Here is a 57,671-nt window from a genome sequence, read left to right on the forward strand (position 1 = left end):
GGCATCGACGGCGGCCCCGCCACCGACGACGACCGCTACGTCGAGATCTGGAACCTCGTCTTCATGCAGTACCTGCGCGGCGAGGGCACGAGCAAGGTCGACTTCGACATCCTGGGCGAGCTGCCGCGCAAGAACATCGACACCGGCATGGGGCTCGAGCGCGTCGCGTTCCTCAAGCAGGGCGTCGAGAACATGTACGAGATCGACCAGGTCCGCCCGGTCCTCGACCGCGCGGCCGAGATCTCGGGCCGCCGCTACGGCGCCGACCACGACGACGACGTGCGCATGCGCGTCATCGCCGACCACGTGCGCTCCTCGCTGATGCTGCTGTCCGACGGGGTCACTCCGTCGAACGAGGGGCGCGGCTACATCCTGCGACGCCTGATGCGCCGCACGGTGCGCGCGATGCGCCTGCTCGGCGTGGACACCGCCGTCTTCCCCGAGCTGTTCGCGGCCTCGCGCGACGCGATGGCCGCCGCCTATCCCGAGGTGCAGACGGAGTACGAGCGCCTGTCGACGAGCGCGTTCGGCGAGGAGGAGGCGTTCCTGCGCACCCTCGCCGCGGGTACCGAGATCCTGGATCTCGCGGTGCTCAAGACCAAGAAGGCCGAGGCGGAGACGCTCCCGGGCGACACGGCGTTCCTCCTGCACGACACCTTCGGCTTCCCGATCGACCTCACCCTCGAGATCGCCGAGGAGTCGGGGCTGAGCGTCGACCGCGAGGCGTTCGACTCGCTGATGTCCGCGCAGCGCGCCCGGGCCAAGGCCGATGCGAAGTCGAAGAAGTCGGCCCTCGCCGACCTCTCGGTCTACGCCGCGTTCCGCGCGCACGGCGAGACGCTCTTCACCGGCTACGACGTCCTCGACACCGAGTCCCGCATCGTCGGCCTCGTCGTCGGCGGGCAGTCCGTGACCACGGCGTCGGCGGGCGACATCGCCGAGGTGATCCTCGAGGCGACCTCGCTCTACGCCGAGTCCGGCGGGCAGGAGGCCGACGCCGGCCGCATCGTCGGCAACGGCTTCGACCTCGAGGTCCTCGACGTGCAGAAGCCCGTCAAGGGGCTCATCAGCCACACCGTCCAGGTCGCGAGCGGCGAGGTCGGCGTCGGCGACGCCGCCACATCGGTCGTCGACCGCGACTGGAGGCGCGGAGCGACGCAGGCGCACTCGGGCACGCACCTGATCCACGCGGCCCTCCGCCAGGTCCTCGGCCCGCAGGCGCACCAGTCCGGCTCCTACAACAAGGCCGGCTACCTCCGTCTCGACTTCTCCTGGAACCAGGCGCTGTCGCTCGACACCCGCAGCGAGATCGAGGACATCGCGAACACCGCCATCCGCGACAACCTCGAGGTCGTCACCCGCGAGCTGCCCCTGGACGAGGCCAAGGCGCTCGGAGCGATGGCCCTCTTCGGCGAGAAGTACGGCGACGTCGTGCGCGTCGTCGACATCGGCGGGCCCTGGTCGCGCGAGCTCTGCGCGGGCACCCACGTGGGGAGCTCCTCCGAGATCGGGCTGATCAGCCTCGTCAGCGAGTCGTCCGTCGGATCCACGAACCGCCGGGTCGAGTCGCTCGTGGGCCGGGAGGCGTTCCAGGACCTGGCCGCCGAGCGCGCGCTCGTCAGCACGATCTCGTCGTCGCTGAAGACGCCGCGCGAGCAGCTGCCCGAGCGGATCGCCGACCTCGTCGCGAGCCTCAAGGCCGCCGAGAAGAGGATCGCCGCCTTCGAGGCGAAGGCCCTCGCCGACCGCGTCCCCGCGATCGTCGCGAACCAGCGCCGGATGAACGGCGTCACCGTCGTCGCCGAGAACGTCGGCACGGCGGGCTCGAGCGACGAGCTCCGCTCGCTGGTGACCTCGGTGCGCGAGCGCCTCGGCTCCGAGCCGGCCGTCGTGGCCCTCGCGGCCGACGTCTCCGGCAAGCCCGCCGTGATCGTCGCGACCAACCAGGCCGCGCGCGACTCCGGTGCCAAGGCGGGCGTGCTCGCCAAGCTGGCTGCGGGCGTGCTCGGCGGCGGCGGCGGCGGCAAGCCGGACCTGGCCCAGGGCGGAGGCTCGGACGTCTCGGCGATCGGCGCGGCCCTCGAGGCCGTGGTCGCGGAAGCGACCCGCTGAGCATGGACCGGTTCGGCGTCCGGCTCGGCATCGACGTGGGCCGCGCCCGCATCGGTGTCGCCCGCTGCGACGCCGACGGGCTGCTCGCGGTGCCGGTCGAGACCGTCGCCCGCGAGAAGGACGCCGAGGGGGACGCGGACATCGCGCGCCTCGCGGCGATCGCCGAGGAGCACGGAGCGGTCGGCATCACCGTCGGACTGCCCCTGTCGCTCTCGGGGGCCGAGACGGCCTCCACCGACGACGCGCGCGCGTTCGCCGTGCGTCTGGCCGCGGCGGTGCCGAGCGCACCCGTCCGGCTCGTCGACGAGCGTCTGTCGACGGTGACGGCGCAGAGCGCCCTCCACCGCTCCGGACGCGACACCCGCGGCTCCCGCGCCGTGATCGACCAGGTCGCCGCCGTGGTGATCCTGCAGCACGCCATCGATTCCGAGCGCTCCAGCGGTCTCCCCGCCGGCTCCCCGCTCGAACCGAACGAAGGACGACCCACCCGTGACCGACGTCCCCCCGAGCCGCCGCGACGCCCGCGGCGCCGATCAGCCGAGTCAGCTCCCTCCGAACCGCGGACCGCTCCCCGGTTCGACTGAGACCGAGACGACGTCGTCCGGCGCGGATCAGCTCGACCGCCTCTTCTCCGGCCCCGACGTGCCCGTCGCCCGCGACCGCGGCGACGCGGTGGAGCCAGCCCACCCCGACGCGCGTGCGTCGACCCGACGCCGCCGGGAGCGCTCCGGCGGAGCGACCCGCACGCGCCGCAGCCGTCGCGGGCTGATCGGCGGACTCCTCGCGTTCGGCGTCTTCGTGGCGCTCGTCGCCGTCGCCGTGACGATGTTCGTCGAGCCGGTCCGGGCGCTCTTCGCCGAGCCCGAGGTGGCCGACTACGCGGGAACCGGCACGAGCGAGGTCGTGTTCACGATCCACCAGGGCGACGGCGGCAGCGACATCGCGAGCAACCTCGTCGCGGACGGGGTCATCAAGTCGTACGCGCCCTTCTACGAGCTCCTGGTCTCCACGAGCCCGGAGCCCGTGTTCCAGCCCGGCGCCTACTCGCTCAAGGCCGAGATGAGCGCGAAGTCGGCCCTGGCCGCCCTGCTCGACTCCGAGTCGACGCGCCTGGCGAACACTTTCGTCATCCCGGAGGGGACGGCTCTCGCGGGCGCCCTCCCACTGATCGCGGACGGCACGGGGGTCCCTCTGGAGGAGCTCCAGGCGGCGGCTGCGGACTTCGGCTCCTACGGGCTGCCCGCCGAGGCGACCAGCCTCGAGGGCTTCCTCTTCCCGGCGACGTACGACATCGATCCGAGCACCCCCGCCCACGACATCCTGCAGACGCTCGTGACGCGGATGTTCCAGGCGCTGGACGAGGCGCAGGTCGCGCCGGAGGACCGCTACCGGGTCGTCGTGTTCGCGTCGCTCGTGCAGCGCGAGGCTCGGATCGCCGAGGACTTCCCGAAGGTCGCGCGCGTCTTCCAGAACCGCCTCGACCAGGGCTGGCGGCTGCAGTCCGACGCGACCGTGGCCTACGGCACCGGAGCGACGGACCGCGTGTCGACGACCGACGCCGAGCGCGCCGACGTGAACAACGTCTACAACACCTACCAGCGCGACGGCCTGCCGCCCGCTCCGATCTCGAACCCCGGCGACGTCGCGATCGAGGCCGTCCTGCGTCCCGCCGAGGGCACCTGGATGTACTTCGTCACGGTGAACCTCGAGACGGGGGAGACGGTCTACTCGACCACCGACGCCGAGCACAACGCCGCGGTCGACCAGTGGCAGGCGTGGATGCGGGCGAACCCGGAGTACCAGTGACGGCGGGTGCGCGCCTGGCGGTCCTCGGATCGCCGATCGCGCACTCGAAGTCACCGGCCCTGCACGCGGCCGCGTACCGCGTGCTGGGGCTCGACTGGAGCTACACGGCCCTCGAGACGACGGAGGCGACGCTCGCGGCCGTGCTCGCCGATCCGGTCGCCCGGTGGCACGGGCTCTCGCTGACGATGCCGCTGAAGCACGCGGTGCGGCCGCTGCTGGACGAGGAGGACCGGGTCGCCCGTGCGACCGGTGCGGTGAACACCGTGCTGCTCGAGCGCGGGGCCGGCGTCGTCCGGCGGAGGGGCTTCAACACCGACGTCGCCGGGATCGTCCGGGCGCTGGGCGAGGCGGGGGTCCCCGCCTCCGATCGCGTCGAGATCCTCGGCGCGGGAGCGACGGCCGCCTCGGCGATCGCCGCCGCGGCCGAGCGGGGGGCGAACCGCATCACCGTCACCGCACGGTCACCGCAGCGCGCCGAGCCTCTGCGCCGGGTGGCGGCGGCCCTGGGCGCGGAGCTCGACATCCGCTCGTTCGACGACTGGGAGTCGGGGGAGCCGCATCCGCTCGTCGTCTCGACGCTCCCCGGCGGCGCGTCCGGAGCGCTCACGGTGCCCGACGCCGTCGTCGCCGCCTCGACGCTCTTCGACGTCGCCTACTCGCCGTGGCCGAGCCCCCTCGCCGTCCGCTGGCGGGCCGGAGGCTCTCCCGTCGTCTCCGGGCTCGGGATGCTGCTGCACCAGGCTCTGGTCCAGGTCCGGATCTTCACGGCCGGGGATCCGGCCGCGTCGCTGCACCGCGAGGACGAGGTCCTCGCGGCCATGCGCGCCAGTGTGGACGACGGGGACTGACCGGCCGAGCAGCGAGCGCGAGCCCGTGGCCCGGCGGTGCGCTCCGGCCCCGTGTGCGAGAATCGGAGGATGCTCCGTTGGCTCACGGCCGGGGAATCCCACGGTCCCGAACTCATCGCCGTCCTCGAAGGACTCCCCGCGGGGGTCCCCGTCTCACTCGAGGACATCCGCAGCGATCTCGCTCGGCGCAAGCTCGGCTACGGCCGCGGCGCGCGGATGAACTTCGAGCAGGACGAGCTCACCGTCTCCTCCGGCATCCGTCACGGCGCCACCATGGGCAGCCCGATCGCCCTGCGCATCGGCAACACGGAGTGGCCGCGGTGGGTCGATGTGATGTCGGCCGAGCCGCGCGATCCCGAGACCCTGCCCAAGGGGCGCGGAGCGGCACTGACGCGCCCGCGGCCCGGCCACGCCGACCTCGTCGGCATGCAGAAGTACGGCTTCGCCGAGTCGCGCAACGTCCTCGAGCGCGCCTCCGCTCGCGAGACCGCGGCGCGCGTGAGCCTGGGCGCGATCGCCCGCCGCTTCCTCGGCGAGCTCGGCATCGAGCTCGTCAGCCACACCCTCGCGATCGGCCCCGTGCGCGTCCCCGAGGGCTCGCCGCTGCCGTCCGCGGCCGACGTCGACGCGCTGGACGCGGATCCGCTCCGCTGCCACGACGCGGCCACGAGCGCGCTGATGGTGGCCGAGGTCGACCGGGCGCACGACGACGGCGACACGCTCGGCGGCGTCGTCGAGGTCCTCGCCTACGGCCTCCCGCCGGGCCTGGGCTCCTACGTCCACTGGGACCGCCGCCTCGACTCCCAGCTCGCCGCCGCGCTCATGGGCATCCAGGCCATCAAGGGAGTCGAGGTCGGCGACGGCTTCCTCACGACGACCCGCCGCGGCTCCGAGGCTCACGACGAGCTGTTCCAGGACGCCGCCGGCATCTCGCGCTCCAGTGACCGTGCGGGCGGCACCGAGGGCGGGATGAGCACCGGCACGGTCCTCCGCGTCCGCGCCGGCATGAAGCCCATCGCCACCGTCCCGCATGCCCTGCGCACGGTCGACGTGGCGACCGGTGAGGCCGCCGGCGCGCACCACCAGCGGTCCGACGTCTGCGCGGTGCCCGCCTCGGGCGTGGTCGCCGAGGCGATGGTCGCCCTGGTGCTCGCGAACGCCGTGCTCGAGAAGTTCGGCGGCGACAGCATCGGCGAGACGCGCCGCAACCTGCGCGGCTACCTCGACGCGATCCCCGACGAGCTGCGCACCGCCACGGCGAGCAACCCGGCCCTCGGAGCCTCCTGATGCCCGCCCCCGCCGCCCGGCGAGAGCGCTGATGGCCGGACACGATACCGGCGCGGCCCGCGCCCGAGTGGTGTTCATCGGTCCCATGGGGGCCGGGAAGACGACCATCGGGAAGCGGGTCGCGAAGTCCCTCGCCGCGCCGTTCGTCGACTCCGACGCCGACTTCGTCGCCGCTCACGGCCCGATCACGGCCTACTTCGACGCCCACGGTGAAGCGGCCTTCCGGCGGGAGGAGCGGCTCGTCGTCGCTCGCGCGGTGCGCCGCGACGTCGTGCTGAGCCTGGGCGGGGGAGCGGTGCTCGATCCGCTCACGCAGGCCGACCTGGCCGACGTGCCCGTGGTCCTGCTGACCACGACCGCCGAAGCCGTCCGCGACCGCCTCGGCTCGGGCAGCAGACCGCTCGTGCGCGGCGGAGTCGCGGACTGGACGCGCCTGCACGAGCAGCGCCGTCCGATCTACGACGCGCTGGCGGACCTCACGGTCGACACCTCCCGCCGGCCGATCACCGCGATCGCCGCGGAGATCGCCGAGTGGGTGCGCGCGAGCGAGAACGACTCCCGACACGACGCGACCGCCGCCGGCGGCCGTGCAGACGACCCGGCGGCCGCCTCCGGCCGCCCGAGCGGAAGACTCCCATGAACGACGGCTCCACCGCCATCACCGTGACAGGCGCCACCGGCTACGACATCACCGTCGGCCGGGGGCTCCTCGACGGCCTCGCCGACGCCATCGGCCCGCGCGCGGCCAAGGTGCTCATCGTGCACCCGCCGACGCTCGCGGTCCTGGCCGCCGAGATCCGCGAGAGCCTGCTCGAGCGCTACGAGGTGCTCCTGGCCGAGGTCCCCGACGCGGAGGCGGCCAAGCGCGTCGAGGTCGCGGCCTTCTGCTGGCAGGTCATGGGCCAGTCGGACTTCACCCGCACCGATGTCGTCGTCGGCTTCGGCGGAGGATCGATCACCGACCTCGCCGGCTTCGTCGCAGCGACCTGGCTCCGCGGTGTCGGCGTCGTGCAGGTGCCGACCACGGTGCTGGGGATGGTCGACGCCGCCGTCGGCGGCAAGACCGGGATCAACACGGCCGAGGGCAAGAACCTCGTGGGCGCCTTCCATGCGCCGCGCGCCGTGGTCGCCGATCTCGACGTGCTCTCGAGCCTCCCGCGGAACGAGATCCTCGCGGGCTTCGGCGAGATCGTGAAGTACGGCCTCATCGCCGAGCCGCAGATCCTCGACATCATCGAGTCCGACGTCGACCTGGCGACGGATCCGACCTCCGAGGAGTTCCGACGCCTCGTCGAGCTCTCGATCGGCATCAAAGCCCGCGTCGTCGGCGAGGACTTCACCGAGCAGGGACTGCGCGAGATCCTGAACTACGGCCACACCCTCGGCCACGCGATCGAGCACGCCGAGCGCTACCAGTGGCGGCACGGCGCGGCGGTCTCGGTCGGGATGGTCTTCGCGGCCGAGCTCTCGCGGCTCACGGGGTCGCTGAGCGACGCGGCGGTCGATCGCCACCGCAGCGTCCTCGAGTCGCTCACGCTGCCGACCAGCTATCCGCTGGGTCGCTGGGAGACGCTCCTCGCGGCGATGCAGCGCGACAAGAAGTCCCGGGCGGGCATCCTCCGCTTCGTGGTGCTCGACGACATCGCGCGCCCGAGCATCCTGCAGGGACCCGAGACGTCGCTGCTGTTCGCCGCCTACCAGGAGATCGGCTCCTAGGCTCGCGCGGCCGCTCCGGTCAGGTGCGGCCCTCGAGCGCCGCGCGCCTCGCCGAGGCGTGCTCCTCGTCGCTGAGAGTGCCGTCGGCGTGCAGACGGTCGATCTCAGCGAGGCGCTCGCTGAGCGGTCGGCCGCCGCCGAAGCCGTCCTTCGCGAGCTTCGCCGCGAGATCGGTCTGGAGAGTGAGGGGATTCACTCCGAGCTTCTTCGCGCGTCGCAGGTTCACGACGATCAGCACGACCATGAGGACGACGATCGCGGCGATGACGATCGGGACCGCGGCGAACGCGGCGTCGACCGTGCTGGAGTCGAAGTGCGTCGTGACATCCGCCATGGCGGGTCTCCTCTCGTGACGTCCTCCCACCCTCCACCCTCCGCGAGGACCGGGTGCGGATTCGCACCGGCCGTCCAGGCTCCCTCGGCCGCGCCGTGCCCATCGACTACACTCGACGGGTCAGCCGTACCGGCCGATATCGCCGCGCCCGGAGTCGGGCCCACCGGCAGCAGACTTCCACCGAAACGGATCCCCCTTCGCATGGCCTCTACCACCGACATCAAGAACGGCACCGTCCTCAACATCGACGGTCAGCTCTGGAACGTCATCGACTTCCAGCACGTCAAGCCGGGCAAGGGCGGCGCGTTCGTCCGCACCAAGATGAAGAACGTCCTCACCGGCAAGGTCGTCGACAAGACGTTCAACGCGGGCGCGAAGATCGACACGGCGAACGTCGACCGCCGCGACTTCCAGTACCTCTACCGCGACGGCCAGGACTTCGTGTTCATGGACACGTCGGACTACGACCAGATCACCGTGCCCGAGGCGGTCGTCGGCGACGCGGCCAACTTCATGCTCGAGAACCAGAACGTCACCCTGGCGCTGCACGACGGCGACCCGCTCTACATCGACCTGCCCGCCTCCGTGGTGCTCGAGATCACGTACACCGAGCCGGGCCTGCAGGGCGACCGCTCGACCGGCGGCACCAAGCCCGCCACGGTCGAGACCGGCTACCAGATCCAGGTCCCGCTGTTCCTCGAGCAGGGCACCAAGGTCAAGGTCGACACCCGCACGGGCGACTACCTCGGCCGCGTCAGCTGAGCCGGGCCGTCCGTGAGTGCACGCACGAAGGCGCGCAAGCGCGCCCTCGACATCATCTACAACGCCGACGTCCGGCAGATCTCCCTCGCCGACTCCCTGCGGGCCGAGGCGGAGCGGGCGGTCCACGAGCCCGCCCGTGAAGCCTCCTGGCTCTACGCGCGGGAGATCGTCGACGGCGTCATCGACCACGCCGCCGAGATCGACGCGCTGATCGAGCGCCTCTCGAAGGGCTGGACGCTCGCGCGGATGCCCCTCGTCGACCGCGCGATCCTCCGGATCGGCGTGTGGGAGATCCTGCACAACGACCAGGTGCCCGACGGCGTCGCGATCTCGGAGGCCGTCGAGGCCGCCACGGTGCTCTCGACCGACGACTCCGCGGGCTTCATCAACGGCCTGCTGGCGTCGGTGGCGGAGTCGCGCACTCCCGCCTGACCCTCGCGTCCGAGCACTGCACCGCCGACCGGGCGGTCCGTCCCCTCAGGGGAACGGGCCGCCCGGTCGCGTCTCAGGAGACGACGATCGCGTCGAGGATCAGGTTCGAGCCGCTCGAGGCCGCGTTCCTGGTGCTGCCGCGCTTGATCGTGATCGTGTGCGTGCCGGCGGGGAGCGCGTCGCTCGTCCACACGGTCTGGTTGTACTTCGTCGACGCGCTGTAGCGGTCGACGGTCGTGACGAGCGCGCCGTCGAGGTAGACCTCGTTGGTCCCGGAGGACGACGTGCGCCGGCTCACCCAGCTGACCTTCGTCCCCGAGAACGTCAGTGCCGCCGAGGCGCCGACGCTGGTCGAGTACGAGATGCTGCCGCCGTTGTCCGCGGAGGACGACAGCGACGACCAGTTCCCCTCGGTGACGATCGCCGCGTCGCCGTTCTGGTAGGTGCCGGGTCCGGCCGCCGTCGGAGTCGGAGGGGTCGTGACGGGGGTGTTCTCGACGACGAACGCGTCGAGGATGATGTTCGATCCGCTCGAGGACGGGTTCCTCGTGCTACCGCGCTTGATCGTGATGGTGTGCGTCCCGGCGGCGAGGGGGCCGCTGGTCCACACCGTCCGGGCGTACGCGGTGGACGAGCTGTAGCGGTCGACCGAGGCGACGAGGGCGCCGTCGATGTAGACCTCGTTGATGCCGGAGGAGCTCGTGCGACGGCTGACCCAGCTCACGGCGGTGCCGGTGAAGGTGAGCGTCGCCGAGGCTCCCGTGCTGGTGGAGTAGGCGATGCTGCCGCCGTTGTCCGCCGAGGCGGAGAGCGTCGACCAGGAGCCCTCGGTGACGATGGACTCCGACCCGTTCTGGTAGGTGCCCGCCCCGGGTGCCGTCGGCTGCGGCGGGTTCGGCGTCTCGTCGACGGGCCCCTCGGCCAGCCAGCGGTCGAACAGATCGAGCATGTCCTTGTTGGTCGCGCTCGGCACCACGTGACCGTAGGGAGCGCCCTCGCCGGAGTGGCGGAGGACGCTCGTCTCCTTCGCGACCGGCAGCGCCTTCTCGTGCAGCGCGAGGCCGTGCTTCGCGAACGGGACGATGATGTCGTCGTCCGAGCCGCTGATCCGCAGCCGCGTCCCGGCCCAGACCGACTGCGGCAGCAGTGCCGGGTTCGTGGCCGGGACGGTGGAGAGGTCGTTGTCGTAAGCGGGCAGGACGCGCAGCGGATCGCGCTCGGCGATGTCGGCCATGTCGAAGGTGCCGCTGGCGATGTAGGCACCGCGGATGTTCGGCACGAGCCGGTTGCCGTACGCCCAGCTCAGCAGGGTGCCGCCACCGGAGTTGGAGCGGAGGAAGCTGGCTCCGACCTTCCACTGCGCGGTGACCCACTTCACGGCGTTGCCGTGAGCAGCGATCGCCTTGGGCCCGGTCCACTCGCTGCCGCCGTAGTTCGGGCAGATGCAGACGAAGCCGCGGTCGACGGCCTGGTCGGCCGCGTACTGGAAGGCGCCCGAGAGCGCCGCGTAGCTGCTCCCGTTGGCGTGGTAGTACCAGAGGACGGTCTTCGCGGAGGTGAGGCTCGGCGCGGCGGTGTGCGGCACGAAGAGCCGGGTCCGGTCGCCGCCGATCGAGACGTCGATGACCTCGTAGGGGGTGCGGCCCACGCGCGAGAGGACCGTGTCCGTGCGCGAGATCTCGCCGAGGAGCTTGGGGATCACCGAGTAGTTCGGCGCCGCGGCGGCGGGGGAGGCCAGCACGATCGTCGCGCCGATCCCCGCGATCGATCCGGCGAGGACGGTGCGGCGTGAGAGCGGGGCTGCGCCGAAGGAGGACGTGGTCATGCGGGGATCCTTACTTCCGGCGGGCACAGCGGCCGGGACGTGAGCGGGTCGCTCGGGGGAGTGCGCCGGGGGCGTTCCGCGGGAGGGGGATGGGCGGAACCAGCGACGGGAGGGGGGGCGGCGCGCCGTCGTCACCGGTTACAGGCTATCGGGGACGGGGCGGGAACGGGCGTTCTCTTTCCCCGGATCCGCCTCCCGAAAGGGGGACCCGTGGTGGTGTGCCGCCGCTCCGCCGCCGGTGCCGGTCCTCGGCGGGAACGGGGCCGCGACCGGTCGAGCGACCTCTATACTCGGGGGGACATTTCCTTTAAGGCCGTCCGGAGAGACGGGGAAGGAGGTCGGTGTGACGGCACGAATCGTGCTCAACGGCGCTGACATCTCGCGTGCTCTGACGCGCATCGCCCACGAGATCCTCGAGTCGAACCGGGGAGCGCAGTCGCTGGTGATCCTCGGGATCCCCACGCGCGGCGTGGTCCTCGCCCGGCGGATCGCCGATGCCATCGCCCGCATCGAGCCCGACGCCGCCCCCGTCTTCGCCGGCGCCCTCGACGTGACGATGTACCGGGACGACCTCTCCCGCCACCCCGTGCGCACCCCCGCGAGGACGACCGTCCCCGCGAGCATCGACGGGCGCACCGTCGTGCTCGTCGACGACGTGCTCTTCTCGGGGCGGACCATCCGCGCCGCGCTGGACGCCCTGAGCGACATCGGCCGCCCGCGCGCCGTCCGCCTCGCCGCCCTGGTCGACCGCGGCCACCGCGAGCTCCCCATCCGGGCCGACTTCGTGGGCAAGAACCTTCCGAGCAGCCTCAGCGAGAGGATCAACGTGCGCCTGGTCGAGACGGACGGAGAGGACCTCGTCGCCATCGAGTCCGCCCGCGACGGTGGATCCGACGGACGGAGCGACGCGTGAAGCACCTCCTCTCGACCCGCGACCTCGACCGCTCCTCCGCGATCGGCCTCCTCGACATCGCCGAGGACATGGCCGACGTGCAGAACCGGGAGGTCAAGAAGCTGCCGACTCTGCGCGGGAAGACGGTCGTCAACCTCTTCTTCGAGGACTCCACCCGCACCCGGATCTCGTTCGAGGCGGCCGCCAAGCGGCTCTCGGCCGACGTGATCAACTTCAGCGCCAAGGGCTCGAGCGTCTCGAAGGGCGAGAGCCTCAAGGACACCGCGCAGACCCTCGCCGCGATGGGCGCCGACGGAGTCGTCGTGCGGCACAGCGCCTCGGGCGCCCCGGCCGTGCTCGCGGCGAGCGGCTGGATCGACGCGTCGATCCTGAACGCCGGCGACGGCACGCACGAGCACCCCACGCAGGCGCTGCTCGACGCCTTCACCATCCGCCGGCGCCTGCACGGCCCGTCGGCCTCCCGCGGCAAGGGCCTCGACGGAGTCGCGGTGACGATCGTCGGCGACATCCTGCACTCGCGGGTCGCGCGGTCGAACGTCTGGCTGCTGACGGCGCTCGGCGCCGAGGTGACCCTCGTCGCCCCGCCCACCCTGGTGCCGGTCGACACCGCCGGCTGGCCCGCGACCATCCGCTTCGACCTCGACGACGCCCTCGACTCGGGCCTGCCCGACGTCGTGATGCTGCTGCGCATCCAGCTCGAGCGGATGTCGAGCGGCTTCTTCCCCAACGGCCGCGAGTACGCGCGCATCTGGGGTCTCGACGACGAGCGCCTCGCCCGGTTGGGCCCCGATACCATCGTCATGCACCCCGGACCCATGAACAGGGGCGTCGAGATCTCCTCGGCCGCCGCCGATTCGAGCCGCTCCACGGTGCTCGAACAGGTCACCAACGGAGTCTCGGTCCGGATGGCCGCGCTCTACCTGCTGCTGTCCGGCGAACGGGAGATCCACTGATGAGCACGCCACTGACCAGCACCCGCGGACACGGGCGGATCCTGATCTCGGGGGCGACCCTCGCCGACGAGAGCACCGCCGACATCCTGATCGACGGCGGAGTCGTGGTCGACATCGGAGCCGACCTCGACTCGAGCGGGGCCCGCGTCGTCGACGCCGACGGCCTGCTGGCGCTGCCCGGCCTGGTCGACCTGCACACCCACCTCCGCGAGCCCGGCTTCGAGCAGAGCGAGACCGTGCTCACCGGATCGCGCGCGGCCGCCGCAGGAGGCTTCACCGCCGTCTTCGCCATGGCCAACACCTCCCCGGTGCAGGACACGGCCGGGGTCGTCGAGCAGGTGCAGAGCCTGGGCGAGGACGCCGGCTACGCGACGGTGCGGCCGATCGGAGCCGTCACCGTGGGCCTCGCGGGGGAGTCCCTCGCCGAGCTCGGCGCGATGGCCCGCAGCCGTGCCGCCGTGCGGGTCTTCTCGGACGACGGGAAGTGCGTCTCGGACGCGCTGCTGATGCGCCGCGCGCTCGAGTACGTGAAGGCCTTCGACGGAGTCGTCGCGCAGCACGCTCAGGAGCCGCGGCTCACCATCGGCGCGCAGATGAACGAGGGAGCCGTCTCGAGCGCGCTCGGACTCACCGGGTGGCCCGCAGTGGCGGAGGAGGCGATCATCGCCCGCGACGTCCTGCTGGCCGAGCACGTCGGCTCCCGCTTGCACGTCTGCCACGTCTCGACCGCCGGCTCGGTCGACGTGATCCGCTGGGCGAAGGCGCGCGGGATCGACGTGACCGCCGAGGTCACTCCCCACCACCTGCTCCTGACCGAGCAGCTGATCGCGGGGCAGGACGGGGGCGGCGGCTACGACGCGCGCTTCAAGGTGAACCCGCCGCTGCGCCGCGACGAGGACGTCCTGGCCCTCCGCGAGGCCCTCGCCGACGGCACGATCGACATCGTCGCGACCGACCACGCCCCGCACCCCGTGGAGTCGAAGGACTGCGAGTGGGACGCCGCCGCGTTCGGCATGGTCGGTCTCGAGAGCGCGCTCTCGGTCGTCCACGCCGCGGTCGTCGACGACGGCCGGATGACCTGGTCGGACATCGCGCGCGTCCTCTCCGCCGCTCCGGCGCGCATCGGCCGGCTCGACGGCTACGACCGCGGTCTCGCGGTCGGCGCGCCGGCGAACGTCGTGCTCTACGACCCGGAGGCGCGCCGCCGCTTCTCCACGGCCGACCTGCGCGGCCGCAGCGCGAACTCGCCCTACCTCGGCCGAGAGCTGCCCGGTCGCGTCGTCGCCACGTTCCACGACGGCTACCCCACGGTGCTCGACGGCCAGCTCGTCGACGCCGTCGAGGTCGCCGCCGCCGCGAGGTCCGCCCGTGGATAGGACCGTCATCACGATCGTCATCGCCGCGGTCGTCGTCCTGGTGTTCGCCGGGATGATGCTCTCGTGGCGAGCGCGCCGCCGCCGCTCCGCCGACCTCGCACCGGAGGCCGTGCCGGCCGAGTCGCTGGGCGCCGAGCTCGAGTCGGTCGAGCTGCCCTACGTCGCCACGACCCGCTTCGAGCAGCCGCTCGAGCGCGTGGTGCTGCCGGGCCTCGGCTTCCGCGGAAAGGCGACGCTGCGACTCCACGAGCGCGGCGTGGTCCTCGCGCCGGTCGGCGAGCGCGAGACCGTGATCCCGGCGGCCCTGCTGCGCGGGGCGGGCGAGGGCAGCTACGCCATCGACCGCGCCGTCGAGGAGGGCGGCCTGCTCGTCCTCTCGTGGTCGCCGCGCGGTGCCGAGACGGTCGACTCCTACCTCCGCGTCGCCGAGCCGCCCCTGCGTCGGCACCTCGTCGCCGAGATCCGCCGGCTCGCCGGCCCCTCCTCCTCCCCCTCCACCCCGGGAGCCGCCGACGGCGACTCCTCCCCGACCCAGAAGGGCTCCTAGTCCGTGCCAACGTCACGCCTCAGCACCGAACCCACCGCCGTCCTCGTCCTCGAGGACGGGCGACGATTCCCGGGTCAGGCCTACGGCGCGCGCGGGCGCACCCTCGGCGAGATCGTCTTCGCGACCGGCATGACCGGCTACCAGGAGACCCTGACCGACCCGTCGTACGCCGGGCAGATCGTGGTGCAGACCGCACCGCACATCGGCAACACCGGGACCAACGACGAGGACAAGGAGTCGCGGCGCATCTGGGTCGCCGGCTACGTCGTCCGCGATCCCTCCCGTGTCGTCTCGAACTTCCGCGCCCAGCGGTCGCTCGACGACGACCTCGAGTCCGACGGCATCGTCGGGATCTCGGGTGTCGACACCCGCGCGATCACGCGCCACATCCGCTCGGCCGGCTCGATGCGCGCCGGCGTCTTCTCGGGCGACGACCTCGCCCTGGGGGAGGAGGAGCAGCTCGCGCTGGTCCTCGGCGGCGCGCAGATGGAGGGGATGAACCTCTCCTCCGCCGTCTCGACGACCGAGCAGTACACGGTGCCCGCCCAGGGCGAGCGCGTGGGCTCCGTCGCGGTCATCGACCTCGGAGTGAAGACCTCGACCGTGCACTACCTGTCGGAGCGCGGCTTCGACGTCCACGTGCTCCCGGAGTCGGTCACCGCCGACGAGGTCCTCGCGCTCGACCCGTCCGCCCTGTTCTTCTCGAACGGACCGGGCGACCCGGAGGCCTCCGACCGCCACGTCGACCTGCTGCGCACGACGCTGCGCGCCGACCTGCCGTTCTTCGGCATCTGCTTCGGCAACCAGCTCCTGGGCCGGGCGCTCGGCTTCGGCACGTACAAGCTGCCCTTCGGCCACCGCGGCATCAACCAGCCGGTGCTCGACAAGCTGACCGGCCGCGTCGAGATCACCGCGCAGAACCACGGCTTCGCGGTGGACGCGCCCATCGAGGGCGAGCTCGACTCGCCCGAGGGCTTCGGCCGCGTCGAGGTCAGCCACTACAGCCTGAACGACTCCGTCGTGGAGGGCCTGCGCTGCCTCGACATCCCCGCCTTCTCGGTGCAGTACCACCCCGAGGCGGCCGCCGGACCGCACGACTCGAACTACCTCTTCGACCGCTTCCGCGCCATGGTCGTGCAGCGCACGACCGAGCAGGGCGGCGCCGAGCCCGCGAACGACATCCTTTCGACCAGCACCACCGGAGAGCAGAAGTAATGCCGCGCAGGGAAGACATCAACAGCGTCCTCGTCATCGGCTCCGGCCCGATCGTGATCGGCCAGGCGGTCGAGTTCGACTACTCGGGCACCCAGGCCTGCCGCGTCCTGCGCGCCGAGGGGGTGCGCGTGATCCTCGTCAACTCCAACCCGGCGACGATCATGACCGACCCCGACTTCGCCGACGCCACCTACGTCGAGCCGATCACCCCGCAGGCGATCGAGGCGATCATCGCCAAGGAGAAGCCGGACGCGATCCTGCCGACCCTCGGCGGCCAGACCGCTCTCAACGCGGCGATCCAGCTGCACGACCTCGGGATCCTCGAGAAGTACGACGTCGAGCTGATCGGCGCGAGCTTCGAGGCGATCAACCGCGGCGAGGACCGCCAGATCTTCAAGCAGCTCGTGCTGGATGCGGGCGCCGACGTGGCGAAGTCCTACATCGCGCACACCGTCGAGGAGGCGATCGAGTTCGCCGAGGACCTCGGCTACCCGCTCGTGATCCGTCCCTCCTTCACCATGGGCGGTCTCGGCTCCGGCTTCGCGTACACCCGCGAGGAGCTCGTGCGCATGGTCGGCGACGGGCTGCACCAGAGCCCCACCACCGAGGTGCTCCTCGAGGAGTCGATCCTCGGCTGGAAGGAGTACGAGCTCGAGCTCATGCGCGACACCGCCGACAACACGGTCGTCGTCTGCTCGATCGAGAACGTCGACCCGGTCGGCGTCCACACCGGCGACTCGATCACCGTCGCCCCCGCGCTCACGCTGACCGACCGCGAGTACCAGAAGCTGCGCGACATCGGCATCCGGATCATCCGCGACGTCGGAGTCGACACCGGCGGCTGCAACATCCAGTTCGCGGTCGACCCCGCCGACGGCCGGATCATCGTCATCGAGATGAACCCGCGCGTCTCGCGCTCGTCGGCGCTCGCCTCCAAGGCGACAGGCTTCCCCATCGCCAAGATCGCGGCGAAGCTGGCCATCGGCTACCGTCTCGACGAGATCCCGAACGACATCACGAAGGTCACCCCGGCGAGCTTCGAGCCCACGCTCGACTACGTCGTGGTCAAGGTCCCGCGCTTCGCGTTCGAGAAGTTCCCGGCGGCCGACAAGACGCTGACGACCACCATGAAGTCGGTCGGCGAGGCAATGGCGATCGGCCGCAACTACGCCCAGGCCCTGCAGAAGGCGCTCCGCTCGCTCGAGAAGCGCGGCTCCTCCTTCCACTGGGGCGAGCAGCAGCATTCGGTCGAGGAGCTCCTCGAGATCGCGAGGACTCCGACCGACGGCCGGATCGTCACGGTGCAGCAGGCGCTGCGGCTGGGCGCGAGCGTCGAGCAGGCGTTCGAATCCACCAAGATCGACCCCTGGTTCCTCGACCAGATCGTGCTGATCAACGAGATCGCCGACCTGGTGCGCGAGCACCCGTCGCTGGACGCCGGGCTGCTGCGCCTCGCGAAGGACCACGGATTCTCGGACCTGCAGATCGCGGAGCTCCGCGGCCTCGAGGAGGCGGAGGTGCGCGCCACCCGTTACGAGCTGGCCGTCCGCCCCGTCTACAAGACCGTCGACACGTGCGCGGGGGAGTTCCCCGCGCTCACGCCGTACCACTACTCCTCCTACGACGAGGAGACCGAGGTCGTCGCGGCCGACCGCCGCAAGGTGGTCATCCTCGGCTCCGGCCCGAACCGCATCGGCCAGGGCGTCGAGTTCGACTACTCGTGCGTGCACGCCTCGTTCGCCCTCTCGGAGGCCGGCTACGAGACGATCATGATCAACTGCAACCCCGAGACGGTCTCGACCGACTACGACACCTCGGACCGCCTGTACTTCGAGCCGCTGACCCTCGAGGACGTCCTCGAGGTGATCCACGCGGAGTCGCAGTCCGGCGAGCTCGTCGGCGTCGTCGTCCAGCTCGGCGGCCAGACCGCCCTGGGTCTGGCGAAGGGCCTCGAGGAGGCGGGGGTCCCGATCCTCGGCACGACTCCCGCGGCGATCGATCTCGCGGAGGAGCGCGGCGCGTTCTCCCGCATCCTCGACGAGGCCGGTCTGCTCGCTCCGCGCAACGGCACGGCGATCGACCTCGAGGGCGCGCTCGGCGTCGCGACCGGCATCGGCTTCCCCGTCCTCGTCCGCCCGTCGTTCGTCCTCGGCGGCCGCGGCATGGAGATCGTGTACGGCGCCGCGCAGCTCGAGGACTACTTCGAGCGGATGGCCGACCAGGGCATCATCGACGCGACGCACCCGCTGCTCGTCGACCGCTTCCTCGACGACGCGATCGAGATCGACGTCGACGCGCTCTACGACGGCGAGCAGCTCTACATCGGCGGCGTGATGGAGCACATCGAGGAGGCCGGGATCCACTCCGGCGACTCCGCGTGCACCCTCCCACCCGTGACCCTCGGCCGCCGGCAGATCGACGAGGTCCGCGACGCGACGCTCGCCATCGCGCAGGGCGTCGGTGTCCGCGGACTCCTCAACGTGCAGTTCGCGATCGGCCAGGGCGTGCTCTACGTCCTCGAGGCGAACCCGCGCGCCTCGCGCACCGTGCCGTTCGTGTCGAAGGCGCTCGGCATCCCGCTCGCCAAGGCGGCGTCGCGGCTGATGGTCGGCGAGACGATCGCCGAGCTCAAGGCCGAGGGTCTGCTGCCCGAGCGCGACGGCTCCGATGTGCCGATGGACTCGCCGATCGCGGTCAAGGAGGCGGTCCTGCCCTTCAAGCGGTTCCGCACGAAGGAGGGCCAGATCGTCGATTCCCTCCTCGGCCCCGAGATGCGCTCGACCGGCGAGGTCATGGGCATCGACCGCGACTTCCCCCGGGCCTTCAAGAAGAGCCAGGACGCGGCCTACGGCGGCATGCCCTCCTCCGGCACCGTCTTCATCTCGGTCGCCGACCGCGACAAGCGGGCCATCGTGCTGCCGGCGCTGCGCCTGCGCCAGCTCGGCTTCGAGATCCTCGCGACCGAGGGCACCGCGGAGGTGCTGAACCGCAACGGCATCCCGACCCGCATCGTCCGCAAGTACAGCGAGGAGGCCGTCGGCGACTCGCCGTCGATCGTCGAGCTGGTCAGCCGCGACGAGGTCGACGTCGTGATCAACACGCCCAGCGGAGGCGCCTCCCGCGCCGACGGGTACGAGATCCGCGCCGCCGCGGTCGCCGCCGACAAGCCGCTCTTCACCACCATCGCCCAGCTGGCGGCCGCCGTCGCCTCGCTCGATGTGGCCGACGAGCCCTTCGAGGTCACGAGCCTGCAGGACTACGCGCTGCGTCGGGCGGAGCGCCTGGCGTGACCGAGTCGTTCGGGGCGCGCCTCGAGCGCGCCTTCGACGAGCACGGACAGCTCTGCGTCGGCATCGACCCCCACGCGTTCCTGCTGGACGCGTGGGGGCTCGGCGACGACGCGACGGGGCTGGAGTCGTTCGGCCGCCGGGTCGTCGAGGCCGCTGCGGGGCGCGTGGGCGTGGTGAAGCCGCAGGTCGCGTTCTTCGAGCGCCACGGATCGGCGGGCTACCTCGCGCTCGAGCGAGTCCTCGCCGACGCGCGCGCGGCCGGGCTCCTCGTGATCGCCGACGTCAAGCGCGGCGACATCGGCACGAGCGTCACCGCCTACGCCGAGGCGTGGCTCCGCCCGGGCTCGCCTCTCGAAGCGGATGCGATGACCGCCTCCGCCTATCAGGGGCTCGGCTCCCTCGACGGCATGCTCGAGCTCGCCGAGGAGGCGGGGAAGGGCGTCTTCGTCCTCGCCGCCACCTCCAATCCGGAGGCCGGACCCGTGCAGCGCGCGCTCGTGCAGGACGGCGAGCACGCGGGATCCCCCCTGGCCAGCGCCGTGCTGGCGGACGTGGCATCCTGGAACGCGCACCACGCGCGCTCCCCGATCGGCTCGGTCGGCGTCGTCCTGGGGGCCACGGTCGCCCTGGGCGACTACGGCATCCGGACCGACACGGCGCTCACCCCGGGGCTCCCGGTGCTGGCACCCGGCTTCGGCCACCAGGGCGCCGGCGTCGCGGACGCGCCCCGGCTGTTCGGGGCCCTCGCGGCGACGACCCTCGTGAGCGAGTCGCGCAGCGTGCTCGGCGCCGGTCCCGACGGGATCGCCGCCGAGATCGACCGCCGCGCCCGAGACATCCAGGAGACCCTTGTCCGCTGAAGCCGCCCCCGCCGATCCCGGGACCGTCGCCGCCCCCCGCCGGCCGTCGCCTCCCGAGGTCGACCGCCGTGCCGCCTCCGCCGCGGCCATCGCCGCCCGGCGCGCTCGTGCCGGCGTGAAGAAGGACGTCGCCTCCGGCGAGCGTCCGGCGACGGCCGTGCTCGCGGCCGCGCAGAGCGACCCGACCGGCGTCGAGGGGCGGATGCGCGTGAGCGAGCTCCTGCGCTCGGTGCCAGCCCTCGGCGTGGTCAAGACCCCGCGCGTGATGGAGCAGCTGCAGATCGCTCCGTCCAAGCGCCTGGGCGGCCTCGGCCGCCGCCAGGTGGAGGGACTCCACTCCTTCCTCGAGCAGCGCGAGGCGCGTCAGCGTCGCGGGGAGCGCACCCGCCTCGTCGTCCTCGCCGGACCGACGGCGGTCGGCAAGGGCACCGTGTCCACCTACATCCGCGAGAACTACCCCGAGGTGCTGCTGTCGGTCTCGGCGACGACCCGCGCGCCGCGCCCGGGCGAGATCGACGGCGTCAGCTACTACTTCGTCGACGACGCCGAGTTCGACCGGATGGTCGAGGCGGGGGAGTTCCTCGAGTACGCGACCGTCCACAACGCCTACCGCTACGGCACTCCGCGCGGGCCGATCGACGCCGCCCTCGCGCAGGGGCGCCAGGTCATGCTCGAGATCGACATCCAGGGCGCGCGGCAGGTGCGCGAGCGCATGCCGGACGCCCGACTCGTCTTCCTCCTCCCGCCGAGCTGGGACGAGCTCGTGCGCCGACTGGTCGGCCGCGGCACCGAGAGCCCGGAGGAGCAGCAGCGCCGGCTGGCGACCGCGCGCATCGAGCTGGCCGCGCAGGACGAGTTCGATTTCGCCGTTGTGAACAGCACCGTGCCCGAAGCGGCCCGCGAGGTCGTAGAATTGATGTCGCCTCGTTCCGACGGCGCGCCCGCCGACCCGGGCCGCTGACGTCCGGGCCACCGACCACCTCCGGGCCGACGCCCCGATCGCCGACTGGGCTCCGCCCTCCGGTGCCGCGGCGTCGAGCGCCTCCGGAGCCGCAGATCGGCGCTCACGCGCCCCGCAGCGCTGACAAGCTGACAAGCCAACAAGGAGACACCATGGCCAACAACCTCGGCATCATCGACCCGCCCATCGACGAGCTCCTCTCGAAGGTCGACTCGAAGTACGCGCTGGTGATCTTCGCCTCCAAGCGCGCGCGTCAGATCAACGACTACTACGCCGACCTCCACGAGGGCAGCCTGTTCGACAACGTCGGCCCGCTGGTCGACTCGACCATCGACGACAAGCCGCTGTCGGTCGCTCTCCACGAGATCAACGAGGACAAGCTCGTCGCCCAGCCCCTCGCCGAGTAGTCCGGCCCCCTCCGGGTGCGCTCCTCGCAGAAGACCGCTCGGCGGTTGCACGTCGTCGTCGGGATCACCGGCGGCATCGCCGCCTACAAGGCGGTCGGAGTGGTGCGCGCCCTGGTCCTCGAGGGGCACGACGTCCACGTCGTGGCCACCGAGGCCGCTCTCCGCTTCGTCGGGAAGCCGACGCTCGAGGCGATCTCGCGGAACGCCGTGCACACCGAGCTCTACGAGGGCGTCGCCGAGGTCCGGCACGTGGCGATCGGCCAGGCGGCCGATCTCATCGTGATCGCCCCGGCGACGGCGCACACCCTCGCCAAGCTCGCGACCGGGCTCGCCGACGACCTCCTCGGCAACACCGTCCTCGCGAGCACCGCTCCGCTCGTCGTCGCCCCGGCGATGCACACCGAGATGTGGGCGAATCCGGCCACGGTCGCGAATGTCGAGACCCTCCGCTCGCGCGGGGTCCACGTCGTCGGCCCCGCCTCCGGCCAGCTGACCGGGTCCGATTCCGGGCCGGGTCGGATGGAGGAGCCCGCGACGATCGTCGCCGAGGCCCTCGCCGTCCACCGGCGCGCGGTCGGCGCGAAGCGCGACCTCGAGGGGCTCCGCGTCCTCGTGACCGCCGGCGGCACCCGCGAGCCGATGGACCCGGTCCGTTTCGTGGGCAACCGCTCGAGCGGTCGCCAGGGCGTCGCCCTCGCCCTCGCCGCCGCGGCCAGGGGAGCGAGCGTCACCGTGCTCGCCGCCAATCTCGACGTCGAGGCCCCCCGCGGGGTCGAGGTCGTCGCCGTCGGCACGGCGCTCGAGCTGCGGGAGGCGGCACTCGCGGCCGCCGCCGACGCGGACATCGTCATCATGGCCGCGGCCGTGGCCGACTACCGGCCTGCCGACGTCTCGGAGTCGAAGATCAAGAAGGAGCAGCAGGGCGATCGTCTCGTCCTCGAGCTCGTCAAGAACCCGGACATCCTCGCCGAGATCGCGGCGGCGAAGGCGGGGAACCAGCTCGTGGTCGGCTTCGCCGCCGAGACGGAGCCGGATCGCGAGGCGATGCTGGCTCTCGGACGCGCCAAGATCGCGCGCAAGGGCTGCGACCTGCTCGTCCTCAACAGGGTCGGCTGGACCGAGGGTTTCCAGAGCGACAGCAACGCCGTCGTCGTCCTCGATCGGGCCGGGGATATAGTGATCGAGGCTTCCGGCACGAAGGCGTCGGTGGCCGACCGCGTCCTCGACGTGGTCGCGCGCTAGCCGACGGCGGCTGCTCTCAGGCGGTCCCGTGCGTGCGCGGACGAGGTCCGAGCGCGGCACCTCCGCCGGTCGAGCGCGGAACACCCCTGAGCTCGGCGATCCGTGTCCGCACGACTCCGCGCCCCGCTGCCGTCGCCGGTGGTCCCGCTCTCCGTGGGCGCGCTCGACGCCCCGGCCACTGCCCCCGGAACGAAATGAGACCCCCCGCATGACCTCCTCCGGATCGCTCCGCCTGTTCACCTCCGAGTCCGTCACCGAGGGGCACCCCGACAAGATCTGCGACCAGATCTCGGACCGCATCCTCGACGCGCTGCTGCGCGAGGACCCGAAGAGTCGGGTCGCCGTCGAGACGCTCGTCACCACCGGCCTCGTGCACGTGGCCGGTGAGGTCTCGACCACCGGCTACGTCGAGATCCCCAAGATCGTGCGCGACACGATCGTCGAGATCGGCTACGACTCCTCCGAGAAGGGATTCGACGGCCGCTCCTGCGGGGTCTCCGTCTCGATCGGGCAGCAGTCGCCCGAGATCGCCGCGGGCGTCGACACCGCGCTCGAGGTGCGCACCGACTCCTCCGACGACGACGCGTTCGACCGTCAGGGCGCCGGCGACCAGGGTCTGATGTTCGGCTTCGCGACCGACGAGACCCCCGAGTACATGCCCCTGCCGAGCTGGCTCTCGCACCGGCTCGCCGAGCGCCTCGCGGCCGTCCGCAAGTCGGGCGAGCTCGACTACCTCCGCCCCGACGGCAAGACCCAGGTCACGATCGGCTACGACGGCACGACCCCGCGCTCGATCGACACCGTGGTGCTCTCGACGCAGCACGCCGAGCACGTGAGCACCGAGACGATCCACGCCGACATCGAGGCGCACGTGATCCGACCGGTCCTCGAGACGGTCGACCTCGACTCCTCCGCCGTCCGCCTGCTGATCAACCCGACCGGACGCTTCGAGATCGGCGGCCCGCAGGGCGACGCCGGGCTCACGGGCCGCAAGATCATCGTCGACACCTACGGCGGAGCCTCGCGGCACGGCGGTGGCGCGTTCTCGGGCAAGGACCCGTCGAAGGTCGACCGCTCGGCGGCCTACGCGATGCGCTGGGTCGCCAAGAACGCCGTCGCGGCGGGTCTCGCCCGGCGCCTCGAGGTGCAGGTCGCCTACGCGATCGGCAAGGCCGCCCCCGTCGGCCTCTACGTCGAGTCGTTCGGCACCGGCACGATACCCGACGAGCAGATCACGGAGGCGATCCGCTCCGTCTTCGATCTGCGTCCCGCCGCGATCATCCACGCGCTCGACCTGCTCCGCCCGATCTACTCGCAGACCTCGGTCTACGGGCACTTCGGCCGCGAGCTCCCCGACTTCACCTGGGAACGCCTCGACCGCGTCGACGACCTCCGCTCCGCCGCGGGCCTCTCGTAGCGGGCGCGGCGCAGGCGGTGGAGACCTCCTCCGGCGCGTCGGACGTCGTCGCGCGCGTCCTCCTGGACTCCCCGCTGCCCCAGCTCGACCGCCTCCTCGACTACGCCGTCCCCGAGTCGATGCTCGCGGACGTCCGGCCCGGCGTACGGGTCCGCGTGCCGCTGCGCACCGGCGGGCGCATCGCCGACGCCTTCGTGGTCGAGGTCGGCCAGGGGTCCGAGCACGTCGGGACCCTCAGCGATATCGAGGAGCTGGTCTCCCCGGTCGTGGTCCTCACGCCCGAGGTGTGGGCGCTGGCGCGCCGCGTGGCCGACCGGGCCGCCGGCGGCGCGAGCGACGTGCTTCGCCTGGCCGTGCCGCGCCGGCACGTCCGGGTGGAGCGCACGCACCTCGGGGCGGAGCCGGTCGTGGTCCCGGTGCCGGTGGCAGCGGCTCCCGTCGCGGGGTACGCCGCCGACGCCTTCGACTCCCTGGCCGTCGGCGGTCGCCTCGCCGTGGGCGCGGTTCCTGCGCCGGTGCAGCTCTCGACGGGAACGTGGGTCGGCGGCTGGGCTCTCACGCTCGCCGAACTCGCGCGCAACACCGTGGTCGCGGGCGGCGACGCGATCCTGGCGGTGCCGGACTACCGCGATCAGGAGCAGCTCGAGCTCGCGCTGGCGGATCTGCTGCCCGCGGAGCTCGTCGTGCGGCTCGACGCCCGGCAGAAGGGAGCGGAGCGCTACGGCGCGTTCCTCCGCTGCCTCGGTCCGGGGCCGCGGGTGATCGTCGGCAACCGCTCCGTCCTCTACGCACCCTCGCGGGCGCCGCGCCTGATCGCGCTGTGGGACGACGGCGACCCGCTCTTCGCCGAGCCGCTCGCCCCGTACGCGCACGCCCGCGACGTCGCCCTCGTGCGCCAGGAGCAGAGCGGAGCCGGACTCGTTCTCCTCGGGCACACCCGCACCGTCGAGGTCGAGCGCCTCGTCGAGATCGGCTTCGCGGTCGAGGTCGAACCGCGCCCTGCCAAGCGGCCGCACGTCGTGCCGACCGCCCAGCAGTCGTCGGCCGACGAGCACGACGCCGCGGCCCGCATCCCGTCGTCGGCCTGGCGGCAGGCGCGCCTCGGACTCGACTCGGGCCCCGTCCTCGTCCAGGTCGCGCGCCCGGGCTACGCGCCCGTCGTCGCTTGCGCCCGCTGCTGCACGGTCGCCCGCTGCAACCGCTGCCAGGGTCCACTCGCCGTGCACGCCGCGGGCGCCCGGCCGAGCTGCGGCTGGTGCGGCCTGATCGCCGCCGAGTGGCGCTGCTCGGTCTGCGAGGCCACGGCGCTCCGGCTGGTGACCCTCGGCGCCGGTCGCACGGCGGAGGAGCTCGGCCGCGCGTTCCCGGGAGCGAAGGTCGTCGTCGCCGACGGCCAGCGCCCGGTCCTGACCCTGCCCGACGAGCCCGCGCTCGTCGTCGCGACTCGGGGAGCCGAGCCCCGGGTGGACGGCGGCTACCACGCCGTCCTCCTCCTCGACGGCGAGCGGATGCTGGCGCGCGAGAGCCTGCGCGTCGCCGACGACGCCCTGCGCACCTGGTCCAACGCCGCCGCCCTGGCCCGGCCCGGCGCCCCGGTCCTGCTCGTCGGAGTCGGCGGACGGATCGCGACCGCCCTGGCCACCTGGCGCCAGGCCGAGTACCTCCGGGCCGAGCTGCTGGAGCGGCGCGCCCTCCGCTTCCCGCCCGCAGTGCGTCTGGCCACCGTCAGCGGCGACGCCCACGCGGTCGAGGAGGCGCTCGATGCGCTGGACGAGAGCGACCGGCACGAGGTGCTCGGCCCGGTCGGACTGGAGGACGGCTCCGTCCGGGCCATCGTGCGGTTCGACTACGCTCGCGGTGCGGAGGTCGCCGCTCGGCTCCGCTCCGCGGTCGTGCGGAACGCCACCCGTCGCCGCCGGCCGCCGACCACCCCCGGCCGCTTCCGCCCGGCCCCGAAGCTGCGGGTCCGCCTCGACGATCCCGACATCCTCTAGTCCCACCCGCACCACCGCCACCCAGGAGCCCCTCGTGCGCCTCGTCTTCGCCGGCACCCCGGCTCCCGCCGTCCCGACCCTGCGGGCCCTCGCCGCCTCCGATCACGAGATCGTGGCCGTCGTCACCCGCGAGGACGCGCCCGTCGGGCGCAAGCGCGTGCTGACGCCCTCGCCCGTCGCGGCCGTCGCGGAGGAGCTCGGGCTCCCCGTGCTGAAGGCGAACCGCCTCGACGAGGCCGTCACCGACCGTCTCGAGGCGCTGGCTCCCGAGCTCGGCGTGATCGTCGCCTACGGCGGGCTCGTCCGCGCCCGGCTGCTCGCCGTGCCGGTGCGCGGCTGGATCAACCTGCACTTCTCGCTCCTGCCGCGCTGGCGCGGAGCGGCGCCGGTGCAGCGCGCGCTGATGGCGGGGGAGGGGACGATCGGCGCGAGCGTGTTCCAGCTGGTCGCGGAGCTCGACGCCGGGGACGTCTACGCCGAGCTGTCCGAGGAGGTGCGCGACCGCACGGCGGGGGAGCTCCTCGAGGTGCTCGCCGACTCCGGCGCCGCGTTGACGGTCGAGGTCGTCGAGGCGATCGCGGCGGGCACCGCCCTGGCCGTCCCGCAGTCCGGCGAGGTGACGCTCGCTCCCAAGCTCGACGTGGCGGACGGCCGCCTGGACTGGTCCGCGCCGAGCGCCCGCGTCCTCGCGCTGATCCGCGGCACGACCCCGGAGCCCGGCGCCTCCGCGGCCGTCGGCGACGCGCGGCTGAAGGTGCTCGCGGCTCGCGCGGTCCAGGAGGCCCCGACCCTCGAGCCCGGCCGGGTGCTCGTCGAGCAGGGCCGCGTGCTGGTCGGCACCGGCGACGGAGCCGTCGAGCTCGTGACCGTGCAGCCCGCGGGCAAGAGGCCCATGGCCGCCGCCGACTGGGCCAGAGGCCTGCGCGAGAGCACGGTGCTGCGATGAGCGCCCGCCGCGAGGCCGCCCCCGCCCGCCGCGTCGCCTACGACGTGCTGCGCGCCGTCAGCGGATCCGACGCCTACGCCAACCTCGTCCTCCCCGGCCGGATCCGCGCCGCGGAGCTCTCGCCCGCCGACGCGGGCCTCGCGACCGAGCTCTGCTACGGCACCCTGCGGATGTCCGGCTACTACGACCGGGTGATCGTGCTGGCGGCGGGCCGCCCGATCGAGTCCGTCGACGCGCCCGTCCTCGACGCGCTCCGCCTCGGAGTGCACCAGCTGCTCAGCACCCGGGTCGCTCCGCATGCAGCGGTGAACGAGAGCGTCGCGCTCGTGGCCGCCGACGGCTCCCGGGGCGCCGTGGCCTTCGCGAACGCCGTGCTCAGGACCGTCTCGCGGGGCTCGTCCGAGGAGTGGCGGGAGCGCGTCTCGGCCGCCGCCGTCTCGGCTGACGACCGCATCGCCGCGCTGAGCTCGCATCCGCTCTGGATCGTCAAGGCGCTGCGCCGCGCCCTGGCCGCGGAGGGGCGCGCCGACGAGCTCGACGCGCTCCTCGCGGCCGACAACGCGGCTCCGCGGGTGAACCTCGTCGCGCTCCCGGGTCTCGCTGAGGCGACGGAGCTCCCCGACGCCGCAGCGGACCGCTGGTCGCCCGTCGGCCTCGTCAGCACCGGCGGCGATCCCGAGGCCGTCGACGCCGTGCGGGAGGGGCGGGTGCGAGTGCAGGACGAGGGATCGCAGCTCGCGGCGCTGGCGCTGTCGCGCGTCCGACCGATCCGCCAGGGGGAGCGCTGGCTCGACCTCTGCGCCGGCCCCGGCGGCAAGGCCGCTCTTCTCGCGGCGGAGGCGCGTCTCGGCGGGGCCTCTCTGCTCGCCAACGAGGTCGTGCCGGGCCGGGCCGGCCTGGTCCGGCAGGCTCTCGCCGCGGTCGACCCGGACGTCGAGGTGCGCACGGGCGACGGACGTGACCTCGGCGCCGAGCAGCCCGGCGCGTTCGACCGGATCCTCCTCGACGCCCCCTGCACCGGCCTCGGAGCCCTGCGTCGGCGACCCGAGGCGCGCTGGCGCAAGACCGCGGCCGACGTCGAGCCGCTCGCCTCCCTCCAGGGCGAGCTCCTCGACTCGGCGCTCCAGGCCCTCGCACCCGGCGGCGTGCTCGCCTACGTCACCTGCTCACCGCACCTCGGCGAGACGCGGCGGGTCCTAGCGCTGGCCCAAGAGCGCTACGGCGACGGCCTCGAGCTGATGGACACTCCCGAGGTCCTCCGTGGCGTCACCCTCGACGAGCTCGACCTGCCGGAGGGAGCGCGCCACGCGCAGCTCTGGCCGCACCGGCACGGCACCGACGCCATGTTCATCCAGCTGCTGCGGCGAGCCGAGCCGTCCGAGTCGATCTCCTAGGCTGGTCGGCATGCCTGCACGGATCAACCCCAGCATCCTCTCCGCCGACTTCGTCAACTTCGAGGCCGAGCTGCAGCGGATCGCCTCGGCCGATCTCGTGCACGTCGACGTGATGGACAACCACTTCGTCCCGAACCTCACGTTCGGGCTCCCCATGGTGCAGCGCCTCCAGGAGGTGTCGCCGCGGCCGCTCGACGTGCACCTGATGATCGACGACCCGGACCGCTGGGCGCCCGGGTACGCCGAGACGGGCGCGTTCTCGGTCACCTTCCACGCCGAGGCGGCGCGCGACGCCGTGGCCCTGGCCCGGCGCCTCCGCGACATCGGCTCACGCGCCGGGATCGCGCTCAAGCCCGGAACGGCCGTCGAGGAGTACCTCGACCTGCTGCCCGAGTTCGACCAGGTGCTCGTGATGACGGTCGAGCCCGGCTTCGGCGGCCAGTCCTTCATGGAGGAGACGATGCCCAAGCTGCACGCGCTCCGTCGCGCCGTCCGCGACTCCGGACTCGACGTCTGGCTGCAGGTCGACGGCGGGATCGCCCCGGGCACCATCGAGATCGCCGCCGAGGCGGGCGCCGACACCTTCGTGGCCGGCTCGGCCGTCTTCGGCGCCGACGACCCCGAGAAGGCGATCGCCGCCCTCCGCGACACCGCATCGTCGATCCTGCACCGCCACTGATCCTGCCCCGGGGCGCCGCGCGTATAGACTTCCCCGGTGAAAACTTTCGACGACCTCTTCGCTGAGCTGGGCGAGAAGGCCGCCGCGCGACCCGAGGGCTCGGGCACGGTCCGCGAGCTCGACGCCGGTGTGCACTTCATCGGCAAGAAGATCGTCGAGGAGGCCGCCGAGGTCTGGATGGCCGCCGAGTACGAGGGCGACGAGCGCACCGCCGAGGAGATCTCGCAGCTGCTCTACCACCTCCAGGTGCTGATGCTGGCGAAGGGCCTGACGACGGCCGACGTCTACCGACATCTGTGAGCCTCCCTCCGATCGCCGGAGTGCGCCGACGCTCCGTCGCCGCGCGCTCCCACGCACATCGAGGCGCGTCCGCGACCGCAGCGTCGTCGACGAGACCGCCGCTCACCGAATCACCCTCGAGCTCCAGAGGACGTCCTGCCGTGACCACCACCCCGCCCGCGCTGCTGCGCGTCGCCGTGCCCAACAAGGGCTCGCTCTCCGAGACCGCCGGCCAGATGCTGGCCGAGGCCGGCTACGTCGGCCGCCGCGACCCGAAGGAGCTGCACGTCGTCGACGAGCGCAACGGCGTCGAGTTCTTCTACCTCCGTCCGCGCGACATCGCGACCTACGTCGGCTCCGGCGCCCTCGACGTCGGAGTGACGGGCCGCGACCTGCTCATCGACTCGGGCTCCGAGGCCCGCGAGATCGCGAGCCTGGGATTCGCGAACTCGACCTTCCGCTTCGCCGGTCCGGCCGGCCGCTACACCGAGCTCTCCGAGATCGACGGACTGCGCGTCGCCACGAGCTACCCCGGCCTCGTCGGCTCCTTCCTCCGCGAGCACGGCGTCGAGGTGTCCCTCATCCGCCTCGACGGAGCGGTCGAGTCGGCGATCCAGCTGGGCGTCGCCGATGTGATCGCCGACGTCGTCGAGACCGGCACCACCCTCCGCAAGGCGGGCCTCGAGATCTTCGGACCGGTCATCCTCGACTCCACGGCCGTGCTCGTGTCGGCCGCGGGGGAGCCGGAGGGCATCCCCGTCCTGCTCCGCCGGCTGCAGGGCGTCCTGGTCGCCCGCGAGTACGTGCTGCTCGACTACGACTGCCCGGTCGCGCTCCTCGAGCAGGCCACAGCGATCGCTCCCGGCTTCGAGTCGCCGACGGTCTCGCCGCTGCACGACGCGGAGTGGGTCGCCGTCCGCGTCATGGTTCCCCGCGCCGACATGAACCAGGTCATGGACCGCCTCTACGACCTCGGCGCCCGCGCGATCCTGGTCACGTCGATCCACGCCGCGCGCCTCTAGGACGGCAGCGATGAGCCTCGCCGTCCGCGTCATCCCGTGCCTCGACGTCGCCGCCGGGCGCGTCGTCAAGGGCGTCAACTTCCAGAACCTCCGCGATGCCGGCGACCCGGTCGAGCTCGCCCGGCTCTACTTCGAGCAGGGTGCCGACGAGCTCACCTTCCTCGACGTCACCGCGACCGTCGACGACCGCTCCACCACCTACGACGTGGTCCGCGCGACGGCCGAGCAGGTCTTCATCCCGCTGACCGTCGGAGGAGGGGTGCGCGCCGTCGACGACGTGTCGCGCCTGCTCGCCCACGGCGCCGACAAGGTGGGCGTCAACTCCGCCGCCCTCGCCCGCCCGGCGCTCGTCGGCGAGATCGCCGACGTGTTCGGCGCGCAGGTGCTCGTCCTCTCGCTCGACGTCAAGCGGAGCGACGCCACGCCGTCCGGCTTCGTCGTCACGACCCACGGCGGTCGCCGCGAGACCACGGTCGACGCGCTCGCCTGGGCGGCCGAGGCCGTCGAGCGCGGGGCGGGCGAGCTGCTCGTCAACTCGATCGACGCCGACGGCACGAAGCAGGGCTTCGACCTCGAGCTCGTCGCCGCGATGCGCGAGGTCAGCTCGGTCCCGGTCATCGCCTCCGGAGGCGCCGGTGCGATCGAGCACTTCGCTCCGGCGATCGAGGCGGGCGCCGACGCCGTGCTGGCGGCCTCGGTGTTCCACAACCGCGAGATGACGATCGGCGATGTGAAGCGCGCCCTCGACGGCGCAGGCCTGGAGATCAGACGATGACCGAGACCGAGCTCGACGCCGTCCTCGACCGTGCCTCCTTCGACGCGACCGGACTGCTGCCCGCGATCATCCAGCAGCACGACACCCGCGAGGTGCTGATGATGGGGTGGATGGACAGGGAGGCGCTGCGCCGCACCCTGACCGAGGGCCGCGTCACCTTCTGGTCGCGCTCCCGGCAGGAGTACTGGCGGAAGGGCGACACCTCCGGGCACGCCCAGTACGTCCGCGGAGCCGCCCTCGACTGCGACGCCGACACCCTGCTGGTGCAGGTGGAGCAGATCGGCGCCGCCTGCCACACCGGCGAGCACTCCTGCTTCGACGTCGATCCGCTCGACCCGGTCGCCTCCGCGGAGGCGTGAGCCGGTGAGCGGGCGCAGGCTCAAGTACTCGGTCATCCTCGGGATCGTCCTGCTCGCGGCGCTCGAGTTGACCTCCTCGACGCAGCCGTGGTTCGCGCTGGAGCTCGCGGACGACTCCGGAGCGCTGGACGTCTCGGGCACCGTGGCCGCACCTGCGCTCTCGGCTCTCGCGCTGGCGGGACTCGCGCTGGCGGCCGCCCTCGCGATCGCCGGCCCCGCCTTCCGCATCGTGCTCGGACTCCTGCAGGTGCTGCTCGGCGGCTCCGTCGTGCTGGCGTCCACGACCGCGCTCGGCGACCCGGTGCGTGCCGGCTCGGCCGCAGTGACGGAGGCGACCGGCATCGCGGGCGAACGGTCGGTGGCGGCGCTCGTCGACTCCTGGAGCTCGACCGCCTGGCCCGTCCTCGCGGTGATCGCCGGCGCCCTGACCGCCCTGCTGGGCGTCCTGGTCCTCGCCACGGTCCGCCGCTGGCCGGACGCGCGGAAGAAGAAGCGCGTGTCGCGCTTCGAGCCCGCCGACGGCTACGGGCACGGCGCCTCGAGCGTCGAGACGGACGACGGCACGATCGATCCGGTCGTCTCCTGGGACGAGCTCTCCCGCGGCGACGACCCCACGTCCCGGCGCTGACAGGGAGCCCGCGACCCGCCTCCCCGGCGCGGGGGGCCTCGGGCGCGAACCGCTAGACTGCTGTGGTCCCGATGCCCGTCCAGGAGGAGAACCATGAGCACCGAGCACGACGAAGACAGCCACGGCCACTCGCCGGCCGCATGGACGGCCGTCGTCATCATGCTGGTCGGGTTCACCGTCGGCACGATCGCCTTCTGGTTCGACGTCCCGCTCGTCGTCTGGCTCTCCGCCGGTCTCGTGATCGTCGGCCTCCTCGTGGGCATGGGCATGGCCAAGGCCGGCTACGGAGTGAACGGCTCCAAGGCCAACCCGAAGGCGCGCGCCTAGGTGCTGACCGATCTGACCGCCGGCGCCCTGGCCGACGCGGCGACGCGCCGCGAGACCGTCCCCCTCGCCGAGGTCGAGCGGCGCGCAGCCCTGCGCGCTCCCGCGATCGACGCGCTGGCGGCGCTGGCTCCGGCCGAGCGCGTCCGCGTCATCGCCGAGGTCAAGCGCTCGAGCCCCTCGCGCGGCGCCCTCGCCGAGATCCCCGATCCCGCCGCCCTCGCCGCGCAGTACGAGCAGGGGGGAGCGAGCGCGATCAGCGTCCTCACCGAGCAGCGCCGCTTCAAGGGGTCGCTCGACGACCTCGAGGCGGTGCGCGCCCGGGTGTCGATCCCCGTCCTGCGCAAGGACTTCATCGCCGAGCCCTACCAGGTGCTCGAGGCGCGCGCCGCGGGAGCCGACCTCGTGCTCCTCATCGTCGCCGCCCTCGAGCAGAGCGTGCTGCGCGAGCTGCACGCGCTCGTCCTCGAGCTCGGCATGACCCCGCTCGTCGAGACCCACTCGGCCGACGAGCTCGAGCGCGCCTCCGACCTCGGCGCCCGCCTCATCGGCGTGAACGCCCGCGACCTGTCCACCTTCCAGCTCGACCGCGACCTCTTCGGCCGCCTCTCCGAGCGCTTCCCCGCCGACGCGGTGAAGGTCGCCGAATCGGCGGTCCTCTCCGCCGACGACGTGGCCCACTACAGGCGCTCCGGCGCCGACGTCGTCCTCGTCGGGGAGGCCCTCGTCACCGGCGGCGACCCCGTTTCCACCCTCGCCAGCTTCCTGGCGCACTGACACCGACTGGCGGTACTGCCATGGCCCTCCGAGACGAACTCGGCCCCTACTTCGGCGACTTCGGCGGTCGCTACGTCCCCGAATCCCTCGTGGAGGCGCTCGACGAGCTGAGCGCCGAGTACGAGCGCACCAAGGTCGACCCGGAGTTCCACGCGGAGCTCATGGAGCTGCACCGCAGCTACACCGGGCGCCCCTCGATCATCACCGAGGTGCCGCGCTTCGCCGCGCACGCGGGCGGTGCGCGCATCATCCTCAAGCGCGAGGACCTGAACCACACCGGCTCGCACAAGATCAACAACGTGCTCGGCCAGGCGCTGCTCACCAAGCGCATCGGCAAGTCGCGCGTCATCGCCGAGACCGGCGCGGGACAGCACGGCGTCGCCACCGCGACCGCCGCGGCCCTCTTCGGCCTCGACTGCGTCGTGTACATGGGCGAGGTCGACACCGAGCGCCAGGCGCTGAACGTCGCCCGCATGCGCCTCCTGGGCGCCGAGGTCGTCTCGGTGAAGACCGGCTCGCGCACCCTCAAGGACGCGATCAACGACGCCATGCGCGATTGGGTGACGAACGTCGAGACGACGAACTACATCTTCGGCACCGTCGCGGGCCCGCACCCGTTCCCGGCGCTCGTGCGCGACTTCCAGAAGATCATCGGCGAGGAGGCGCGCGAGCAGGTCCTCGAGCTGACCGGCTCGCTCCCCACGGCCGTCACGGCCTGCGTCGGCGGCGGCTCCAACGCCATGGGCATCTTCCACGCCTTCCTCGACGACCCCGAGGTCCGCCTCGTCGGCTTCGAGGCCGGCGGCGACGGGATCGACACCCCGCGCCACGCGGCCACGATCAGCAAGGGGCGTCCCGGCGTCCTGCACGGCGCGCGCAGCTTCCTCCTCCAGGACGAGGACGGCCAGACCGTCGAGTCGCACTCGATCTCGGCCGGTCTCGACTACCCGGGCGTGGGCCCGGAGCACGCCTGGCTCGCGAGCATCGGACGCGCCGACTACCGCGCGGTCACCGACGGCGCCGCGATGGACGCGCTCAAGCTCCTCAGCCGCACCGAGGGCATCATCCCCGCGATCGAGTCCGCGCACGCCCTCGCCGGCACGCTCGAGCTCGGCCGCGAGCTCGGCCCCGAGGCGACGATCCTGGTCAACCTCTCGGGACGCGGCGACAAGGACATGACGACGGCCGCGCACTACTTCGGCCTGATGGACCAGGGAGCGGTGCAGTCGTGAGCGGAGTGGGACCGAGCGTCGCCGAGACCGTCCGCCGCCGCAACACGGAGGCGGCGGGCGCCCTGATCGGCTACCTCCCGGTCGGCTTCCCCGACCTCGCGACGAGCATCGACGCCGCGGTCGCCATGGCCGAGAACGGCGTCGACGCGATCGAGCTGGGCCTGCCCTACTCCGACCCGGTGATGGACGGCCCGGTGATCCAGGAGGCGACCCAGACCGCGATCGCCGGCGGCTTTAAGCTGCGCCACGGCTTCGAGGCCGTGCGCGAGATCCGCGCCCGGGTCGACGTGCCTGTCCTCGTGATGACCTACTACAACCCCGTGCTGCAGTACGGGGTCGAGCGGTTCGCGACCGACCTCGCGGAAGCGGGCGGATCGGGCCTCATCACGCCCGACCTCATCCCGGACGAGGGCGCCGAGTGGATCGCCGTCTCCGAACGCCTCGGTCTCGACCGCGTCTTCCTCGCTGCCCCGTCCTCCACCGATGAGCGCCTGCGCCAGGCGGTCTCCTCGAGCCGCGGCTTCGTCTACGCGGTGTCCACCATGGGCATCACCGGCGCCCGCACCGACGTCGACACCGCCGCGCGCACGCTCGTCGACCGCCTGCGCAGCGCGGGCTCCGACAGCGCGTGCGTGGGCCTGGGCATCTCGACGGGGGAGCAGGTCGCCGAGATCCTCGCCTACGCCGACGGTGCGATCGTCGGGTCGGCGCTGGTCCGCGCGCTCGCCTCCGGGGGAGTCGACGCGGTGGCCGAGACGGCACGCGGTCTGGCAGCCGGAACGCGTCCGCGCGCCTGACGCCTCCCACTACAATCGGGATGCCCGTCGGGGCGCGACGTCGTCGTGCCCGGGGAGCCCCTCCGTTCGAAAGGTCGACGTACCGGTGTCCGTACCGCTGAGCATCCCGAGCCCGCCCGAGGCGTGGAGTCAGTACGACTTCACGCTCTTCGAGCGGACCTTCTCGATCCACACCTACGCGCTGTGCATCCTCGCCGGCATCGTGGTCGCCACGATCATGACGAACGCGCGCCTCAACCGCCGCGGTGCCGAGCCGTGGGTCGTGCTCGACATCATCATCTGGGCCGTCCCGCTCGGCATCGTCGGTGCTCGCGTTTACCACGTGCTCACCCACCCCGGCGACTACTTCTTCGAGGGCGCCGATCTGCTGCGCACCCTCTACATCTGGGAGGGCGGCAACGCCATCTTCGGCGGTCTGATCGGAGGCGCGGTCGGCGCCTGGATCGGCTGCCGCTGGACCGGGATCCGCTTCTGGACCTTCGCCGACGCCCTCGCGCCCGGCATGCTCGCCGCGCAGGCCCTCGGCCGCCTGGGCAACTGGTTCAACGTCGAGCTCTACGGACTCCCGACCACTCTGCCGTGGGGGCTCGAGGTCCCGTCCTCCAACCCCGCCTTCCCCGTCGGACTCCCCGCCGACACCCTGTTCCACCCCACGTTCCTCTACGAGATCCTCTGGAACGTCGTCGGCATCGGCGTCATCCTCGTCGCCGAGCGCCGCTTCCGGCTCCAGTGGGGCGACGTCTTCGGCGTCTACCTCGTCTGGTACGGCATCGGCCGCATCTGGTTCGAGTCGATCCGCATCGACCCGAGCGAGGTGTTCCTGGGGCTCCGCACCAACGTGTGGGCCGCCCTGATCGCCGTCGTGATCGGCCTCGCGATCGTCATCGTCCAGGGTCGCGAGCACACCGGCGACGAGCCGTCCCCGTACCGGCCCGGCAAGGAGTGGAAGCCCGAAGCGGCTGGGGTAGAATTCGAGGACGTCGAGTCCGACTCGCACGCACCCACCAGCACTGCTTCCGGCGACGACGCCGACACGAAGACGGTCTCCCGCACCTGACGGAGGCCGCGGAACTCCGCGGCCTCCCGTCCGATGCCCGACAACCGCACGATCGCACTCCACGGCTCAGCCACAAGCGCTGCCGCGTGTCGTCCGTGCGGTCACGCCGACGGCGCGTGACCCCCACGACACGGCCCTCCCGATCGGGGAGCCGACCCTCCATCACCACCCTGCGGGCCAGCGACGTCCCCATCCGCCACAACTCTCGTGAGGACGGTTCCTGACATGGCACCCGCCCAGCCCTCGCCCCGCGTCCCCGTCGTGCCGTTTCTCGGCACTCCGCCCGCCCAGGGGATGTACGACCCCAGCGCCGAGAAGGACGCGTGCGGACTCGCGATGGTCGCCACCATGCGCGGCACCGCCGGGCACGACATCATCGACGCCGCGCTCGACGCCCTGCGCAATCTCGAGCATCGCGGCGCGGTCGGCTCCGATGCGGGCACCGGCGACGGCGCCGGCATCATCACGCAGATCCCGGACGACTTCCTCCGCGCGGTCGCGACGTTCGAGCTGCCCCCGCTCGGGCAGTACGCCGTCGGCAACGCGTTCCTCCCGGTCGACGTCTTCGAGCGCGAGCGGGTGAAGTCGACGATCGCCGAGATCGCCTGCGAGGAGAACCTGACGGTCGTCGGCTGGCGCTCCGTCCCGGTGCAGCCGGACGAGATCGGCACGCTCGCGCGCGCCGCGATGCCCGCGATCGAGCAGCTCTACGTCCGGAGCGACCTGACCGACGAGACCGGCACGCCGTTCTCCTCCGTGCGCCTGGACCGGCTGACCTTCCGCCTCCGCAAGCGCGTCGAGCGCGAGCTCGAGGTGTACTTCATGTCGCTGTCGAGCCGCACGCTCGTCTACAAGGGCATGGTCACGACCCTCCAGCTGGAGCCGTTCTACCCCGACCTGCAGGACGAGCGCTTCACCTCGAAGCTCGCCCTCGTGCACTCGCGGTACTCGACGAACACGTTCCCGTCGTGGCCGCTCGCGCAGCCGTTCCGGATGATCGCGCACAACGGCGAGATCAACACCGTGCAGGGCAACCGCAACTGGATGCGCGCCCGCCAGTCCCAGCTGAAGAGCAAGGAGCTGGGCGACCTCTCGCCGCTGTTCCCGATCGTCTCTCCCGGTCGCAGCGACTCCGCCTCGTTCGACGAGACCGTGGAGCTCCTCAACCTCGCCGGCCGCTCGCTGCCGCACGCGATCATGATGATGGTGCCGGAGGCGTGGGAGAACCAGGCCGCCGCGATCGACCAGAAGCGCCGCGCGTTCTACGAGTACCACTCGATGCTCATGGAGCCGTGGGACGGTCCCGCCGCGATCGTCTTCACCGACGGCGAGCTCGTCGGCGCCACGCTCGACCGCAACGGACTCCGCCCGGGCCGCTACGTCGTCACCGACGACGGTCTCGTCGTGCTCGCGAGCGAGATCGGCGTGCTCGACATCGACCCCGCGAAGGTGGTCCGCAAGGGACGCCTGCAGCCCGGACGCATGTTCCTGGTCGACACGGAGCAGGGCCGCATCGTCGAGGACGAGGAGATCAAGGGCCAGCTCGCCGAGTCCGGCCCCTTCGAGGAGTGGCTCGACAAGGGCCGGATCAACCTCAAGGACCTGCCCGAGCGCGAGCACATCGTGCACACGCCGGCGTCCGTGAACCGCCGTCAGCGCACGTTCGGCTACACCGAGGAGGAGGTCCGCCTCCTCCTGCTGCCCATGGCGAAGGCCGGCGCCGAACCGCTCGGAGCGATGGGCTCGGACACGCCCGTCGCCGTGCTGTCCAAGCGCCCCCGACTGCTGTTCGACTACTTCACCCAGGCGTTCGCGCAGGTCACCAACCCGCCGCTCGACTCGATCCGCGAGGAGGTCGTCACGTCGTTGCGCCTCGGGCTCGGCCCGGAGCGCAACCTGCTGTCGGCCGGAGCCGAGCACGCCCGCCAGGTCGTCCTCGACTTCCCGGTGATCGACAACGACGAGCTGGCCAAGATCCAGCACATCGCGCCGCGTCCGCTCAGCCACATCACGACGACGATCCGCGGCCTCTACCGCGTCGATGCCGGGCCGCGCGCCATGCAGGACCGCATCGACGAGATGTGCAGCGAAGCCGACGAGGCGATCGCCGCCGGAGCGCAGTTCCTGGTGCTCTCGGACCGCGACTCCACGAAGGACCTCGCTCCGATCCCGTCGCTGCTGATGCTCGCCGCCGTGCACCACCACCTGATCCGCACCGAGAACCGGATGCGCGTCGGGCTGGTCGTCGAGGCCGGCGACGTCCGCGAGGTGCACCACGTCGCGACGCTGATCGGCTACGGCGCCTCCGCGGTCAACCCGTACCTCGCGATGGAGACCTGCGAGCAGCTCGTCCGCAGCGGCATGCTCTCGGACATCTCGCCCGAGAAGGCCGTGAAGAACGTGATCAAGGCGCTCGGCAAGGGCGTCCTCAAGATCATGTCCAAGATGGGCATCTCGACCGTGTCGAGCTACGCGGGAGCGCAGACCTTCGAGGCCGTCGGCCTCAGCCAGGCCTTCGTCGACCAGTACTTCACCGGCACCGTCTCGAAGCTCGGCGGCATCGGGATCGACGTCGTCGCCGAGGAGAACGCCGCGCGCCACCGCGCCGCTTACCCGGAGGACGGCGCGGTCGTCGCGCACGAGCGCCTGGCGGTCGGCGGCGAGTACCAGTGGCGCCGCGACGGTGCTCCGCACCTCTTCAACCCCGACACCGTCTTCCGCCTGCAGCACTCCACGCGCAACCGCCGCTACGACGTGTTCCGCGAGTACACGAAGATGGTCGACGACCAGGCGAGCTCGCTCATGACCCTGCGCGGCATGTTCACTCTCGACACCGAGGGCCGCACGCCGGTGCCGATCGACGAGGTCGAGCCGGTCGAGTCGATCGTCAAGCGCTTCTCGACGGGAGCGATGAGCTACGGCTCCATCTCGCCCGAGGCGCACGAGACGCTCGCGATCGCGATGAACCGCCTCGGCGCCAAGTCGAACACCGGCGAGGGCGGCGAGGACACGGAGCGACTGCTCGACCCCGAGCGCCGCTCCGCCATCAAGCAGGTCGCCTCCGGGCGCTTCGGCGTCACGAGCATGTACCTCACCCACGCCGACGACATCCAGATCAAGCTCGCCCAGGGCGCCAAGCCCGGCGAGGGCGGTCAGCTGCCGCCGACCAAGGTGTACCCGTGGATCGCGCGCACCCGTCACGCCACCGCCGGTGTCGGCCTCATCTCGCCGCCGCCGCACCACGACATCTACTCGATCGAGGACCTCAAGCAGCTGATCTTCGACCTCAAGCGCGCGAACCCCTCGGCCCGCATCCACGCCAAGCTGGTCAGCCAGTCCGGCATCGGCGCGGTCGCGGCGGGCACGGCGAAGGCCCTGGCCGACGTCATCCTGGTCTCGGGTCACGACGGCGGAACGGGCGCGAGCCCGGTCAACTCGCTCAAGCACGCGGGAACCCCGTGGGAGCTCGGCCTGGCCGAGACGCAGCAGACCCTCATGCTCAACGGCATGCGCGACCGCGTCGTGGTGCAGGTCGACGGCCAGATGAAGACCGGACGCGACGTCGTGATCGGCGCGCTGCTGGGAGCGGAGGAGTTCGGCTTCGCCACCGCTCCGCTGATCGTCGAGGGCTGCATCATGATGCGCGTCTGCCACCTCGACACCTGCCCCGTCGGCGTCGCCACGCAGAACCCGGAGCTGCGCAAGCGCTTCTCGGGCAAGCCCGAGTTCGTCGTCAACTTCTTCGAGTTCATCGCCCAGGAGGTGCGCGAGTACCTCTCGCAGCTCGGCTACCGGAGCATCGACGAGATCGTCGGCCACCGCGAGCTGCTCGACGTCAACCAGGCGATCGAGCACTGGAAGGCGAGCGGTCTCGACCTCACGCCGATCCTGGTCGGCCCCGTCTTCACGGCCGAGGAGCCGCGCCGCCACGGACGCGCGCAGGAGCACGAGCTCGAGAAGCACTTCGACAACGAGCTCATCCGGCTCGCGGCGAACGTGCTCGACCACCGCGGCACCGTCGCGATCGAGCGCGAGATCAAGAACACCGAGCGCGCCGTCGGCACGATGCTCGGCCACGAGGTCACCGTCCGCTTCGGCGAGAACGGGCTGCCGGCCGACTCCATCGTCGTGTCGCTGCGCGGCTCGGCCGGGCAGTCGCTCGGCGCCTTCCTCCCCGCGGGCATCACCCTGCGGCTCGAGGGCGACTCGAACGACTACGTCGGCAAGGGTCTCTCGGGCGGTCAGATCGTGGTGCGGCCCGACCGCCGCAGCACCTTCGACGCGTCGACCAACGTGATCGCGGGCAACGTCATCGGCTACGGGGCGACCCAGGGCACGATGTTCATCCGCGGCATGGTCGGCGAGCGCTTCCTGGTCCGCAACTCCGGAGCGACCGCGGTCGTCGAGGGAGTGGGCGACCACGCTCTCGAGTACATGACCGGCGGACTCGCCGTGATCCTCGGCGACACCGGGCGCAACCTCGGTGCCGGCATGTCCGGCGGCACGGCCTACGTGCACGGCCTCAAGCGCGAGCTCGTCAACCGCGACGCGCTCGCCTCCGGGGAGCTCACGCTCTCGGCGCTCGACAGCGCCGACGTCGAGATGCTCCGCGACCTGCTCGAGCGACACGTCGCCGAGACCGAGTCCACCCTGGCCCAGGGCATGCTCGACGATTTCGACGGAACCGTCTCGCGTTTCGTCAAGGTACTGCCCCGCGACTTCGCCGCGGTGCTCGCGACGCGCGCATCCGCTGTCGAAGAGGGGCTCGACCCCGACGGCGACGTCGTCTGGGGACGGATTCTGGAGGTGACCGGTGGCTGATCCCAAGGGGTTCCTGAAGGTGCAGGACCGGGAGCTGCCCAAGCGGCGCCCGGTGTCCGTGCGGCTGATGGACTGGAAAGAGGTGTACGAGCAGGGCGACTCCGCCGTGCTGCGTCGCCAGGCCGGACGCTGCATGGACTGCGGCATCCCGTTCTGCCACAAGGGCTGCCCGCTCGGGAACCTGATCCCGGAGTGGAATGACCTGATGTGGCGCGGCGAGGGCCGCCAGGCCATCGAGCGCCTGCACGCGACGAACAACTTCCCCGAGTTCACGGGCCGGCTCTGCCCGGCTCCCTGCGAGTCGTCCTGCGTGCTCGGCATCAACCAGCCCGCGGTCACGATCAAGCAGATCGAGGTCTCGATCATCGACCAGGCCTTCGGCAACGACTGGGTGCAGCCGCACCCGCCGGAGCGCCTCACCGGCAAGACCGTCGCGGTCGTCGGCTCCGGCCCCGCGGGTCTCGCGGCGGCGCAGCAGCTCACCCGCGCCGGGCACACCGTCGCCGTGTACGAGCGCGACGACCGCATCGGCGGCCTCCTGCGCTACGGCATCCCGGACTTCAAGATGGAGAAGAAGCACCTCGAGCTGCGACTGAACCAGATGAAGGCGGAGGGCACCCGCTTCCGCGCGGGCGTCGACATCGGCTCGGACATCACCTGGGACGACCTCCGGGCGCGCTACGACGCCGTCGTGGTCGCGACCGGCGCCCTCGTGCCGCGCGACCTGCCGATCCCGGGCCGCGACCTCTCGGGCGTGCACTTCGCCATGGAGTACCTCGTGCAGTCCAACCGCGTGCTCGCTGGCGACACCGTCTTCGAGCAGATCAGCGCGGAGGGCAAGCACGTCGTGGTCCTCGGCGGCGGCGACACCGGAGCCGACTGCATCGGCACGGCGCACCGTCAGAAGGCCGCCTCGGTCACCAACCTGGCGATCGGCAAGCAGCCGCCGTCGGAGCGTCCGGACAGCCAGCCCTGGCCGATGGACCCGACCGTGTTCGAGGTCTCCAGCGCCCACGAGGAGGGCGGCGAGCGGATGTTCCTCGCCTCCACCGTGGAGTTCCTCTCCAACGAGGTCGGCGAGGTCCGTGCGGTGCGCGTGGCCGAGACCGAGTACCTCGACGGCCGCCGCGTCCCCAAGAGCGGCACCGAGCGCGAGATCCCGGCCGACCTGGTCCTGCTGGCCCTGGGCTTCACCGGCCCGGAGTCGGACCGCCTCGCCGGTCAGCTGGCGGTCCCGTTCACGGACCGGGGCAACGTCGACCGCGGCGCCAACTTCGAGACGACCGCGCCCGGCGTGTTCGTCGCCGGAGACGCCGGTCGCGGCCAGTCCCTCATCGTGTGGGCGATCGCCGAGGGCCGCTCCGTCGCGGCCGAGGTCGACCGCTACCTCGAGGGCACCACGCAGCTCCCCGCGCCCGTCGGCCCGAACGACCGCGGCTTCACCCTCTAGTCCCGCCGAGGCGATAGTCTCGCGCTGGCAATCCCTGCTCACCCTCCCCGCTAACGACGCGCCTCCGGGCGCAGAACAACGGAGCACCCCCTCAATGAGACGAGCGAAAATCGTCGCCACCCTCGGCCCGGCAACGTCGTCGTACGAGACCATTCGTGCGATCATCGACGCCGGCGTGGACGTGGCCCGCATGAACCTCAGCCACGGCAGCTACGACGTCCACGAGGGCATCTACCGCATCGTCCGCAAGGCCGCCGACGACGCCGGCCGCGCGGTCGCGATCCTGGTCGACCTCCAGGGCCCGAAGATCCGCCTCGGCAAGTTCGAGGGCGGCCCGTACGCCCTCGCCGAGGGCGACGTCTTCACCATCACGACCGAGGACGTCCTGGGCACCAAGGAGCTCTCGGGCACCACGTTCAAGGGCCTGCCCGACGACGTGAACCCCGGCGACATGCTCCTCATCGACGACGGCAAGGTCGCGGTCCGCGTCACGGCCGTCGAGGGCCCCCGCGTCGTCACCGAGGTCGTCGTCCCCGGCAACGTCTCGAACAACAAGGGCATCAACCTGCCCGGTGTCGCCGTGAACGTCCCCGCGCTGTCGCAGAAGGACGAGGACGACCTGCGCTGGGCGATCCGCCTGGGCGCCGACATCATCGCGCTCTCCTTCGTGCGCAACGCGAGCGACATCACCCGCGTGCACGAGATCATGGCGGAGGAGGGTCGCAAGGCCCCCGTCATCGCCAAGATCGAGAAGCCGCAGGCGGTCGACAACCTGCAGGAGATCATCGACGTCTTCGACGGCATCATGGTCGCCCGCGGCGACCTCGGAGTCGAGCTGCCCCTGGAGGCCGTGCCGATCGTGCAGAAGCACGCCGTCGAGCTCGCCCGCCGCTGGGCCAAGCCCGTCATCGTCGCGACGCAGATGCTCGAGTCGATGATCGAGAGCCCCCGCCCGACCCGCGCCGAGGCGTCCGACGTTGCGAACGCGATCCTCGACGGCGCCGACGCGGTCATGCTCTCGGGCGAGACCAGCGTCGGAGCCTGGCCGGTCGTGACCGTCCAGACCATGGCGCGCATCGTCGAGTCGACCGAGGAGCACGGCCTCGAGCGGATCCCCCCGCTCGGCAGCAAGCCGCGCACTCAGGGCGGCTCGGTCACCCTCGCCGCCGCCGAGGTCGCCGAGTTCGTCGAGGCGAAGTTCCTCTGCGTGTTCACCGAGTCGGGCGACTCCGTGCGCCGCATGACCCGCCTGCGCCACGGCATCCCGATCATCGGCTTCACCCCGGAGCCCGCCGTCCGCCGACGGATGGCGCTCAACTGGGGCGTCCAGTCCTTCGTCACGCCGCGCGTCAACCACACCGACGCGATGTTCGCGCAGGTCGACGCCGTGCTGCTCAACAAGGGCCTCGCGAAGCCCGGCGAGACGGTCGTCGTCGTCTCCGGCTCGCCCCCCGGACGCGCCGGCACCACCAACGACATGCGCGTGCACGTCGTCGGCTCCTCCAGCTCGGTCGAACCGGTGGAGAACTGGGACCACTGAGTTCCTGAAGGGCCCGGTCGCTGTGCGACCGGGCCCTTCGACGTTCTCCTCGTTCCTCGTCGATCGTCGCGCGGTCGGCATTCGCATGGGGTCGCGCACCAGGGAGCGGGTCGCGTTCCGGGTACGACGATCCGCTCGCACGCGGATCGCCGGTGACCCTGGGAGGGGTGAGGGTGGTCGTCCGCGGCACTGCGGGACCAGGAGCCTGCGCCACCTCTGCTCGTCGAGTAGGCGCGCAGCGCGTGGACCAGGGGCGGACGCCACCCCGGCTGGTCGAGTAGGCGCGCTGCGCCTGGACCAGGGGCGGACGCCACCCTTGCTGGTCGAGGAGCCGCGCAGCGGCGTATCGAGACCCACGTCCTCCCGGCTGTCGGACCCCGCTCACGCGGTCGTCCTGCTGATCTCGCCGCGCGAAGGGAACGGCTCCTGAGGCCGCATCGACTCCGGACCTCAGTCGCGGACCACTCAGGCGTGTCCGGAGCGCGGGCGGCGCCGCGCTAGCGTGGGCGCATGAGACTCGGCGTGCTCGACATCGGCTCCAACACGGTCCACCTGCTCCTCGTCGACGCTCATCCCGGAGCCCGCCCCGTCCCGTACCGCTCGCACAAGCGCAGCCTCGCGCTGGTCGCGTACCTGGACGCCGCAGGGGACATCACCGAGGAGGGGCAGCGCGAGCTGATCTCGTTCGTCACGGAGGCGCGCGACGTCGCTCGCGAGCACCGCGCGGAGGACGTCCTCGCCTTCGCGACCTCGGCGATCCGAGAGGCGGGCAACGGCGCCGAGGTCCTCGCCCGGGTCCGCGAGGAGACCGGCGTGCACCTCCAGGAGCTGGGTGGAGAGGCCGAGGCGTCCGCCACCTTCCTGGCCGTCCGTCGCTGGTTCGGCTGGGGCGCGGGCTCGATCCTCGATCTCGACATCGGCGGCGGCTCCTTCGAGCTGTCGATGGGAGTGGACGAGGTGCCGGAGCTGGCCGTCTCGGTGCCGCTGGGCGCGGGACGGGTGACGCGCGACCTGCTGCAGGGCGATCCTCCGTCGGCGGTGAGCGTCAAGGCGGCTCGACGGCACGCCCGAGACCTGCTCGCCGATCCCGCCCGCGCGTTCCTCGCGCTGGGCCGTCCCGATCTGGTCGCCGGCACCTCGAAGACGTTCCGCTCGCTCGCGCGCATCACCGGCGCCGCTCCGAGCGCCGCTGGCCCCCTGGTGCGCCGCGAGCTGCACCTCGTCGACCTCCGGCTCTGGAGCTCGCGACTGGCGGCGATCAGCGCGGCCGACCGCTCCGCGCTGCCCGGCGTCTCCTCTCTCCGCGCGCCGCAGCTGCTCGCCGGCGCCCTGGTCGCCGAGGCGGCCATGGATGCGCTCGGCGTCGAGAAGCTCGTGATCTGCCCGTGGGCCACCCGCGAGGGGCTGATCATCCGCCGCTTCGAGCTCCTCGACGCGCAGCTGCAGCGCGAGGACCTTCAGCTGAGCGCGATGCTGTAGGAGAAGGCCCGCTGCTCGCCCGGTGCCAGCACGAACTGCCTGGGCTTGTCGACGATGTCGCCGTCCCAGCCCGCCGGCGTGGGGATGCTGCGCCAGGGCTCGATGCAGACGAACGGGGCGCCGACCGGCTTCCAGATGCCGACGACGTCGAAGTCTCCCGCGTCGACGGTGATCGAGCGGGCTCCATCGGCCTCGAGGGTCATCACTCGGCGCTTCGGAGTGTCGAAGATCACCGCGTCCTTCTCGAACCAGGCGTCGACGACGACGAGGGCGCCGTCGACGAGCGGTGAGGGGAAGCGCGGCTCGGCGAGCAGGTTCCCCGGCGCGCGGCGGAAGCCCTCCGGCTCCTCCTCGGCGAAGCGGATGCGGTGCTCGCCGTTCCCGCCGGGGAGCGGCAGCGCGAACGCCGGGTGGTTGCCCACCGACGCGCCCAGCGGCCCGGTTCCGCGGTTCTCGACGGTCTGCGTGATCCGCAGCGTCGATCCGGTCACGGCGTAGGCGACGAGCAGGGTCCAGTCGAACGGGAAGACCTCGCGGGTCGCGGCGTCGCTGCGGAGTCGGAACACCGCCTCGTCGCCCGAGGCGCCCACGAGCTCGAAGGACCGATCGCGGGCGAAGCCGTGCTGCCCCATCGGGTAGGAGACGCCGTCGTGGTGGAGGGTGTCGTCGGGCAGGCGGCCGATGATCGGGAACAGGACGGGCGCGTGCCGCCGCCACTCCGGGCCCGCCTGCCAGAGGTACTCGAGTCCTCCGGCATCGCGGAGCGACGTGAGCTCGGCTCCGGCCGTGGTGACGGAGACGCGGAGCTCATCGCTCCCGATCTCGAGGCGGACAGGGGTGGGGGAGTCGCTCGTGGTCATGCGCCGATTCTCCTCGCCGCAGCGGTCCTGCGGGGGACCGGCGAGCGTGTCGGAGGGCCGTGGGAGCATGGGGCCGTGCCTCCCGAACCGCTCCCGTCCGCCTGGCGTGCCCGTCTCGGCGAGCTCAGCGGCTCGGAGGAGCGGCCGGACGTCGTGGCCGGGCCGCTCACTCCCATCGGGCTGCAGTTCGAGCTGCGCCGTCTCGTGCGACGCGCCGACGATCCGTGGCGGGCGCCGTCGAGCGAGCGCGTCGGCGCGAAGGACTACGACCCCGCCGCCCGCGACGACCACCGGCTCGCCACGCGGCCCGTCGTCCCGGGGCGCGGCGGGGCCTGGAACCGCTCGACGCTCACCTGGAAGTCGCTGAACTTCCAGACGCACCGCCTCTCGCTCGATCCGGCCCACCAGCGCTGGTTCGCGGAGTTCGCCGCCCTGCACCGCGCGACGCGGACCGTGCACCTCGGGCAGGACCCTGACTGGATCCACCTCGACGACTACGAGAGCCCGCTGCTCTGGCGCCTGCTCGAGCAGGCCCCCACCCTCGGGATCCCCCTGCTGGCGCCGGACCGCCGCGCGGTGCGCCTCGGCCCCGCTGCGCACGTCGCCCTCCTCGCGACCGATCGGTCCGGAGCGCTCGAGCTGAGACCGGTCCTCCGCCTCGGCGAGGAGGACCGGCAGCTCGACGAGGTCCGCCCGGTCGCGCGCCACGGCGTCTACCTCGTCGAGGGCGGGGATCCGTCCGCACTGCTCCTCGCGCCGGCCGCGGCTGCGCTGGAGGACGAGGAGCTGCGTCTGCTCCGTCATCCGGAGGCGACGAGCGTGCCCGCGGAGGACGTCGACGAGTTCCTCCACGACCACCTCCCCGCCCTGCGCGGCCGGGTCGCCGTCCGGCCGAGCGGACCGGGCGTCGAGATCGACGAGCCGGAGCCGCCGAGGCTGGTCTGCACAGTGTCCTTCGAGCCCCGCCGCGCAGTGCGGGTGAGCTGGCGTTGGCGGCGCAGCGCCGATCGCTCGAGCGAGATCGACGGCGAGGGCACGGAGTTCCTCGAGGCGGCGATCCTGCGGCGCGCGACCGCCGTGCTCGCGGAGGCCGGGTCCCCGGTCGTCCCCGATCTCGAGGCCGGTGTCCTCCTGCGCGGAGCGGACGCCGCGGTGTTCGTCGTCGAGCACCTGCCGCGTCTCGAGGAGGTCGGCGGGGTGCGGGTGGAGCGCGAGGGCGTCCCGCCCGACTACCGGCTCCTGAACGGCGATCTCACCCTCACGGTGACGGCGGTCGACACCGCCGACGCCGACTGGTTCGACCTCGCCGTCGTCGTGACGATCGGCGATGTGAGCGTGCCGTTCCTCCCGCTGTTCCGCGCGCTCTCGGCCGGTGGCGACCGCATCCGGCTCGTCGACCACTCCTACCTCTCGCTCGCCCATCCGGGGCTCGATCGACTGCGCGAGCTGCTGAACCGCGCCGATCAGCTCGACGAGTGGGAGACGGGTCCGCGGCTCGGCCGGCACCAGACGGCGCTGTGGGAGGAGCTGGAGGAGCTCGCCGACGACAGCGTCGCCTCGGACGCGTGGCGGCAGGTCCTGCAGCAGGCGCTGGCGGCCGGGGTTCCGGGAGACGTTGCCGCTCCCGAGGGCCTCCGCGCCGAGCTCCGGCCCTACCAGCAGGAGGGGTTCTCGTGGCTCGCCCATCGCCGACGGCACGGTCTCGGCGGGATCCTCGCCGACGACATGGGGCTCGGCAAGACCCTGCAGGCCCTCGCGATGATGCTGGAGGCGGTCGAGCAGGCGCGCGCGTCGGGGGAGCGGTGCGCGCCGTTCCTCGTCGTCGCTCCGACCTCGGTGGTGCCCGGCTGGGCCTCCGAGGCGGCGCGCTTCGCCCCCGGGCTGCGGGTGCACACGGTCTCGAGCGCGAGGACCGGTGTCGCGGGGATACCGGACGAGGCCGATCTCGTCGTCACGAGCTACGCCGTCCTACGCCTGGCCGCGGAGGAGTGGGCTGCTCGGAGCTGGTCCGCCCTGGTCCTCGACGAGGCCCAGTTCGTCAAGAACCCCGCATCGCAGACCCACCGGGCGGCTCGCTCGCTCGGCGCGCCGATCGTGCTCGCGCTGACCGGCACTCCGCTCGAGAACTCGCTCGACGAGCTCTGGGCGATCCTCGCGCTGACGGCGCCCGGCCTCCTGCCCCCGCTGCGCCGATTCCAGGAGGAGTACACGCGGCCGATCCAGCACGCGGAAGCGCCGCTGGGCATCGCGTCGCCCGACCTGTCCGAGGGGCGGACCGTCTCGCAGGAGGAGGGAGCGCGCCGCCGGCTCGAGCGCCTCCGCCGACGCGTGCGCCCGTTCCTCCTGCGCCGGACGAAGGAGGCGGTCGCGCCCGAGCTGCCCGAGAAGCAGGAGCAGACGATCGAGGTGACCCTCGCTCCCGCGCACCGCGTGCTCTACGACGGCTATCTGCAGCGCGAGCGGAGGAAGCTGCTGGGCCTGGTCGAGGACCTCGACCGGCAGCGGTTCACCGTCTTCCGCTCGCTCACCCTCCTGCGGATGCTGGCGCTCGACGCCTCCCTGGTCGATCCCTCCTACCGGCACGTGCCCTCGGCCAAGCTCGACGCTCTGGTGGAGCAGCTCGACGACGTGCTGGCCGAGGGACGGCGCGCGCTCGTCTTCAGCACGTTCACCTCGTACCTGGAGCGGGCGGCGGAGCGACTGCGGGCGCGAGGGGTCCCGTTCGTGCAGCTCGACGGATCGACGCGCGACCGGGCCGGAGTCGTCGAGTCCTTCCGCTCCGGCGACGCGCCGGTGTTCCTCATCAGCCTGAAGGCGGGCGGCACCGGCCTCACCCTCACGGAGGCGGACCACGTCTTCATCCTCGACCCCTGGTGGAACCCGGCGGCCGAGGCCCAGGCCGTCGACCGGGCGCACCGCATCGGGCAGCAGCGCCGGGTCAACGTCTACCGTCTGGTCGCCCTCGACACGATCGAGGAGAAGATCGTGCGGCTGAAGGAGCGCAAGGCCCGCCTCGGCGCCGCCGTCCTGGACGACGGGGAGCTGTTCTCGCAGGCGCTGACGGCCGACGACGTGCGCGAGCTGCTGGCCGAGTAGCGAGGCGCGTTAGGCCGAAAGGGTGACAGACAGCCGCGGTACAGGGGGCGAGCGCACACTGGCCGGATGAGCCGCCGCCGCCCCCGTCCCCGCCCCGACTGGGTCGTCGCACTCGAGCAGGGCGAGGGCCCGGGACTCTTCGGTCCCGGCAGTGCGGTGTGGGCGGTCAACGGAGCGATGCCGACGATGATCGCCGGTGTCAGGGCGCTCCTGATGCAGACCCTGCACGCGGGCGCGATGGCCGGGGTCCACGACCATTCGACGTATCGCCAGGATCCGATGGGGCGTCTGGACAACACCGTCCGCTGGGTGCTGACGACGAGCTTCGGCGACCGCGCCGCCGCCACCGGGGCCGCCCGCTGGGTGACCGGCGTGCACGAGCGGATCACCGGGACCTACGAGGACGCGGCCGGCGCCGAGCGCCCCTACTCGGCGCAGGATCCGCACCTGCTGCTCTGGGTGCACGACGCCTTCACCGACGCCTTCCTCAGTACCCACGAGATCTGGGGTCGTCCGATTCCGGGCGGTCCCGACGCCTACGTGCGCGAGTGGGCGGAGTCGGGCCGCCTGCTCGGAGTGCCGAACCCGCCCGAGAGCGTCGTCGAGCTCCGGGAGCAGCTCGCGGGCTTCGCGGCGGAGCTCAAGCCGGACGAGCGGGTCCGCGAGGCGATCGGGTTCCTCCGCGACATCCGCCTCCCCGGCGAGGCCGGCGTCGTCTACCCGCTGCTCTTCGCCGGTGCCGTCGCCTCCCTCCGTCCGGAGGTCCGCCGGCTGCTCGGGCTCCGCCGCCCCTGGTGGCCGGCGATCACGGCCAACCGGCTCCTGATGCGGGGCCTGGAGCTCCACCTCGGTCGTCTCTCGCCCAGCGAGCGGGCGGCGAGGACCCGACTCGGCCGACTCGAGGAGGCGCACCGCCGCTGACGGCAGCACCACGTGGTCCCCACTCCCGAACACCTGTCCGGGAAGTGGTAGACTGTCGTCGATGACTTCCGCTCGCGTCGCCTCCCTGCACGGAGCGGGCGCACCCCACGGCCCCACGTCGGCCGATCCCCGGGCCCGCCGGACGCGTCGCCGCGTCTTCGATGCGGTCGAGCGGCTCGTGATGCACGACGGCGAGCAGCGGACGGAGGGCATCGCCGTCAGCGACATCGTCCGCGAGGCCGGCATCAGCCGCAGCTCGTTCTACGCGCACTTCGAGGACGCGGCGGCGGTCGCCTCCGCTCTGCTGCGCGAGGACCTCGTCGTCGCCGAGGTCGCCGAGGGGGACGCGGAGGACCGCACCGGGTCCACCGCCCTGCGGCGCGGCTACGCGCGGCTCGTCGAGCGCCTCGTCGACCGGCACGCCTTCCACGCCCGGCTCCGCGCCCGCGCGTCCGCCCGCGTCGCCTCGGACGACGCCGTGCTCGACACGGTGCTGGGCCTGCACCGCGAGGTCCTGGCCCGTGCCGGCGTCCCGGCGTCCGTCGACCCGGAGCTCACCGCGACCTTCGCCGCGGGCGGCGTCCTCGCCGTCGTCGGAGCCTGGCTCGCCGGCTCGATCGACGGCACTGACGAGGAGCTGGTCGAGCAGCTCGTCGCCCTCCTTCCTCCGTGGCTGGCCGATGCGCCGCTCGGATCCCCGATTCCTCCCACCACAGGCCCCACGATGAAAGGCACGACATGATGACATTCGAGGTCGGCGAGACCCTGGTCTACCCGCACCACGGAGCGGTGACGATCACCGGGCTCGAGAAGCGCTCGGTCAAGGGCGTCGAGAAGACGTTCATGACCATGAACGTGCACACCAGCGAGCTCACGATCACCCTGCCCGTCGAGAACGCCGAGCTGGTCGGCGTGCGCGAGATCATCGACGACGCCGGAGTCCAGGCGGTCTACGACGTCCTGCGCAGCGACGTCGCGGAGGAGGCCAGCAACTGGTCCCGCCGCTTCAAGGCCAACCAGGAGAAGATGGCCAGCGGCAGCGTGTACCGCGTCAGCGAGGTCGTCCGCGACCTGTGGCGCCGCGAGCAGGCCGGCGGAGTGTCGGCCGGCGAGAAGCGCATGCTGCTGAAGGCCCGTCAGATCCTGGTCTCCGAGCTGTCGCTCGCGCTCAAGGGCTCCGACGAGGAGGCCTCGGCCAAGCTCGACGAGGTCCTCGCCTCGGCGATCTGAGCCGCCGTCGCGGCGTGCCCGGTCACTCCGATCGGCACGCCGCGGCCACCCGTCGGGCGACCTCGTCCTGCCCGGCGCTGCCGTCGACGCGGACGAGGATCCCCGCCTCGGCGTAGACCTGCTCGAGCGGAGCGGTCTCCTGCTCGTACACCGAGATCCGGTGACGGATCACCTCGGCGTCGTCGTCGGCCCTCTTCTGCTGCACGGCGCGCGAGAGCAGCCGGTCCACCACCACCTCCGTATCCGCCACGAGCAGGACCGCCCGCGCCAGTTCCACGTCGCGCTCCCGGAGCATCCGGTCGAGCTCCGCGACCTGCGCGAGCGTCCGCGGGTACCCGTCGAGGATGAAGCCGTCCTGCGCGTCCGATTCGTCGAGCCGCTCCGCGACGAGCGCGTTCGTGATCTCGTCGGGGACGTAGCGGCCCGCCTCCACGATCGTGCGCAGGCGCCGTCCGAGGTCCGTGCCGTCGGCCACGTGGGCGCGGAAGAGCTCGCCGGTCGAGATCGCCGGAACGCCGAGCGTCCCGGCCAGGATCGCCGCCTGGGTGCCCTTGCCCACGCCGGGCGGTCCCATCATGATGACGCGCATCGCTCGTCCTCCCTCGGTGTCGTCAGGCGATCGTATCCGGGCCCGTCCGCCCGGCCCGCCGATTCGGATCCGCTCTGCCACCCGTTCTAGGCTGGCCGGAACGGACCGGAGGAGGCCCATGACGCACTCGACCGACGCGGCGCGGGCCGCCGAGCGCCTCGGGGAGGTGCTCGCCTCGATGGTCGCCGAGCTCGAGAGCCGGGGCGTCGCCGATCAGGCTCTCGCCGAGCTGCGCCGGCCCCGGGCGATCCTCGGCTTCCGCCGCGCTCCCGTCATGGCTCCGGTCACCAGGGCCTGGCGACTCGGCGTCCTGCTCCTGGAGAGGACCGGTTCGCTCTACGCCGTCGGATCGGTCACCCGCGCGGTGGCGCCGCTGCACGCGAACAACCAGTCGGAGTCGCAGGAGGCGCGCCGCGAGATCCGCCGCGCCGCCTTCGACGGACCGTTCCGCGAGGGCGAGATCGTCAACTACGGCTGGCGGAGGCTCGCGCTGGACGCGGACGGCCTGAGCGCCGATCCGGAGCCGCTCGCCCTGCGGGGCGCGGACGTCCTGGTCCGCTGGGCACCGGGCCTCGGCGAGCAGGGTCTCATGCCGATCGAGCGCTACCTCTCGGAGCGCCTCGATCTGCAGAGCGGGACGTGATCCGCGCTCACTCCTCCTCGGCCGCGACCGGGTGGAACCAGGGCGGGTAGACCGCGACGCGCGGTGAGGCGGAGCTGCCCTCGAAGAGCGCCTTCACCTTGTTGCGGGTGGTGACCGAGGGCACGCCGACCACGGCGATCTCCTCGAGCGGGAACCGCTCCGGCACGAGTGCCTCCGCGCTGCGCAGCGCGGGCTCGTCGACGAGCAGGCGGGCGAAGGTGCGGACGAGGGCGTCGCCCTCGGTGAAGCGGGTCAGGACGTGGGACGCGTCGCCGTCGCTCAGGACCGGTGCCGAGGCCAGCGATCCGACGAGGACGACGTACTGCGACGCCGTCGTGTCGTGGGCGCGGGGCGACCAGTGCGGCAGCACCCGCTCACCGCGGAGATCGGCCCAGAGGGCCGCGTCGGGGGAGAGGAAGAAGGGGACGAAGCCGGCGACGCTCGCTCCGTCGCGGACCTGGACGGCGCGGCGGTGCTCGCGCGTGGTCTCCGCGCTGACGTCCATGGCGGGACGCTCGGGGAGGTGCTCGTCGGCCAGGATCGCTCCGGCCGCCACGATCGCGGCGAGGTTGTCGATGTGCGTGACGTGGTAGATCCGCTGGGCGGCGATGTCGACCTTGGGCAGGGGCTTCTCGCGGGCCGTTCCTCGCGCCGCCGCTCGCGCGGTGGCCGCGCGGGAGGTCCCGGGGACGCGCGCCGGGGTGCGCGTGCGCCCGGCCGCGGGCTCGGGAGCCTTGGCGGGGGAGCAGACGTCGCAGAGCGCGATGTCGAGGCCGTGGATGCATTCGGTGGGCACGCTGGATCCTTCTGCGCACGGTCTCGGGGGGTCCGGCGCAAGGACGACGTTACGCGACCGACGGGTCGGCGTGCCGCCGGGGCGGTGATCCGCGGTCGCGGGACGCGGAGCCGCCGGGCATCGGCTGGGAGGCGGAGGACCGCTCGGCGGTGGCGCGTAGCGTGGAGGGATGAAGCGCGTACCGCCCGCCGAGGGCCAGGAATCCGTCTGGGACTACCCGAGGCCGCCGCGGGTCGAGGCGAGCTCCGAGCACGTCGTCGTGCGGCTCGGCGGGGTGGTCGTCGCCGACACCCGCGCCTCCATCCGGGTCCTCGAGACCAGTCACCCGCCCGTCTACTACCTGCCCCGCTCCGCTTTCGCGGACGGCGCGCTCGAGCCGGCTCCGGGGCGCAGCGTCTGCGAGTTCAAGGGCGCGGCCTCGTACCTGAGCGTCCGCGGCGGCGGATCGATCGCCGAGAGCGCGGGCTGGACCTACCCCGAGCCGATGCCCGGCTTCGAGGTGCTGCAGGACACCGTCGCCGTGTACCCGGGGCGGATGGGCTCGTGCACGGTCGACGGCGAGACGGTGCAGCCCCAGCCGGGCGACTTCTACGGAGGCTGGATCACCTCCCGCGTCGTCGGACCCTTCAAGGGCGCGCCGGGCACGATGTTCTGGTGATCCGGTCCGGTCGTCACCGCCTCTGCTGAAGGAGGCCCGGCACCGGCTCCGGCCCGTCCCGCGTGCTGCACGTCACGCCGGGTAACGTCCGCGACCCTCCGCTGTGTCGCATGCCATCGTGGGGCACCGCCGCGGGGCGGGGACGGGAGGCGGAGCAGGATGAGCGAGCGGACGCACGACTGGGGGTTCTCGACCCGCCAGCTGCACGAGGGGGCGGCGGAGGACGCGCTGCACGCCAGGCGCACCCCGATCTACCTCACCGCCGGCTTCAGCTTCGACTCGTTCGACGAGGCGCGCGACCGGTTCGCGGGAGCGGACGGATACACCTACACCCGCGTCGGCAACCCGACGACCGATGCGGTCGAGCGCCGTCTCGCCGCGCTCGAGGGCGGTGCGGAGGCGCTCCTCGTCGGCAGCGGGCAGGCCGCGGTCTCGGTCGCCCTCCTCGCCCTCGCCTCGGCCGGCGACCACGTCGTGGCCGCCGCGAGCCTCTACGAGGGCACCAGGAACCTCCTGCTCGAGAACCTCGCGCGCCTGGGCATCACGACCACCTTCGTCGAGGACGCCGACGATCCGCTCGCGTGGGAGGACGCCATCACTCCGCGGACCCGGGTCGTCCTCGTCGAGTCGATCCCCAACCCGCGGAACGACGTCGTCGACCTCCGCCTCGTGGCCGATGTCGCGCACCGCGCGGGCGTCCCGCTCGTCGTGGACAACACGTTCGCGACCCCGTACCTCCTGCGCCCGATCGAGCACGGGGCCGACGTCGTCGTCCACTCGGCGAGCAAGTTCCTGGCGGGGCACGGCGCCGTCATCGCGGGAGCGATCGTCGACGCCGGCCGGTTCGACTGGAGCGCCCGGTCCGGCGCGTTCCCGCACCTCGCGGCGACGTCGGCCGCTCCCGACCGGGCCTTCCTCGCCTACGCCAGGGACGTGGTCGCCGGCCGCATGGGCCCGACCGTCTCCCCGCTGACGGCGTTCCTGCTCGAGCAGGGACTCGAGACGCTCTCGCTCCGCGTGCGCCACCAGTCGCGCAGTGCACTCGTCGTCGCGCGCTGGCTCGAGGGCCGTCCCGAGATCGAGAGCGTCGACTACAGCGGGCTGGCCTCGAGCCCGTCGCACGCACTCGCGCAGCGCTACCTCCCGCGCGGGCAGGGCTCGGTCTTCTCGTTCACGCTGCGCGGGGGAGCGGAGGCGGCGCGCCGCTTCACCGACGCCCTCGCCCTCTTCACCCGCATGACGCACCTCGGCGACGTCCGCTCTCTGGTCCTGCACCCGGCGAGCACGACGCACACGGGTCGGACGGAGGCGGAGCGCGCGGCCGCCGGGATCGGCCCGGGCCTGCTCCGCCTCTCCATCGGCATCGAGGACGTCGAGGACCTCCTCGCCGACCTCGAGACCGGACTCCTCGCCTCCGCCTCCCCGCTCGTCCTGGCGGTGGCCTCGTGAGCAGGCTGCAGCACTTCGCCTGGTTCCTCTCGCGCGGCTTCGGTCCGCAGGCCTGGGGGCAGCCGAACTGGGACTGGGACCGGCGCTGGACCGGGCCCGACCTCTACCGGCAGAGCGCCCGCGAGCTCGAGCAGGCGGGCTTCGACCTCGTGATCATCGAGGACGCCCTCTCGCTCGGCAGCGCCGACACTCTCGATCTGCGCGTGCGCCGCGCCTACGGCGGTCCCAAGCACGACCCGCTCCTGCTCGCTCCGTACCTCTTCGAGGCGACGCGGCACCTCGGTGTCGCGCCCACCGTGAATCCGATGGCCTGGAGCCCGTACCAGGCGGCGCGCCAGTTCGCGACGCTGCAGCACCTGAGCGAGGGCAGGCTCGGGCTCAACGTGGTCACCGACGTCGGCAGCAGCCGGCACTTCGGGCTCGAGCCGCTGCCGCACGACGGGGCCTACGACCGCGCGCACGAGTGGCTCGACTCGATCCGCGAGCTCTGGCGCAGCTGGGACGACGGCGCTCTGATCCAGGACGCGGCGACCGGCGTGTTCGCGGACGGCACCCGATTGCGCCCGGTCCGCCACCGCGGCGAGCACTACACCTTCGACGGTCCGCTGAACGCGCTGCCGTTCGACACGGGGGAGCCGGTCATCGTGTCTCCCGGAGGCTCGCCGCGCGGCATCGACTTCGCGGGAGCGCAGTCCGACGTCCAGCTCGCCCTCGCCTCGCTCGACGTCGCCACCGTGCGCGCCTACCGCGAGAAGGCGCGGGCGGCGGCCGCGTCGCAGGGCCGCGATCCGGACGACCTCACGGTCCTCTTCGTCGTGAAGCCGATCGTCGTGTCGAGTCGGGAGGAGGCGGAGCGCCTCGTCGCTGCGTCGGCGCACCCGGACGAGGCCGCGCTCCTCGCGATCGCCTCCGCCTGGTCCAGCGATCTCGAGACCGACCTCACCGCGCTCGACCTCGATCGGGCGATCGATCCCTCCGTCTTCGGCGGGCACGTCTCGCGCGGCAGCATCGCCGGCCTCTACGGCTCGGCGGACTCGGATGCGCCCCTGCGGGAGCTGCTCACGGCGAAGGCGCGGCTCGGACTCGTCGCCGACCGGGCCGGGCTCGTGGGCACGGCGGAGGAGGTCGCCGACTTCGTCCAGGAGCTGGGCGACGACGCCGACAACGACGGCATCGCCTTCTCCGGCGACTTCCATCCCGTGACGCTGCACCGGATGCTCGACGAGCTGGTCCCGATCCTGCGGCGGCGGGGGATCCTGCGCCGCGAGCATCCGGGCGGCGGCCTGCGGCGGAGCCTCACGGGGTTCTAGTCCGCCGGATGGCCGAGCAGGACGCGGCGCGCGTCCTCCACGCCGCCGACGTCGAGGGTCCACGAGGGCCTCACGAAGGTGTCCGGAGTGACGCGGAACCGGGTCTCCTCGACGCCCGCGCCGTCCGCTCCCACGGTCCGGCTCATCCCGTTGGGCTCGTAGCCGAGCGCGGAGGAGACGCGGATCGAGGCGTCGTTCCAGGCCAGGGCACTGCTCTCGGCCACCTCGGCGGCCAGGTGGTCGAACGCCAGCATCAGCACGGC

52 protein-coding genes (2 of these 52 only partly in view) are annotated in these 57,671 nt (G+C 72.4%); 46 read left to right on the plus strand and 6 right to left on the minus strand.

Annotated features, from left to right (window positions below; genetic code table 11):
* The 7 genes from alaS to aroB all read left to right on the plus strand — a co-directional run.
* Nucleotides 1-2,112 carry the 3' portion of an alanine--tRNA ligase gene (gene alaS / locus ASF48_RS11900; RefSeq protein ID WP_055791779.1) on the plus strand. The gene continues 546 nt to the left of window position 1, outside the view, so 2,112 of the gene's 2,658 nt are visible here — the last part of the coding sequence; its start codon lies beyond the left edge, outside the window; its stop codon occupies nt 2,110-2,112.
* 2 nt (nt 2,113-2,114) lie between these two features.
* Nucleotides 2,115-2,696 carry a Holliday junction resolvase RuvX gene (gene ruvX / locus ASF48_RS11905; protein ID WP_442965576.1) on the plus strand — a complete coding sequence of 194 codons (582 nt, stop codon included), beginning with the start codon at nt 2,115-2,117 and terminating at the stop codon, nt 2,694-2,696.
* Nucleotides 2,602-3,918 carry an endolytic transglycosylase MltG gene (gene mltG / locus ASF48_RS11910; RefSeq protein ID WP_235577244.1) on the plus strand — a complete coding sequence of 439 codons (1,317 nt, stop codon included), beginning with the start codon at nt 2,602-2,604 and terminating at the stop codon, nt 3,916-3,918. Before ruvX ends, mltG begins: the two co-directional genes overlap by 95 nt.
* Nucleotides 3,915-4,766: a shikimate dehydrogenase gene (locus ASF48_RS11915; RefSeq protein ID WP_235577245.1), complete on the plus strand. Its 852-nt coding sequence runs from the start codon at nt 3,915-3,917 to the stop codon at nt 4,764-4,766. Before mltG ends, ASF48_RS11915 begins: the two co-directional genes overlap by 4 nt.
* Before the next feature lie 69 nt (nt 4,767-4,835).
* Nucleotides 4,836-6,053, plus strand: a complete 1,218-nt coding sequence (gene aroC, locus ASF48_RS11920; RefSeq protein ID WP_055791785.1) for a chorismate synthase — start codon at nt 4,836-4,838, stop codon at nt 6,051-6,053.
* Nucleotides 6,054-6,084: 31 nt separating this feature from the next.
* The gene (locus ASF48_RS11925; protein WP_082481405.1) at nt 6,085-6,693 is read left to right on the plus strand and encodes a shikimate kinase; all 609 of its coding nucleotides are present in this window, start codon (nt 6,085-6,087) and stop codon (nt 6,691-6,693) included.
* Nucleotides 6,690-7,769, plus strand: a complete 1,080-nt coding sequence (gene aroB / locus ASF48_RS11930) for a 3-dehydroquinate synthase (RefSeq protein ID WP_055791787.1) — start codon at nt 6,690-6,692, stop codon at nt 7,767-7,769. Before ASF48_RS11925 ends, aroB begins: the two co-directional genes overlap by 4 nt.
* Nucleotides 7,770-7,788: 19 nt before the next feature.
* Here aroB and ASF48_RS11935 read toward each other — a convergent pair whose 3' ends face one another.
* On the minus strand, nt 7,789-8,103 hold the full coding sequence (locus ASF48_RS11935; protein ID WP_055791789.1) for a hypothetical protein: 315 nt from the start codon (nt 8,101-8,103) through the stop codon (nt 7,789-7,791).
* Nucleotides 8,104-8,304: 201 nt separating this feature from the next.
* On the opposite strand from ASF48_RS11935, the gene efp reads away from it, so the two are divergent.
* Complete coding sequence (gene efp, locus ASF48_RS11940) at nt 8,305-8,865, plus strand: elongation factor P (RefSeq protein WP_055791792.1); 561 nt, start codon at nt 8,305-8,307, stop codon at nt 8,863-8,865.
* A 12-nt stretch (nt 8,866-8,877) separates the two neighbouring features.
* Entirely contained in the window at nt 8,878-9,297 is a 420-nt protein-coding gene (gene nusB, locus ASF48_RS11945) for a transcription antitermination factor NusB (RefSeq protein ID WP_055791796.1), read from the plus strand.
* 73 nt (nt 9,298-9,370) lie between these two features.
* On the opposite strand, the gene ASF48_RS11950 is transcribed toward nusB, so the two are convergent.
* Nucleotides 9,371-11,122: a hypothetical protein gene (locus ASF48_RS11950; protein ID WP_055791798.1), complete on the minus strand. Its 1,752-nt coding sequence runs from the start codon at nt 11,120-11,122 to the stop codon at nt 9,371-9,373.
* A 343-nt stretch (nt 11,123-11,465) separates the two neighbouring features.
* On the opposite strand from ASF48_RS11950, the gene pyrR reads away from it, so the two are divergent.
* The 29 genes from pyrR to ASF48_RS12095 all read left to right on the plus strand — a co-directional run bounded on the left by pyrR (nt 11,466) and on the right by ASF48_RS12095 (nt 45,856).
* Nucleotides 11,466-12,035, plus strand: a complete 570-nt coding sequence (pyrR, locus tag ASF48_RS11955; RefSeq protein ID WP_055791802.1) for a bifunctional pyr operon transcriptional regulator/uracil phosphoribosyltransferase PyrR — start codon at nt 11,466-11,468, stop codon at nt 12,033-12,035.
* Nucleotides 12,032-12,988, plus strand: coding sequence for an aspartate carbamoyltransferase catalytic subunit (locus ASF48_RS11960; protein ID WP_055791805.1), 957 nt, complete (start codon nt 12,032-12,034; stop codon nt 12,986-12,988). Before pyrR ends, ASF48_RS11960 begins: the two co-directional genes overlap by 4 nt.
* Nucleotides 12,988-14,364, plus strand: a complete 1,377-nt coding sequence (locus ASF48_RS11965; RefSeq protein ID WP_055791812.1) for a dihydroorotase — start codon at nt 12,988-12,990, stop codon at nt 14,362-14,364. Before ASF48_RS11960 ends, ASF48_RS11965 begins: the two co-directional genes overlap by 1 nt.
* Nucleotides 14,357-14,911, plus strand: coding sequence for a PH-like domain-containing protein (locus ASF48_RS11970; protein WP_055791813.1), 555 nt, complete (start codon nt 14,357-14,359; stop codon nt 14,909-14,911). The genes ASF48_RS11965 and ASF48_RS11970 overlap by 8 nt, the downstream gene beginning before the upstream one ends.
* Nucleotides 14,912-14,914: 3 nt before the next feature.
* Nucleotides 14,915-16,126, plus strand: coding sequence for a glutamine-hydrolyzing carbamoyl-phosphate synthase small subunit (gene carA, locus ASF48_RS11975; RefSeq protein WP_055791815.1), 1,212 nt, complete (start codon nt 14,915-14,917; stop codon nt 16,124-16,126).
* Nucleotides 16,126-19,416: a carbamoyl-phosphate synthase large subunit gene (gene carB, locus ASF48_RS11980; RefSeq protein ID WP_055791818.1), complete on the plus strand. Its 3,291-nt coding sequence runs from the start codon at nt 16,126-16,128 to the stop codon at nt 19,414-19,416. The genes carA and carB overlap by 1 nt, the downstream gene beginning before the upstream one ends.
* Complete coding sequence (pyrF, locus tag ASF48_RS11985; RefSeq protein ID WP_055791820.1) at nt 19,413-20,276, plus strand: orotidine-5'-phosphate decarboxylase; 864 nt, start codon at nt 19,413-19,415, stop codon at nt 20,274-20,276. The genes carB and pyrF overlap by 4 nt, the downstream gene beginning before the upstream one ends.
* Nucleotides 20,266-21,237: a guanylate kinase gene (gene gmk, locus ASF48_RS11990; protein WP_055791823.1), complete on the plus strand. Its 972-nt coding sequence runs from the start codon at nt 20,266-20,268 to the stop codon at nt 21,235-21,237. The genes pyrF and gmk overlap by 11 nt, the downstream gene beginning before the upstream one ends.
* Before the next feature lie 152 nt (nt 21,238-21,389).
* Nucleotides 21,390-21,644 (plus strand): DNA-directed RNA polymerase subunit omega, encoded by a 255-nt coding sequence (gene rpoZ / locus ASF48_RS11995; protein WP_055791825.1) that lies wholly within the window; start codon nt 21,390-21,392, stop codon nt 21,642-21,644.
* 45 nt (nt 21,645-21,689) lie between these two features.
* Nucleotides 21,690-22,886, plus strand: coding sequence for a bifunctional phosphopantothenoylcysteine decarboxylase/phosphopantothenate--cysteine ligase CoaBC (coaBC, locus tag ASF48_RS12000; protein WP_055793082.1), 1,197 nt, complete (start codon nt 21,690-21,692; stop codon nt 22,884-22,886).
* A 208-nt stretch (nt 22,887-23,094) separates the two neighbouring features.
* Nucleotides 23,095-24,303 carry a methionine adenosyltransferase gene (gene metK, locus ASF48_RS12005; protein WP_055791827.1) on the plus strand — a complete coding sequence of 403 codons (1,209 nt, stop codon included), beginning with the start codon at nt 23,095-23,097 and terminating at the stop codon, nt 24,301-24,303.
* A gap of 17 nt (nt 24,304-24,320) precedes the next feature.
* Entirely contained in the window at nt 24,321-26,297 is a 1,977-nt protein-coding gene (locus ASF48_RS12010; protein ID WP_055791830.1) for a hypothetical protein, read from the plus strand.
* A gap of 34 nt (nt 26,298-26,331) precedes the next feature.
* On the plus strand, nt 26,332-27,243 hold the full coding sequence (gene fmt, locus ASF48_RS12015; RefSeq protein WP_055791833.1) for a methionyl-tRNA formyltransferase: 912 nt from the start codon (nt 26,332-26,334) through the stop codon (nt 27,241-27,243).
* Nucleotides 27,240-28,637 (plus strand): RsmB/NOP family class I SAM-dependent RNA methyltransferase, encoded by a 1,398-nt coding sequence (locus tag ASF48_RS12020; protein WP_055791836.1) that lies wholly within the window; start codon nt 27,240-27,242, stop codon nt 28,635-28,637. Before fmt ends, ASF48_RS12020 begins: the two co-directional genes overlap by 4 nt.
* A 10-nt stretch (nt 28,638-28,647) precedes the next feature.
* Nucleotides 28,648-29,316, plus strand: a complete 669-nt coding sequence (gene rpe / locus ASF48_RS12025; protein ID WP_055791839.1) for a ribulose-phosphate 3-epimerase — start codon at nt 28,648-28,650, stop codon at nt 29,314-29,316.
* A gap of 36 nt (nt 29,317-29,352) precedes the next feature.
* On the plus strand, nt 29,353-29,616 hold the full coding sequence (locus tag ASF48_RS12030) for a phosphoribosyl-ATP diphosphatase (protein ID WP_055791842.1): 264 nt from the start codon (nt 29,353-29,355) through the stop codon (nt 29,614-29,616).
* Between the two features lie 161 nt (nt 29,617-29,777).
* The gene (gene hisG, locus ASF48_RS12035; protein ID WP_055793084.1) at nt 29,778-30,617 is read left to right on the plus strand and encodes an ATP phosphoribosyltransferase; all 840 of its coding nucleotides are present in this window, start codon (nt 29,778-29,780) and stop codon (nt 30,615-30,617) included.
* 10 nt (nt 30,618-30,627) lie between these two features.
* The gene (gene hisF, locus ASF48_RS12040) at nt 30,628-31,392 is read left to right on the plus strand and encodes an imidazole glycerol phosphate synthase subunit HisF (protein ID WP_055791845.1); all 765 of its coding nucleotides are present in this window, start codon (nt 30,628-30,630) and stop codon (nt 31,390-31,392) included.
* Nucleotides 31,389-31,751, plus strand: coding sequence for a phosphoribosyl-AMP cyclohydrolase (gene hisI, locus ASF48_RS12045; RefSeq protein WP_055791847.1), 363 nt, complete (start codon nt 31,389-31,391; stop codon nt 31,749-31,751). Before hisF ends, hisI begins: the two co-directional genes overlap by 4 nt.
* 4 nt (nt 31,752-31,755) lie before the next feature.
* A complete protein-coding gene (locus ASF48_RS12050; protein ID WP_055791851.1) occupies nt 31,756-32,379 on the plus strand; it encodes a Trp biosynthesis-associated membrane protein in 624 nt (207 codons plus the stop codon).
* A gap of 93 nt (nt 32,380-32,472) precedes the next feature.
* The gene (locus ASF48_RS12055; protein WP_055791855.1) at nt 32,473-32,706 is read left to right on the plus strand and encodes a DUF6704 family protein; all 234 of its coding nucleotides are present in this window, start codon (nt 32,473-32,475) and stop codon (nt 32,704-32,706) included.
* Complete coding sequence (gene trpC / locus ASF48_RS12060; protein WP_055791857.1) at nt 32,707-33,480, plus strand: indole-3-glycerol phosphate synthase TrpC; 774 nt, start codon at nt 32,707-32,709, stop codon at nt 33,478-33,480.
* A 20-nt stretch (nt 33,481-33,500) separates the two neighbouring features.
* Nucleotides 33,501-34,712: a tryptophan synthase subunit beta gene (gene trpB, locus ASF48_RS12065; protein ID WP_055791860.1), complete on the plus strand. Its 1,212-nt coding sequence runs from the start codon at nt 33,501-33,503 to the stop codon at nt 34,710-34,712.
* Nucleotides 34,709-35,509, plus strand: coding sequence for a tryptophan synthase subunit alpha (gene trpA / locus ASF48_RS12070; RefSeq protein WP_055791863.1), 801 nt, complete (start codon nt 34,709-34,711; stop codon nt 35,507-35,509). Before trpB ends, trpA begins: the two co-directional genes overlap by 4 nt.
* A gap of 85 nt (nt 35,510-35,594) precedes the next feature.
* Nucleotides 35,595-36,566 carry a prolipoprotein diacylglyceryl transferase gene (lgt, locus tag ASF48_RS12075; protein WP_230670495.1) on the plus strand — a complete coding sequence of 324 codons (972 nt, stop codon included), beginning with the start codon at nt 35,595-35,597 and terminating at the stop codon, nt 36,564-36,566.
* Between the two features lie 225 nt (nt 36,567-36,791).
* Entirely contained in the window at nt 36,792-41,387 is a 4,596-nt protein-coding gene (gltB, locus tag ASF48_RS12080) for a glutamate synthase large subunit (protein ID WP_055791865.1), read from the plus strand.
* On the plus strand, nt 41,380-42,837 hold the full coding sequence (locus ASF48_RS12085; protein WP_055791868.1) for a glutamate synthase subunit beta: 1,458 nt from the start codon (nt 41,380-41,382) through the stop codon (nt 42,835-42,837). Before gltB ends, ASF48_RS12085 begins: the two co-directional genes overlap by 8 nt.
* A 94-nt stretch (nt 42,838-42,931) precedes the next feature.
* Entirely contained in the window at nt 42,932-44,377 is a 1,446-nt protein-coding gene (gene pyk, locus ASF48_RS12090) for a pyruvate kinase (RefSeq protein ID WP_055791872.1), read from the plus strand.
* A gap of 510 nt (nt 44,378-44,887) precedes the next feature.
* Nucleotides 44,888-45,856, plus strand: coding sequence for a Ppx/GppA phosphatase family protein (locus tag ASF48_RS12095; RefSeq protein WP_055791875.1), 969 nt, complete (start codon nt 44,888-44,890; stop codon nt 45,854-45,856).
* Here the strand turns inward: ASF48_RS12095 and ASF48_RS12100 are convergent.
* Complete coding sequence (locus tag ASF48_RS12100; RefSeq protein ID WP_055791878.1) at nt 45,835-46,716, minus strand: aldose 1-epimerase family protein; 882 nt, start codon at nt 46,714-46,716, stop codon at nt 45,835-45,837. The genes ASF48_RS12095 and ASF48_RS12100 overlap by 22 nt on opposite strands.
* 75 nt (nt 46,717-46,791) lie before the next feature.
* Here ASF48_RS12100 and ASF48_RS12105 point away from each other — a divergent pair, with 75 nt between their 5' ends.
* From ASF48_RS12105 to ASF48_RS12120, 4 genes are all read left to right on the plus strand, one after another.
* Nucleotides 46,792-49,812 carry a DEAD/DEAH box helicase gene (locus ASF48_RS12105; RefSeq protein ID WP_235577246.1) on the plus strand — a complete coding sequence of 1,007 codons (3,021 nt, stop codon included), beginning with the start codon at nt 46,792-46,794 and terminating at the stop codon, nt 49,810-49,812.
* 66 nt (nt 49,813-49,878) lie between these two features.
* Nucleotides 49,879-50,733, plus strand: coding sequence for an oxygenase MpaB family protein (locus ASF48_RS12110; RefSeq protein WP_055791881.1), 855 nt, complete (start codon nt 49,879-49,881; stop codon nt 50,731-50,733).
* A 61-nt stretch (nt 50,734-50,794) separates the two neighbouring features.
* On the plus strand, nt 50,795-51,475 hold the full coding sequence (locus tag ASF48_RS12115; protein ID WP_055791884.1) for a TetR/AcrR family transcriptional regulator: 681 nt from the start codon (nt 50,795-50,797) through the stop codon (nt 51,473-51,475).
* A complete protein-coding gene (locus ASF48_RS12120) occupies nt 51,475-51,963 on the plus strand; it encodes a CarD family transcriptional regulator (protein WP_055793090.1) in 489 nt (162 codons plus the stop codon). The genes ASF48_RS12115 and ASF48_RS12120 overlap by 1 nt, the downstream gene beginning before the upstream one ends.
* 22 nt (nt 51,964-51,985) lie before the next feature.
* Here ASF48_RS12120 and ASF48_RS12125 read toward each other — a convergent pair whose 3' ends face one another.
* The gene (locus ASF48_RS12125; RefSeq protein ID WP_055791888.1) at nt 51,986-52,552 is read right to left on the minus strand and encodes an adenylate kinase; all 567 of its coding nucleotides are present in this window, start codon (nt 52,550-52,552) and stop codon (nt 51,986-51,988) included.
* Between the two features lie 118 nt (nt 52,553-52,670).
* On the opposite strand from ASF48_RS12125, the gene ASF48_RS12130 reads away from it, so the two are divergent.
* Nucleotides 52,671-53,195 (plus strand): hypothetical protein, encoded by a 525-nt coding sequence (locus tag ASF48_RS12130; RefSeq protein ID WP_055791891.1) that lies wholly within the window; start codon nt 52,671-52,673, stop codon nt 53,193-53,195.
* Between the two features lie 7 nt (nt 53,196-53,202).
* Here ASF48_RS12130 and ASF48_RS12135 read toward each other — a convergent pair whose 3' ends face one another.
* A complete protein-coding gene (locus tag ASF48_RS12135) occupies nt 53,203-53,991 on the minus strand; it encodes a DarT ssDNA thymidine ADP-ribosyltransferase family protein (protein ID WP_055791894.1) in 789 nt (262 codons plus the stop codon).
* 169 nt (nt 53,992-54,160) lie between these two features.
* On the opposite strand from ASF48_RS12135, the gene ASF48_RS12140 reads away from it, so the two are divergent.
* The 3 genes from ASF48_RS12140 to ASF48_RS12150 all read left to right on the plus strand — a co-directional run bounded on the left by ASF48_RS12140 (nt 54,161) and on the right by ASF48_RS12150 (nt 57,408).
* The gene (locus tag ASF48_RS12140; RefSeq protein ID WP_055791897.1) at nt 54,161-54,649 is read left to right on the plus strand and encodes a DUF427 domain-containing protein; all 489 of its coding nucleotides are present in this window, start codon (nt 54,161-54,163) and stop codon (nt 54,647-54,649) included.
* Between the two features lie 159 nt (nt 54,650-54,808).
* Nucleotides 54,809-56,098, plus strand: a complete 1,290-nt coding sequence (locus tag ASF48_RS12145; RefSeq protein WP_055791901.1) for an O-acetylhomoserine aminocarboxypropyltransferase/cysteine synthase family protein — start codon at nt 54,809-54,811, stop codon at nt 56,096-56,098.
* On the plus strand, nt 56,095-57,408 hold the full coding sequence (locus ASF48_RS12150; RefSeq protein ID WP_055791903.1) for an NtaA/DmoA family FMN-dependent monooxygenase: 1,314 nt from the start codon (nt 56,095-56,097) through the stop codon (nt 57,406-57,408). Before ASF48_RS12145 ends, ASF48_RS12150 begins: the two co-directional genes overlap by 4 nt.
* Here ASF48_RS12150 and ASF48_RS12155 read toward each other — a convergent pair.
* On the minus strand, nt 57,405-57,671 hold the 3' end of the coding sequence (locus ASF48_RS12155; RefSeq protein ID WP_055791906.1) for a GNAT family N-acetyltransferase. It continues 393 nt past the right edge of the window; only the last 267 of its 660 coding nucleotides appear in the window; its start codon lies off the right edge, out of view; the stop codon is at nt 57,405-57,407. The two genes, ASF48_RS12150 and ASF48_RS12155, sit on opposite strands and share 4 nt — an antisense overlap.

It is taken from the genome of Rathayibacter sp. Leaf299, from assembly GCF_001423055.1.
Taxonomy (GTDB): Bacteria; Actinomycetota; Actinomycetes; order Actinomycetales; family Microbacteriaceae; genus Rathayibacter; species Rathayibacter caricis.

Excerpts from the sequence above, each read along its gene's own strand:
- ASF48_RS11965 (WP_055791812.1), top strand. The coding sequence starts at position 12,988 with ATGAGCACGCCACTGACCAGCACCCGCGGACACGGGCGGATCCTGATC.
- gltB (WP_055791865.1), top strand. The coding sequence starts at position 36,792 with ATGGCACCCGCCCAGCCCTCGCCCCGCGTCCCCGTCGTGCCGTTTCTC.
- aroC (WP_055791785.1), top strand. The coding sequence starts at position 4,836 with ATGCTCCGTTGGCTCACGGCCGGGGAATCCCACGGTCCCGAACTCATC.
- ASF48_RS12020 (WP_055791836.1), top strand. The coding sequence starts at position 27,240 with ATGAGCGCCCGCCGCGAGGCCGCCCCCGCCCGCCGCGTCGCCTACGAC.
- ASF48_RS12125 (WP_055791888.1), bottom strand. The coding sequence starts at position 52,552 with ATGCGCGTCATCATGATGGGACCGCCCGGCGTGGGCAAGGGCACCCAG.
- rpe (WP_055791839.1), top strand. The coding sequence starts at position 28,648 with ATGCCTGCACGGATCAACCCCAGCATCCTCTCCGCCGACTTCGTCAAC.
- efp (WP_055791792.1), top strand. The coding sequence starts at position 8,305 with ATGGCCTCTACCACCGACATCAAGAACGGCACCGTCCTCAACATCGAC.
- pyk (WP_055791872.1), top strand. The coding sequence starts at position 42,932 with ATGAGACGAGCGAAAATCGTCGCCACCCTCGGCCCGGCAACGTCGTCG.
- ASF48_RS12140 (WP_055791897.1), top strand. The coding sequence starts at position 54,161 with ATGAAGCGCGTACCGCCCGCCGAGGGCCAGGAATCCGTCTGGGACTAC.
- ASF48_RS12110 (WP_055791881.1), top strand. The coding sequence starts at position 49,879 with ATGAGCCGCCGCCGCCCCCGTCCCCGCCCCGACTGGGTCGTCGCACTC.
- ASF48_RS11925 (WP_082481405.1), top strand. The coding sequence starts at position 6,085 with ATGGCCGGACACGATACCGGCGCGGCCCGCGCCCGAGTGGTGTTCATC.
- ASF48_RS11935 (WP_055791789.1), bottom strand. The coding sequence starts at position 8,103 with ATGGCGGATGTCACGACGCACTTCGACTCCAGCACGGTCGACGCCGCG.
- ASF48_RS12055 (WP_055791855.1), top strand. The coding sequence starts at position 32,473 with ATGAGCACCGAGCACGACGAAGACAGCCACGGCCACTCGCCGGCCGCA.
- carB (WP_055791818.1), top strand. The coding sequence starts at position 16,126 with ATGCCGCGCAGGGAAGACATCAACAGCGTCCTCGTCATCGGCTCCGGC.
- rpoZ (WP_055791825.1), top strand. The coding sequence starts at position 21,390 with ATGGCCAACAACCTCGGCATCATCGACCCGCCCATCGACGAGCTCCTC.
- ASF48_RS12130 (WP_055791891.1), top strand. The coding sequence starts at position 52,671 with ATGACGCACTCGACCGACGCGGCGCGGGCCGCCGAGCGCCTCGGGGAG.
- ASF48_RS12095 (WP_055791875.1), top strand. The coding sequence starts at position 44,888 with ATGAGACTCGGCGTGCTCGACATCGGCTCCAACACGGTCCACCTGCTC.
- hisF (WP_055791845.1), top strand. The coding sequence starts at position 30,628 with ATGAGCCTCGCCGTCCGCGTCATCCCGTGCCTCGACGTCGCCGCCGGG.
- aroB (WP_055791787.1), top strand. The coding sequence starts at position 6,690 with ATGAACGACGGCTCCACCGCCATCACCGTGACAGGCGCCACCGGCTAC.
- ASF48_RS12145 (WP_055791901.1), top strand. The coding sequence starts at position 54,809 with ATGAGCGAGCGGACGCACGACTGGGGGTTCTCGACCCGCCAGCTGCAC.
- hisI (WP_055791847.1), top strand. The coding sequence starts at position 31,389 with ATGACCGAGACCGAGCTCGACGCCGTCCTCGACCGTGCCTCCTTCGAC.
- ruvX (WP_442965576.1), top strand. The coding sequence starts at position 2,115 with ATGGACCGGTTCGGCGTCCGGCTCGGCATCGACGTGGGCCGCGCCCGC.
- ASF48_RS12120 (WP_055793090.1), top strand. The coding sequence starts at position 51,475 with ATGACATTCGAGGTCGGCGAGACCCTGGTCTACCCGCACCACGGAGCG.
- ASF48_RS12100 (WP_055791878.1), bottom strand. The coding sequence starts at position 46,716 with ATGACCACGAGCGACTCCCCCACCCCTGTCCGCCTCGAGATCGGGAGC.
- ASF48_RS11950 (WP_055791798.1), bottom strand. The coding sequence starts at position 11,122 with ATGACCACGTCCTCCTTCGGCGCAGCCCCGCTCTCACGCCGCACCGTC.
- metK (WP_055791827.1), top strand. The coding sequence starts at position 23,095 with ATGACCTCCTCCGGATCGCTCCGCCTGTTCACCTCCGAGTCCGTCACC.
- ASF48_RS12115 (WP_055791884.1), top strand. The coding sequence starts at position 50,795 with ATGACTTCCGCTCGCGTCGCCTCCCTGCACGGAGCGGGCGCACCCCAC.
- trpB (WP_055791860.1), top strand. The coding sequence starts at position 33,501 with ATGGCCCTCCGAGACGAACTCGGCCCCTACTTCGGCGACTTCGGCGGT.